At 66.9% G+C, this 56,731-nt stretch carries 54 protein-coding genes, 3 tRNA genes and 1 pseudogene (1 of these 58 cut by a window edge); 26 read left to right on the top strand and 32 right to left on the bottom strand.

Annotated elements, in window-relative coordinates; genetic code table 11:
- The 4 genes from G5S38_RS06995 to G5S38_RS06980 form a co-directional block, all read right to left on the bottom strand.
- Positions 1-686, bottom strand: partial view of a dihydrolipoamide acetyltransferase family protein gene (locus G5S38_RS06995; RefSeq protein ID WP_165066397.1) — the beginning only. Its footprint begins 775 nt before the window's first position; only the first 686 of its 1,461 coding nucleotides appear in the window; it begins with the start codon at positions 684-686; its stop codon lies beyond the left edge, outside the window.
- A gap of 46 nt (positions 687-732) precedes the next feature.
- A complete protein-coding gene (locus G5S38_RS06990; protein WP_165066409.1) occupies positions 733-1,692 on the bottom strand; it encodes an alpha-ketoacid dehydrogenase subunit beta in 960 nt (319 codons plus the stop codon).
- Positions 1,693-1,817: 125 nt separating this feature from the next.
- Positions 1,818-2,933: a thiamine pyrophosphate-dependent dehydrogenase E1 component subunit alpha gene (locus G5S38_RS06985; protein ID WP_165066406.1), complete on the bottom strand. Its 1,116-nt coding sequence runs from the start codon at positions 2,931-2,933 to the stop codon at positions 1,818-1,820.
- Between the two features lie 325 nt (positions 2,934-3,258).
- Positions 3,259-4,359, bottom strand: coding sequence for a histidinol-phosphate transaminase (locus G5S38_RS06980; RefSeq protein WP_165066394.1), 1,101 nt, complete (start codon positions 4,357-4,359; stop codon positions 3,259-3,261).
- Positions 4,360-4,449: 90 nt separating this feature from the next.
- Between G5S38_RS06980 and G5S38_RS06975 the strand changes: the two genes are divergently transcribed.
- Positions 4,450-4,854, top strand: a complete 405-nt coding sequence (locus G5S38_RS06975) for a phage holin family protein (RefSeq protein WP_165066391.1) — start codon at positions 4,450-4,452, stop codon at positions 4,852-4,854.
- A gap of 40 nt (positions 4,855-4,894) precedes the next feature.
- Here G5S38_RS06975 and G5S38_RS06970 read toward each other — a convergent pair whose 3' ends face one another.
- A complete protein-coding gene (locus G5S38_RS06970) occupies positions 4,895-6,334 on the bottom strand; it encodes an alpha/beta hydrolase family protein (RefSeq protein ID WP_165066387.1) in 1,440 nt (479 codons plus the stop codon).
- Positions 6,324-6,668: a hypothetical protein gene (locus G5S38_RS06965; protein ID WP_165066384.1), complete on the bottom strand. Its 345-nt coding sequence runs from the start codon at positions 6,666-6,668 to the stop codon at positions 6,324-6,326. The genes G5S38_RS06970 and G5S38_RS06965 overlap by 11 nt, the downstream gene beginning before the upstream one ends.
- A gap of 129 nt (positions 6,669-6,797) precedes the next feature.
- Between G5S38_RS06965 and G5S38_RS06960 the strand changes: the two genes are divergently transcribed.
- A complete protein-coding gene (locus tag G5S38_RS06960) occupies positions 6,798-7,322 on the top strand; it encodes a low molecular weight protein-tyrosine-phosphatase (RefSeq protein WP_165066381.1) in 525 nt (174 codons plus the stop codon).
- On the top strand, positions 7,319-8,698 hold the full coding sequence (purB, locus tag G5S38_RS06955; RefSeq protein ID WP_165066378.1) for an adenylosuccinate lyase: 1,380 nt from the start codon (positions 7,319-7,321) through the stop codon (positions 8,696-8,698). The genes G5S38_RS06960 and purB overlap by 4 nt, the downstream gene beginning before the upstream one ends.
- A 100-nt stretch (positions 8,699-8,798) precedes the next feature.
- On the opposite strand, the gene G5S38_RS06950 is transcribed toward purB, so the two are convergent.
- From G5S38_RS06950 to rpsF, 7 genes and pseudogenes are all read right to left on the bottom strand, one after another.
- Positions 8,799-9,044, bottom strand: coding sequence for a hypothetical protein (locus tag G5S38_RS06950; protein WP_165066374.1), 246 nt, complete (start codon positions 9,042-9,044; stop codon positions 8,799-8,801).
- Positions 9,041-9,763 (bottom strand): hypothetical protein, encoded by a 723-nt coding sequence (locus tag G5S38_RS06945; RefSeq protein ID WP_165066371.1) that lies wholly within the window; start codon positions 9,761-9,763, stop codon positions 9,041-9,043. Before G5S38_RS06945 ends, G5S38_RS06950 begins: the two co-directional genes overlap by 4 nt.
- A 223-nt stretch (positions 9,764-9,986) precedes the next feature.
- Complete coding sequence (gene dnaB / locus G5S38_RS06940; RefSeq protein WP_235928945.1) at positions 9,987-11,396, bottom strand: replicative DNA helicase; 1,410 nt, start codon at positions 11,394-11,396, stop codon at positions 9,987-9,989.
- A gap of 545 nt (positions 11,397-11,941) precedes the next feature.
- The gene (rplI, locus tag G5S38_RS06935; protein WP_165066368.1) at positions 11,942-12,394 is read right to left on the bottom strand and encodes a 50S ribosomal protein L9; all 453 of its coding nucleotides are present in this window, start codon (positions 12,392-12,394) and stop codon (positions 11,942-11,944) included.
- Between the two features lie 11 nt (positions 12,395-12,405).
- Positions 12,406-12,669, bottom strand: coding sequence for a 30S ribosomal protein S18 (rpsR, locus tag G5S38_RS06930; protein ID WP_165066365.1), 264 nt, complete (start codon positions 12,667-12,669; stop codon positions 12,406-12,408).
- A gap of 83 nt (positions 12,670-12,752) precedes the next feature.
- Positions 12,753-13,277, bottom strand: a complete 525-nt coding sequence (locus G5S38_RS06925; RefSeq protein WP_165066362.1) for a single-stranded DNA-binding protein — start codon at positions 13,275-13,277, stop codon at positions 12,753-12,755.
- Positions 13,278-13,382: 105 nt separating this feature from the next.
- A pseudogene (gene rpsF, locus G5S38_RS06920) lies at positions 13,383-13,745 on the bottom strand (30S ribosomal protein S6); the annotation flags it as partial.
- A 168-nt stretch (positions 13,746-13,913) separates the two neighbouring features.
- Between rpsF and G5S38_RS06915 the strand changes: the two are divergent.
- Positions 13,914-14,984 carry an inositol-3-phosphate synthase gene (locus G5S38_RS06915; RefSeq protein ID WP_165066356.1) on the top strand — a complete coding sequence of 357 codons (1,071 nt, stop codon included), beginning with the start codon at positions 13,914-13,916 and terminating at the stop codon, positions 14,982-14,984.
- Between the two features lie 46 nt (positions 14,985-15,030).
- Here G5S38_RS06915 and G5S38_RS06910 read toward each other — a convergent pair whose 3' ends face one another.
- Entirely contained in the window at positions 15,031-16,455 is a 1,425-nt protein-coding gene (locus G5S38_RS06910; RefSeq protein ID WP_165066353.1) for a CCA tRNA nucleotidyltransferase, read from the bottom strand.
- 123 nt (positions 16,456-16,578) lie between these two features.
- Between G5S38_RS06910 and G5S38_RS06905 the strand changes: the two genes are divergently transcribed.
- The 6 genes from G5S38_RS06905 to G5S38_RS06880 all read left to right on the top strand — a co-directional run bounded on the left by G5S38_RS06905 (position 16,579) and on the right by G5S38_RS06880 (position 24,627).
- The gene (locus G5S38_RS06905) at positions 16,579-18,969 is read left to right on the top strand and encodes a DUF6049 family protein (RefSeq protein ID WP_165066350.1); all 2,391 of its coding nucleotides are present in this window, start codon (positions 16,579-16,581) and stop codon (positions 18,967-18,969) included.
- A complete protein-coding gene (gene murJ, locus G5S38_RS06900; RefSeq protein ID WP_165066347.1) occupies positions 18,962-20,635 on the top strand; it encodes a murein biosynthesis integral membrane protein MurJ in 1,674 nt (557 codons plus the stop codon). Before G5S38_RS06905 ends, murJ begins: the two co-directional genes overlap by 8 nt.
- Before the next feature lie 166 nt (positions 20,636-20,801).
- Positions 20,802-21,752, top strand: coding sequence for a thioredoxin-disulfide reductase (gene trxB, locus G5S38_RS06895; RefSeq protein ID WP_165066403.1), 951 nt, complete (start codon positions 20,802-20,804; stop codon positions 21,750-21,752).
- Between the two features lie 58 nt (positions 21,753-21,810).
- Positions 21,811-22,137: a thioredoxin gene (trxA, locus tag G5S38_RS06890; RefSeq protein WP_165066344.1), complete on the top strand. Its 327-nt coding sequence runs from the start codon at positions 21,811-21,813 to the stop codon at positions 22,135-22,137.
- Between the two features lie 135 nt (positions 22,138-22,272).
- On the top strand, positions 22,273-23,598 hold the full coding sequence (locus G5S38_RS06885; protein WP_165066341.1) for an aminotransferase-like domain-containing protein: 1,326 nt from the start codon (positions 22,273-22,275) through the stop codon (positions 23,596-23,598).
- A 69-nt stretch (positions 23,599-23,667) separates the two neighbouring features.
- Positions 23,668-24,627: a D-alanine--D-alanine ligase family protein gene (locus G5S38_RS06880; RefSeq protein WP_165066338.1), complete on the top strand. Its 960-nt coding sequence runs from the start codon at positions 23,668-23,670 to the stop codon at positions 24,625-24,627.
- Between the two features lie 92 nt (positions 24,628-24,719).
- On the opposite strand, the gene G5S38_RS06875 is transcribed toward G5S38_RS06880, so the two are convergent.
- The 8 genes from G5S38_RS06875 to rpmH all read right to left on the bottom strand — a co-directional run bounded on the left by G5S38_RS06875 (position 24,720) and on the right by rpmH (position 30,620).
- Entirely contained in the window at positions 24,720-25,667 is a 948-nt protein-coding gene (locus tag G5S38_RS06875) for a ParB/RepB/Spo0J family partition protein (protein WP_165066335.1), read from the bottom strand.
- On the bottom strand, positions 25,667-26,578 hold the full coding sequence (locus G5S38_RS06870) for a ParA family protein (RefSeq protein WP_165066332.1): 912 nt from the start codon (positions 26,576-26,578) through the stop codon (positions 25,667-25,669). Before G5S38_RS06870 ends, G5S38_RS06875 begins: the two co-directional genes overlap by 1 nt.
- A gap of 910 nt (positions 26,579-27,488) precedes the next feature.
- Entirely contained in the window at positions 27,489-28,136 is a 648-nt protein-coding gene (gene rsmG, locus G5S38_RS06865) for a 16S rRNA (guanine(527)-N(7))-methyltransferase RsmG (protein ID WP_165066328.1), read from the bottom strand.
- An 11-nt stretch (positions 28,137-28,147) separates the two neighbouring features.
- Positions 28,148-28,741 carry a Jag family protein gene (locus G5S38_RS06860; RefSeq protein WP_165066325.1) on the bottom strand — a complete coding sequence of 198 codons (594 nt, stop codon included), beginning with the start codon at positions 28,739-28,741 and terminating at the stop codon, positions 28,148-28,150.
- Positions 28,742-28,820: 79 nt separating this feature from the next.
- A complete protein-coding gene (gene yidC / locus G5S38_RS06855) occupies positions 28,821-29,783 on the bottom strand; it encodes a membrane protein insertase YidC (protein WP_165066322.1) in 963 nt (320 codons plus the stop codon).
- Between the two features lie 7 nt (positions 29,784-29,790).
- Positions 29,791-30,132 carry a membrane protein insertion efficiency factor YidD gene (gene yidD, locus G5S38_RS06850; RefSeq protein WP_165066320.1) on the bottom strand — a complete coding sequence of 114 codons (342 nt, stop codon included), beginning with the start codon at positions 30,130-30,132 and terminating at the stop codon, positions 29,791-29,793.
- Positions 30,129-30,470 carry a ribonuclease P protein component gene (gene rnpA / locus G5S38_RS06845; RefSeq protein ID WP_165066317.1) on the bottom strand — a complete coding sequence of 114 codons (342 nt, stop codon included), beginning with the start codon at positions 30,468-30,470 and terminating at the stop codon, positions 30,129-30,131. The genes yidD and rnpA overlap by 4 nt, the downstream gene beginning before the upstream one ends.
- 12 nt (positions 30,471-30,482) lie before the next feature.
- Positions 30,483-30,620, bottom strand: coding sequence for a 50S ribosomal protein L34 (gene rpmH / locus G5S38_RS06840; protein WP_010204566.1), 138 nt, complete (start codon positions 30,618-30,620; stop codon positions 30,483-30,485).
- Positions 30,621-30,964: 344 nt separating this feature from the next.
- On the opposite strand from rpmH, the gene dnaA reads away from it, so the two are divergent.
- The 10 genes from dnaA to G5S38_RS06790 all read left to right on the top strand — a co-directional run bounded on the left by dnaA (position 30,965) and on the right by G5S38_RS06790 (position 42,327).
- The gene (dnaA, locus tag G5S38_RS06835; protein WP_165066314.1) at positions 30,965-32,407 is read left to right on the top strand and encodes a chromosomal replication initiator protein DnaA; all 1,443 of its coding nucleotides are present in this window, start codon (positions 30,965-30,967) and stop codon (positions 32,405-32,407) included.
- Positions 32,408-32,837: 430 nt separating this feature from the next.
- Positions 32,838-33,983: a DNA polymerase III subunit beta gene (gene dnaN, locus G5S38_RS06830; protein WP_165066311.1), complete on the top strand. Its 1,146-nt coding sequence runs from the start codon at positions 32,838-32,840 to the stop codon at positions 33,981-33,983.
- 43 nt (positions 33,984-34,026) lie between these two features.
- Positions 34,027-34,941, top strand: a complete 915-nt coding sequence (gene gnd / locus G5S38_RS06825) for a phosphogluconate dehydrogenase (NAD(+)-dependent, decarboxylating) (RefSeq protein WP_268921051.1) — start codon at positions 34,027-34,029, stop codon at positions 34,939-34,941.
- A gap of 4 nt (positions 34,942-34,945) precedes the next feature.
- Positions 34,946-36,094 carry a DNA replication/repair protein RecF gene (gene recF / locus G5S38_RS06820; RefSeq protein ID WP_165066305.1) on the top strand — a complete coding sequence of 383 codons (1,149 nt, stop codon included), beginning with the start codon at positions 34,946-34,948 and terminating at the stop codon, positions 36,092-36,094.
- A gap of 49 nt (positions 36,095-36,143) precedes the next feature.
- A complete protein-coding gene (locus tag G5S38_RS06815) occupies positions 36,144-36,638 on the top strand; it encodes a DUF721 domain-containing protein (RefSeq protein WP_165066302.1) in 495 nt (164 codons plus the stop codon).
- 165 nt (positions 36,639-36,803) lie between these two features.
- Entirely contained in the window at positions 36,804-38,942 is a 2,139-nt protein-coding gene (gene gyrB / locus G5S38_RS06810; RefSeq protein WP_165066299.1) for a DNA topoisomerase (ATP-hydrolyzing) subunit B, read from the top strand.
- A 117-nt stretch (positions 38,943-39,059) separates the two neighbouring features.
- Positions 39,060-41,684 carry a DNA gyrase subunit A gene (gene gyrA / locus G5S38_RS06805; RefSeq protein WP_165066296.1) on the top strand — a complete coding sequence of 875 codons (2,625 nt, stop codon included), beginning with the start codon at positions 39,060-39,062 and terminating at the stop codon, positions 41,682-41,684.
- Positions 41,677-42,084 (top strand): DUF3566 domain-containing protein, encoded by a 408-nt coding sequence (locus G5S38_RS06800; RefSeq protein WP_165066293.1) that lies wholly within the window; start codon positions 41,677-41,679, stop codon positions 42,082-42,084. Before gyrA ends, G5S38_RS06800 begins: the two co-directional genes overlap by 8 nt.
- A 72-nt stretch (positions 42,085-42,156) precedes the next feature.
- Positions 42,157-42,230 (top strand) — tRNA-Ile (locus G5S38_RS06795).
- A 24-nt stretch (positions 42,231-42,254) separates the two neighbouring features.
- Positions 42,255-42,327 (top strand) — tRNA-Ala (locus G5S38_RS06790).
- 159 nt (positions 42,328-42,486) lie between these two features.
- Here G5S38_RS06790 and G5S38_RS06785 read toward each other — a convergent pair.
- Positions 42,487-43,113, bottom strand: a complete 627-nt coding sequence (locus G5S38_RS06785; protein WP_165066290.1) for a DNA helicase — start codon at positions 43,111-43,113, stop codon at positions 42,487-42,489.
- 123 nt (positions 43,114-43,236) lie between these two features.
- On the opposite strand from G5S38_RS06785, the gene G5S38_RS06780 reads away from it, so the two are divergent.
- Positions 43,237-43,776 (top strand): peptidylprolyl isomerase, encoded by a 540-nt coding sequence (locus tag G5S38_RS06780; RefSeq protein WP_165066287.1) that lies wholly within the window; start codon positions 43,237-43,239, stop codon positions 43,774-43,776.
- Between the two features lie 52 nt (positions 43,777-43,828).
- Positions 43,829-44,671 (top strand): rhomboid family intramembrane serine protease, encoded by an 843-nt coding sequence (locus tag G5S38_RS06775; protein WP_165066284.1) that lies wholly within the window; start codon positions 43,829-43,831, stop codon positions 44,669-44,671.
- A gap of 127 nt (positions 44,672-44,798) precedes the next feature.
- Here G5S38_RS06775 and G5S38_RS06770 read toward each other — a convergent pair whose 3' ends face one another.
- On the bottom strand, positions 44,799-45,044 hold the full coding sequence (locus G5S38_RS06770; protein ID WP_165066281.1) for a cell division protein CrgA: 246 nt from the start codon (positions 45,042-45,044) through the stop codon (positions 44,799-44,801).
- A gap of 79 nt (positions 45,045-45,123) precedes the next feature.
- Here G5S38_RS06770 and G5S38_RS06765 point away from each other — a divergent pair, with 79 nt between their 5' ends.
- From G5S38_RS06765 to G5S38_RS06755, 3 genes are read left to right on the top strand one after another with little or no spacing between them, the layout of a single operon-like run.
- Positions 45,124-45,870, top strand: a complete 747-nt coding sequence (locus G5S38_RS06765; protein WP_165066278.1) for a class E sortase — start codon at positions 45,124-45,126, stop codon at positions 45,868-45,870.
- A 2-nt stretch (positions 45,871-45,872) separates the two neighbouring features.
- The gene (locus G5S38_RS06760) at positions 45,873-46,031 is read left to right on the top strand and encodes a hypothetical protein (RefSeq protein WP_165066275.1); all 159 of its coding nucleotides are present in this window, start codon (positions 45,873-45,875) and stop codon (positions 46,029-46,031) included.
- Positions 46,028-46,666 carry an anthranilate synthase component II gene (locus G5S38_RS06755; RefSeq protein ID WP_165066271.1) on the top strand — a complete coding sequence of 213 codons (639 nt, stop codon included), beginning with the start codon at positions 46,028-46,030 and terminating at the stop codon, positions 46,664-46,666. Before G5S38_RS06760 ends, G5S38_RS06755 begins: the two co-directional genes overlap by 4 nt.
- Positions 46,667-46,764: 98 nt before the next feature.
- Here G5S38_RS06755 and pknB read toward each other — a convergent pair whose 3' ends face one another.
- The 7 genes from pknB to G5S38_RS06720 all read right to left on the bottom strand — a co-directional run bounded on the left by pknB (position 46,765) and on the right by G5S38_RS06720 (position 55,626).
- The gene (gene pknB, locus G5S38_RS06750; RefSeq protein WP_235928944.1) at positions 46,765-48,462 is read right to left on the bottom strand and encodes a Stk1 family PASTA domain-containing Ser/Thr kinase; all 1,698 of its coding nucleotides are present in this window, start codon (positions 48,460-48,462) and stop codon (positions 46,765-46,767) included.
- 67 nt (positions 48,463-48,529) lie between these two features.
- Positions 48,530-50,248 (bottom strand): serine/threonine-protein kinase, encoded by a 1,719-nt coding sequence (locus tag G5S38_RS06745; RefSeq protein WP_165066266.1) that lies wholly within the window; start codon positions 50,246-50,248, stop codon positions 48,530-48,532.
- Positions 50,245-51,684, bottom strand: coding sequence for a peptidoglycan D,D-transpeptidase FtsI family protein (locus tag G5S38_RS06740; RefSeq protein ID WP_165066263.1), 1,440 nt, complete (start codon positions 51,682-51,684; stop codon positions 50,245-50,247). Before G5S38_RS06740 ends, G5S38_RS06745 begins: the two co-directional genes overlap by 4 nt.
- Positions 51,685-51,700: 16 nt before the next feature.
- Positions 51,701-53,128 carry an FtsW/RodA/SpoVE family cell cycle protein gene (locus G5S38_RS06735; protein WP_165066260.1) on the bottom strand — a complete coding sequence of 476 codons (1,428 nt, stop codon included), beginning with the start codon at positions 53,126-53,128 and terminating at the stop codon, positions 51,701-51,703.
- The gene (locus G5S38_RS06730) at positions 53,112-54,356 is read right to left on the bottom strand and encodes a Stp1/IreP family PP2C-type Ser/Thr phosphatase (protein WP_165066257.1); all 1,245 of its coding nucleotides are present in this window, start codon (positions 54,354-54,356) and stop codon (positions 53,112-53,114) included. The genes G5S38_RS06735 and G5S38_RS06730 overlap by 17 nt, the downstream gene beginning before the upstream one ends.
- 5 nt (positions 54,357-54,361) lie before the next feature.
- Positions 54,362-54,907 (bottom strand): FHA domain-containing protein FhaB/FipA, encoded by a 546-nt coding sequence (locus tag G5S38_RS06725; protein ID WP_165066254.1) that lies wholly within the window; start codon positions 54,905-54,907, stop codon positions 54,362-54,364.
- Complete coding sequence (locus G5S38_RS06720; protein ID WP_165066251.1) at positions 54,904-55,626, bottom strand: FhaA domain-containing protein; 723 nt, start codon at positions 55,624-55,626, stop codon at positions 54,904-54,906. The genes G5S38_RS06725 and G5S38_RS06720 overlap by 4 nt, the downstream gene beginning before the upstream one ends.
- A gap of 185 nt (positions 55,627-55,811) precedes the next feature.
- Between G5S38_RS06720 and G5S38_RS06715 the strand changes: the two genes are divergently transcribed.
- Positions 55,812-55,895: transfer RNA gene (locus tag G5S38_RS06715), tRNA-Leu, on the top strand.
- Between the two features lie 234 nt (positions 55,896-56,129).
- On the opposite strand, the gene G5S38_RS06710 is transcribed toward G5S38_RS06715, so the two are convergent.
- Entirely contained in the window at positions 56,130-56,462 is a 333-nt protein-coding gene (locus G5S38_RS06710) for a hypothetical protein (protein ID WP_165066248.1), read from the bottom strand.
- Positions 56,463-56,731: the final 269 nt, after the last annotated feature.

Genomic DNA, 56,731 nt, shown 5'->3' with positions numbered 1-56,731 from the left:
GCGAGGCCGGTCGGCGACACCTCGGCGAGGTCCACACCGAGGTCCTTGGCAAGCTTGCGAATAGGCGGCTTGGCGATGATCGACGACGCGGATGCCGCGGGCACCGATCGCGGGCGGGCCGGTGCCGCGCTACCGGTCGATGCGGAGCGCGTGCCTGCCGAACCCGCGGGTGTCGCGGAAGCCGCGGCCGACGAACGGTTTCGCCGCGACGCCACCTGCCCCTTGATGCCGTAGCCGACGAGCACGGCGCCGGGCTTCTCCTCCTCGGGCTTCTCCTCCTCGGGCTTCTCCTCTTCGGCGGCGATGCTCGCCGCGGTGTCGGCGATGGCCTGGGTGGTGTCGGCAGTGGTAGCGGCCTCATCGGCAGCGCCGGCGGGGGCATCCGCGGTGGGAGCTGCCGCAGCATCCGGCGGCACTGCGGCGCCAGCGCCCGCCGTGCCCGCCGCGGCAGACGACACCGAGATGATCGGAGTGCCCACGTCGACGGTGGTGCCTTCGCCGACGAGCAGCTCGGAGACCGTGCCACCGAACGGCGACGGGAGCTCCACGAGCGACTTCGCGGTCTCGATCTCGACGATCACCTGGTTGACCGCCACGGTGTCACCGGGGGCGACGCGCCAGGAGACGATCTCGGCCTCGGTGAGTCCCTCGCCGACGTCGGGGAGGGCGAATTCGTGTGTGGTCACGCGGTGACTCCTGGGATCGGTGGTGCAGACATCGACGAGCGACGCATCAGTACGCCATGGCGCGGTCGACGGCGTCGAGCACGCGGTCGGCGTCGGGGAGGTAGACGGTCTCGAGCTTCGCCGGGGGGAACGGGGCATCGAACCCGGTCACCCGCAGCACCGGGGCCTCGAGCGAGTAGAAGGCTCGCTCGGTCACGGTGGCGGCGATCTCCGACGAGACGCTGACGAAGCCGGGCGCTTCGGAGGCGACGACGAGGCGACCGGTCTTCTGCACGGAACGCACGATGGGCTCGTAGTCGATCGGCGACAGCGAGCGCAGGTCGATGACCTCCACGCTGGTGCCCTCTGACGCCGCGAGCTCGGCGGCCTGCAGCAGCACGGTTACCATCGCGCCGTGGCCGACGAGGGTGACCTCGGTGCCGGTGCGCACGACCCGGCTCGAATGCAGCGGCACGGCGCTGGCGGTCATGTCGACCTCGCCCTTGTGCCAGTAGCGGCTCTTCGGTTCGAAGAACATCACCGGGTCGTTCGACTGGATGGCCTCCTGGATCATCCAGTAGGCGTCGTTCGGGGTGCTCGGGCTGACCAGGCGGAGGCCCGGGGTGTGCGCGAAGTACGCTTCAGGGCTCTCCTGGTGGTGCTCGACCGCGCCGATGTGGCCGCCGTACGGCACGCGGATGACCACGGGCATCTGCACCTGGCCCTCGTGCCGGTTGGTCATCTTGGCCAGCTGCGTGGTGATCTGGTCGAAGCCGGGAAAGATGAAACCGTCGAACTGGATCTCGCACACCGGTCGGTAGCCGCGCATGGCGAGGCCGATGGCGGTGCCGATGATGCCGGATTCGGCGAGCGGGGTGTCGAGCACGCGCTTGGGTCCGAACTCGCGCTGCAGGTGCTCGGTGACGCGAAAGACGCCGCCGAGCGGGCCGATGTCCTCGCCCATCATGAGCACGCGCGGGTCGTCGCGCATGGCCTGCTGCAGTCCCGCGTTGAGGGCCTTCGCCATCGGCAGCTGGGCGACCGCGGGCTGGGCCGGGCCGGGGTGCGCGGTGCCGGGCTGGGTCGCGTCGCCGGGTGTCGTGTCGCCGCGGGGTGCGGGCGCCGACGCATCCATCGTCTTGTCGGTCATGGTCATGCGTCGCCTCCCGGTGCTGCCTCGGGTTCGAGTGAGTCTTCGTATTCGGCAAGCCAGAGCTTCTGCGCGTCGATCACCGGGTGGGGGTCGGAATAGACGTGGTCGAAGATCTTGTCGGTCGACGGCGACTCGAGCTCGAGGGTGCGCCGGCGGATGTCGGCGGCGAAATCGTCGGCCTCTTCGGCGATCGCGGCGAACACGTCGTCGCCCGCCCCGCGGGAGCGCAGGAACTTCTCGTAGCGCGGGATGGGATCCTTCGCGACCCACGACTGCAGCTCGGCGTCGGTGCGGTACTTGGTGGGGTCGTCCGACGAGGTGTGGGCGCCGATGCGGTAGGTGAGCGCTTCGATGAACCGGGGTCCCCTCCCGGCCCGCGTCTCGTCGAGCGCCCGGGCGGTGACCGCATAGCTCGCCAGCACGTCGTTGCCGTCGATCTGGATTCCGGGGATACCGAAGCCCATCGGGCGCTGCACGAGCGGAACCCGCGACTGCGTGCTGACCGGCACCGAGATCGCCCAGTGGTTGTTCTGCAGAAAGAACACCTGCGGGGTCTGGTAGCTGGCGGCGAACACGAGGGCCTCGCTCACGTCGCCCTGGCTCGTCGAGCCGTCGCCGAAGTAGACGATGACGGCTTCATCGGTGTCGGGATTGCCGGTGGCGTAGTTGCCATCGAGCGCGATACCCATGGCGTAGCCCGTGGAGTGCAGCGTGTGCGAACCGATCACGAGGGTATAGAGGTGAAAGTTGTCGACCTCGGCGGGGTTCCAGCCGCCGTGCGTGGTGCCGCGCAGCAGGCCGATGACCCCGAGCAGGTCGACGCCGCGCACCATGGCGATCGCGTGCTCGCGGTAGGCGGGAAACACGTGGTCCTGCGCGCGCGTGGCGTGCGCCGAGCCGACCTGGGCACCCTCCTGGCCGACGCTGGGTACCCACAGGCCGAGCTGCCCCTGCTTCTGCAGGTTCGCGGCCTCCATGTCGAAGCGGCGGGTGACCACCATGTCGCGGTGGAACCGGCGCAGCAGGTCGTCGCCCAGCGACTCGATCACCGGCAGGTAGTCGGCGGATGGCCCGTCATCGGCGCGCAGCACGCCCTCGGGCGTCAGCACCTGGATCGTCTCGACCGGCTGCGCGTTCTCGTCCGGCCCGGTGCTCGCCGCGGGCCACGCACGGCCGAACGACCCGGTGCCCTTCCCTGGCTGGGTGGATGCTGCCGCCTGCGTGTCCGCTGCGCCCTGGGCCTGCCCGGCCGCGTGATCGGTGGCCTGGGCTTGCTTGGAAGCAGTGGCTTGCTCGGAAGCGGGGGCTTGCTCGGAAGCGGGGGCTTGCTGTGCTGACTGGGCCGGGTTGGCGGGATTGGGCACGGTGACCTCGCAGTCCTTCTCGTTGCCGATCGGGCCGGCCTGGTCGTCGGGGGCAGCGGGCCGCGACGTCAAGGTTCTAATCTAGCCCTGCCCCAAGGGCGCTCGTTGGTAGGGTTCGCACAAGCTCTCCCGAAGCGACTAGGAGTTTCTCCACTGATTCGGCTTCGCCGATCGAGATGCGCAGGCCGTCGCCGCCCAGCGGGCGCACCACGATTCCGTGCTCGAGAAAGACCGCTGCGGCGCCCGAGGTGCTCGCGCCCGTGCCCAGCCAGACGAAGTTGCCCTGCGGCCGCGGAACGGTCCAGCCCTGCTCCTGCAGGGCCACCCACACCTGGTCGCGGCGTTCGGCGAGCGCCGCGACGCGGGCCATGCACTCGTCTTCGTTGTCGAGCGCCGCGATCGCCGCGCGCTGCGCCGACTCGATCACGGAGAGGGGGATGGCGACGGCGCGCACCGCGTCGAGGATGTACTCGGCGCCCGCCGCGAATCCAAACCGGAGGCCGGCCAGGCCGTATGCCTTGGAGAACGTGCGCAGCACCACGAGGTTGGGGTACTGCTGCAGCGGGATGCCCGACACGGCGTCGGGGTCGGTCACGAACTCCGCGTACGCCTCGTCGAGCACCACGATGACGCTCGCGGGTACCGCGGCCATGAAGGTGGCGAAGTCGTCGGCACGCACCACGGTGCCGGTCGGGTTATTCGGCGAGCACACCAGGATCACGCGGGTCGCATCGGTGACCGCCGCCGCCATCGCCGCCAGGTCGTGGGTCGCATCGGAACGGAGGGGGACCTGGATGCCGGTGGCCCCCGCCACGGTGACGAGCCCGGGGTACGCCTCGAACGACCGCCACGCATAGATGACCTCGTCGCCCGGGCCCGCCGCGGCCTGGATGATCTGCGCGAGAACGGAGACCGACCCGGCGCCGACGTGGATCCGGCCGGGGTCGATGCCGTGGCGGAGCGCGATGCGACCGCGGACGGCGATGGCCGCGCCATCCGGATACCGGTTGACGCTCGACGCGGCGATGGCCTCGAGCACGGCGGGGATGGGCTCGAACGGGTTCTCGTTCGACGACAGCTTGAACGCGTCGTCGGGCGCCGGGGCGCCCTGCCGGTAGGCGCTGAGCGCGACGATCTCGGGGCGGAGTCGGACGCGGGTCTCGTCGGGGGCTGGCACCCGCTCATTCTACGGTCGCGGTGTTCCGGGCCAGCCGGGTGCGACGTCGGTCGCATTGCAGCGGTTGTGCGCCCCGGGCATCATGGGTCAATGACACGATTCCTCATCCGACTGGTCATCAACGCCGTTGCGCTCTGGCTGACTACCCTGATCGTCGCCGGCGTGACCGTCGTTCCCTACGAGCCGGACGACACCCTGGCGACGGTGCTCACGTACCTGCTCGTCGCTCTCGTGTTCGGCCTCGTCAACGGATTCGTGGGCAATGCCATCCGCATCGTCGCGTTCCCCCTCTACCTCCTCACCCTGGGGCTGATAGCTCTGGTCGTGAATGCGCTCCTCCTCCTGCTGGTGGCCTGGATCACCTCGCTTCTCGGCTTCGGGCTCGAAGTCGACGGATTCTGGTGGGGCGTGCTCGGCGCCGTCGTGCTCGGCCTGCTGAGCTGGCTCATCGGGATCGTGCTGCGCCCGATCGTCGGCAGGGACGACCGGCGCTGAGGAGCCCGACCCGCGCTGAGTTTGCCCGACGGGCACTGAGTCACCCGACCCACGGCGAGCGCTGTGACTCGAACCAGGTCGTCTCGACACTCTCCGCATCGGCGCCGAAGCTCGTGAAGGCCTCCTTCGCCGCGCCGACCCTGGCCTCGGTGACCCCGTCGATCAGGGCTGCGGTCTCCTGGTAGCGGGTCAGTTGGTGTGCGAGGAGCATCGGCCCGCCGTCGTCGAGCACCTCCGGCAGCGCCTCCCTGCGCACGACGATGGCGTCGTCGCTCGACCAGCGGCCGCCGAGCGCGGGGACAAGGTCTTCGGTGTGCTCCACGGCGACCCAGGGCACCTCGGCGGGAACCTGCACGTGGCCCGCGGGCGCCCCGAGGGTGTAGATGCCCTTGACGTCGTAATCCCCCGATGCGGCGAGGTTCGCCGCGAGGAGCCCGCCCTGGGAGTAGCCGGTGAGCTGGATCTCAGAGCCCTCCACCACCCCGGCGATCTCCATCGCCTCCTTCACAGCGCGGTACGACCCGGCGTCGCCTCCCGCGATCGACACCACGTTGCTGGTCATGTCCCACGGCTGGTCGGTGGCCGAGGGCGACGGGTCGATGGTTCCGCCGAGGTAGACCTCGAACCGGTCTGGCCTGCCTGGGCGCACGTAGCGGTCGACCCGCACCTGCGCGGCCGCGTGGGGAACGCGGTCGGCCCGGTCGGCGAAACCCTCGGCCCTGGTCGTCGGGGCGCCGCTGATGACCGGCCTGAGGAGGCCGGTCTCCCTCAGCAGGCCGACCGAACTGCCCGCGGCGACCACCGCCGACGCCGCGGTGTCGAGGCCCACCAACCCGAGGCCCTCATCGCCCGTGGCCCGCGCGACGGGCTGCGGCGTGCGGAGGAGCCCGGCACCCACGTCATCGGCACTCGAGACGCCGACCCTCAGCAGGTCGACCACGCGGGAATCGCTGAGTAGCGCCCTCGCCACCCGCGTGCCGTTCTCGCCGATGGCCTCGCGCATGGACCGCAGGTGTCGGTCGGGAATGATCCGGCTGAGGAGCAGGCCGGCCACCACCCCGCCCGTGACGGTCGCAGCGAACCCCGGAAGCATCAGCACCCCGATGGTGGAGCCGAAATACCCCAGCCCCAGTCCGATGTCGGCGGCGAGCAGCTGGCTGAGCCTGGCGGCAGATGCCTCCGTGATCCCGTAGCGGTCTGCGCTCGCCCGCACCGCGGAGGCGAGGATCGCACAGCGTTCCGCGGCCGCGGTCAACTGGGTCACGGCGTCGTCGATCGCCCGCTCCGCGCGCACGGCGCTCAACGGGGCGTCGCCGGCCCGCAGCATCCCCGGCGCCGTCCGATCGTTCGCCGAGGCGAGCCGCACCGCGCACTCGCCCATGAGCTCGCCCGCCGTCTCGATCGACGTGGCGTATTCGTAAAGGCTCGCCGTGCCGACGCCGACGACCCCGCCGCCTCCGATGACCAGCTCATCGGACACGGGCAGCCACGGTGTCGACGGCCTGCGCGGTGGTGGCCGCCGCGTCATCCACCGCAATACGGGCACCGGCCATCACCCGCCGCAGGTCGAGGATGCCGAGGTCGAAGAGCATTCTCGCGGGACCCCGCCAGTCGAGCCCACCCGTCGCGGCGACCGGGGGCTCGACCTCGGCGAGGCGCGACTGCACCGCGCCGAGGTGCGCAGCCTGCGAGCGGAGGGCCGCGAGCAGCAGCAGAGCGGCGGGGTCGGGCGCGGCAGGCAGGGCGACGGCGGGTTCGGCCGCCGCACCCAGTGCGGCAGTGGTACGCAGGGCGGGGTCAGGCAGGGCTTCCATGCCCGAATGCTGGCCCCGAACCGGCCCCCGTGACGCGAGCGTGAACGACGCGGTGCACGACGGTTGCGGGCGGTCGACGGGGAGGGATACCCGCGATGGTGCCTCGCCGGTGGGGTGCACAATGGGTCCATGAGCTTCGACCCCACCCTCAAAGAAGAGGCGTTGTTTCGAATCTGCTTCGTCTGCACCGGCAATATCTGCCGGTCCCCGATGGCAGAAGTCGTCTTTCGCGACCTGGTGAAGAAGCACGGGTACGAGAAGTCGATCTCGGTCGAGTCGGCGGGAACCGGCGACTGGCACGTCGGGGAGAATTCCGACGCGCGCACCGTCGCGGCGCTCGAGGCCCGCGGATACGACGGCACTGCCCACCGCGCCCGCCAGTTCGATCCGCAGTGGTTCGCTAAACTCGATCTCGTCGTGGTGTTCGACCGCAGCCAGGAGCGCATCATCAAGTCGTGGGCCGCATCGGATGCCGACCGCGGCAAGGTCGCCCTGTTCCTCAGCTTCGACCACGAGCAGGCCGACCAGGTCGACGTGCCTGACCCCTACTACTCCGACTCCGCATTCTTCGACACCGTGCTCAATTCCATCGAACGCGCGAGTGCCGCCCTGTTCAGCCAAATCAAGCCGGGCATCCGGCTGGGAGCCACATGACACTGCCCACCCAACCGCTCAGCCCCCTCGACGGCCGCTACCGCGCCGCGGTCTCCGGGCTCGGCGAATACCTCTCCGAAGCGGGCCTCAACCGCGCGCGCGTGCACATCGAGGTCGAGTGGCTGGTGTTCCTGACCGACCGCGAACTGTTCGGGTCACGGTCGCTCGACGACGCTCAGAAGACCGCGCTGCGCGCGCTGGTCACCGACTTCGACCAGCGGGCCATCGACGAACTGGGCACGCTCGAAGCGACCACCCGCCACGATGTCAAGGCCGTCGAGTACTACATGCGAGCCCACCTCGAGACGCTCGGACTCGGGGATGTCGCCGAGCTCACCCACTTCGCGTGCACGAGCGAAGACATCAACAACCTCGCGTACGCGCTGACCATCGCGCAGGCCATGCGCGAGGTGTGGCAGCCCGCCCTGACGGCCGTCATCGACGCCCTCGCGACGCGCGCCGTCACCCACCGCGCCGACGCGATGCTCGCGCACACCCACGGGCAGCCGGCGACGCCGACCACGGTCGGCAAGGAGTTTGCAGTGTTCGTGCACCGCCTGCGCCGGATCGCGACGCGCATCGACTCCACGCAGTACCTGGGCAAGTTCAGCGGCGCCACGGGTACCTTCGCGGCGCACGTCGCCGCCGACCCCGCACAGGACTGGCCGGCCCTCTCTCGCGAGTTCGTGACCGGCCTCGGCCTGGAGTGGAACCCGCTCACCACCCAGATCGAATCGCACGACTGGCAGGCGGAGCTCTACCAGGCGGTGAGCCACGCCAACCGCGTGCTGCACAACTTCGCGACCGACGCCTGGACCTACATCTCGCTCGGCTACTTCACGCAGATCCCGCAGGCCGGGGCCACCGGTTCGTCGACGATGCCGCACAAGATCAACCCGATCCGGTTCGAGAACGCCGAAGCGAACCTCGAGCTGTCGTCGGCGCTGCTCGACTCGCTGGCCGCGACACTCGTCACCTCGCGCCTGCAGCGCGACCTCACCGACTCGACGACGCAGCGCAACATCGGCGTCGCCCTCGGCCACTCCCTGCTCGCGCTCGACAACCTTCGCCGCGGCCTCGACGAGATCGCGGTCAACGGCGACCGCCTCGCCGCAGACCTCGACGCCAACTGGGAGATCCTCGGCGAAGCCATCCAGACGGTCATCCGCGCCGAGATCACCGCGGGGCGCTCGTCGATCGCCGACCCATACGCGATGCTCAAGGAGCTCACCCGCGGTCGTCGCGTCGGGCCCGACGAGCTGGCCGAGTTCGTGAACGGACTCGACATCGGCGACGACGCCAAGGCACGCCTCGCCGCCCTCACGCCCGCGGGCTACGTCGGGCTCGCCGACGAATTGGTCGATCAGCTGCTGTAGCGCCGGGTTCGGCAAGCGGGGGTTTACCTAGGGCAGAGGCCCGATGGATGCCGCGGCTACGGGCTCAGTGCCGCGGCGACGGCTCAGTGGGCCGACGGGCTCAGTGCCCTGACGCGCGGTCCTGCTCGTCGAGGTCGTCGCGCTCGTCACCGGTCGGCTTCGCGGCGAGCGCCAGCATCGCGAGGATCACCAGCGACACGATGAACACGACGCCGGTGAAGACGAGCGTCAGGATGAATTCCCGGGTCGACATGAGCACGATCAGGCCGACGAAGACGGCGAACACGCCGGCGAGCACCAGTAACTCGAGGGGGCGGAACCGGTCGCGAAGGCTGGGGGTTGTCACGGGGTATTGCCTTTCGCAGTGGTGCGTGAGGGGGCGGCAGAATCCTGCGGGCCCCACTTCGCCGAGAAGCCGACGATGAGGAGGTATACGGCAATGATCGCAGCGTAGGCTCCGAGCAACCCGACCGCGATGACCGAGGCGTCGAGCACCCTCGGCACGTCATCAGGTCCGACGAAGCGCTGCGCGAAGTCCGGCGGAATCAGCACCATGACCAGGGCCATCAGCATGGTGATCACGCCGACGGTGAGCCAGTCGGTCGATGCCGGGTGCGAGGTGGATGCGGGGCCGCTGGCTTGCTGTGCGGTGGCTGCCTGCGCGGTGGCTGGCTGCCTGGTGGATGCGGCGTGCCGACGCCGCGTGCGCAACCCGCTGTACGCCTCGAGGGCCCCGCTGAGCGCAGCCCACACGGTGACGACCAGGAACAGGCCCGCGACGGAGTCGGCGATCACCAGAGCGAGGGCGCCCATCAGCACGGTCACCACGCCCTGCGCCACGATGTACGGTCGCACCCCGGTGGACCGCAGGCGGAGCCACGCGAGAACGGCGATGGCGGCTCCGCACACCAGGCCGAAGACGCCGAAGGCGGTGAGTCCGAATGCGGCGGAATGGTCTGCCGAGAAGGTGATGACGATCGCGAGCACGGCGACCGGAATGGCGCGGATCACGGGAAGCGGCCAGTACGCGGCGCGCAGGGCTGGGTCGTCCGCAGTGATGGTCACAGGGTCGACCTCTTTCTGGTGGCGGGGCCCATCCAGTGTACGCGGGCACGTGGTGGCGGATCCCGGGCGAACGCCTGCGCCCTGGCGGCGGATACCGCACACCCTGTGCCGTCGTACCCGCACGCCTGCCTCGTCACGCTGCGCTGAGCGTCGCCGCTCGCCACCCCGCCGTCTGCTACCCCGCCGGTTGCTACCCCTCCGGTAGCTGTCCCGCCGCCGGTTGCTACCCCGGCGCCATGTCGGTGAACCGGGAGAAGTGCCCCTGGAAAGCGACGGTGATTGTGCGGGTCGGTCCGTTGCGGTGCTTGGCGACGATGAGGTCGGCCTCGCCGGCGCGGGGGTTCTCCTTCTCGTACGCACTCTCGCGGTGCAGCAGGATCACCATGTCTGCGTCTTGCTCGAGCGAGCCCGACTCGCGAAGGTCGGAGAGGGCCGGCATCTTGTCTGTGCGCTGCTCGGGCCCACGGTTCAGCTGCGACAGGGCGATCACCGGCACCTGCAGCTCCTTCGCCATGAGCTTGAGGGCACGGGAGAACTCGCTGACCTCCTGCTGGCGCGACTCGACGCGCTTGCCCGATGTCATGAGCTGCAGGTAGTCGATGATGACCATCTTGAGCCCGACCTTCTGCTTGAGGCGGCGACACTTGGCGCGGATCTCGACGAGGGTCATGTTGGGGCTGTCGTCGATGTAGAGGGGGGCGTCGTTGATGCGGCCGCGGGTGGCGGCGATCGTCGTCCAGTCGCGGGAGTCGACGGTTCCCTTGCGCATGTTCTGCAGGGGAACGGCCGACTCCGCCGACAGCAGGCGCATGGCGATCTCACTGCGCCCCATCTCGAGGGAGAAGAAGATCGACGGCATGTCGTGCTTGATGGATGCCCCGCGCGCGATGTCGAGCGCCAGCGTCGACTTACCGAGTGCCGGGCGGGCCGCGATGATGATCAGCTGGCCGCCGTGCAGGCCGTTGGTGAGCTCGTCGAGCTCGGCGAACCCGGTGGGCACGCCGGTCATCGATCCGTCGCGGCCCTTGGCTGCCTCGATCTCGTCGATGGCCGTCTCGACGGCGATGGTGAGCGGAATGAAGTCTTCTGCCTCGACACCGCCGGTGACGCCGTAGATCTCGGCCTGGGCGTTGTTGACGAGGTCGACGACCTCGCCCTCGCTCGCGTAGCCCATCTGCACGATGCGCGTACCCGCCTCGACGAGGCGGCGCAGCACGGCCTTCTCGGCCACGATCGACGCGTAGAAGCCGGCGTTGGCCGCAGTGGGCACGATGCCGGTGAGGGTGTGCAGGTAGTCGGCGCCACCCGCCCGGGAGAGTTCGCCGGTCTTGACGAGCTCGTCGGTGACGGCGATCACGTCGGTGGGCTCGCCGTGGGAGTACAGCGACAGGATCGCGTCGAAGATGAGCTCGTGGCGGGGCATGTAGAAGTCCACGGCGCGTGCGGACTCGATGACATCGGCGACCGCGTCTTTGCTCAGCAGCATGCCGCCGATGGCGCTCTGCTCGGCGAGGAGGTCGTGGGGTGGGGTGCGCTCGGAATGACGCTGCTGGTCGGAACGGGAATCGGACTTCTGGCCCGACCCGTTCGCGCCGTGGCCCGAACCCGCGAGTCCGAGATGTGTGATCGACACGATGAACCTCCTCTGTGTCTAGTAATGCCGCGGTCTAGTGATACCGCGCGCCAAGGACATTCGGGTCCGTCCCCCGATATGCCGAGTTCCCCCCGGATGAGAGGCGCCGTCACACATTAGGAAGACCGGGTGCGACGCGCCAAGAGGGCGAAATCATGCCTGTGGATAAACCTGTGCACTATCGGCGCGAATCGCCGGGAACCGTGTGGGGAACATGTGGAAACAACTGTGGACAACCCGGTGCCTCGAAAATAAATACCCACTTTGATCAGGTATTTGTACAGCCGCTGAGGGTGTGGAGAAACTTGTCTGAAGTTGACGTTGAAGGTTTGCATTGTGGAGGTGGCACTGTGCATAAATCGGTATCACACCCGACCAAAAAAGGCGATGCGCCAAGAAAATGATTCCTCGACACATCGCCTTTTGGTGATGTTCCACAGTGCCCCGTCACGGTCGCCACAACGAGGTGACGACGGCTGGCTGGACACTGCTGCTGCACTGCGGTGGAGCTGTACTGCAATGGAGCTGTACTGCGGTGGAGCGTGCTACTTCGCTGCAACGACCTTCAGGGTGATGGTCGCGGTGAGGTCGTCACGAAGGCGGATGGACGCCTCGTGCTCACCGGTCGCCTTGATGGCGTTGGTGATCTCGATCTTGCGACGGTCGACCGTACCGATGCCCTGTGCGGCAACGGCGTTGGCGATGTCCGACGCCTTGACCGAACCGAAGAGGCGTCCGCCGGCCCCGGCCTTGACGCTCAGCGACACGGTGGTCGCCTCGAGTCGGGCCTTGAGGTCCTTGGCTTCTTCGATGGTCGCGTGTTCGCGGGCGGTGCGGGCAGCCTTGATCTGTTCGATCTGCTTCTCGCCGCCGCGGCTCCAGGTCACGGCGAAGCCCTGGGGAACCAGGAAGTTGCGCGCGTAACCGTTCTTGACGTCGACGACGTCGCCGGGTGCACCGAGGCCGGTGACCTCGTGGGTGAGGATGAGCTTCGACATTTCAGTGGCTCCTAACGGCCTGAGCCTGCGTAGGGAAGGAGCGCCATTTCGCGGGCGTTCTTCACTGCACGAGCGATGAGTCGCTGCTCCTGGACGGAGACACCGGTGATGCGACGGGCGCGGATCTTTCCACGCTCGGAGATGAACTTGCGAAGGGTCGCGACGTCCTTGTAATCGATGACGCCGACGCGGATCGACTTCGCCGGGGCGGCGTTCTTGCCACCCTTCAGCGTGCGGGCGGGCTTGCGGCGATCGCCGCTGCTCTTTCCAGCCATGATGGTTTCTCTTTTCTTAGAGTTCTAATTCGGGGCGACCCGGTGTCGGCTGTGCGCCGACGCGGGTCACGAGTCGAGAAGGCCTAGAAGGGCGTCTCGTCGTTGAAGCTTCCTGGCGTGTTCCAGACGTCGTTGCCGCCACCGGACGCTGCGGCGGCGGGTGCCGACGGAGCCCACGGTTCTTCGGCTACCTGGCCACGGGGTGACTGCTGGCCACCACCGCCGCCGTTGCCGCCGCCCTCGCGGGCGGCACGAGTGATCTGCGCAGTGGCATACCGCAGCGACGGACCGATCTCGTCGACCTCGAGCTCGATGCTGGTGCGCTTCTCGCCCTCTTTGGTCTCGTAGGAGCGCTGCTTGAGGCGACCGGTCGCCACGACCCTGGTTCCCTTGGTGAGGGATCCCGCGACGTGCTCGGCGAATTCACGCCAGACGCTCGCGCGAAGGAACAGCGCTTCGCCGTCCTTCCAGTCGTTGGCTGCACGGTCGAAGCTGCGAGGCGTCGACGCGATGGTGAAGTTCGCAACCGCCAGACCGTTCTGCGTGTAACGCAGTTCCGGGTCGCCGGTGAGGTTACCCACCACGGTGATTACTGTTTCTCCAGCCATGTGCTACTCGGCGGCCTTTGCAGGAGCGGACGGCGCTGCGGGAGCGGACGGCGCTGCGGGAGCAGGTGCCGCGGCATCCGACTTCGGGGCCTCGGTCGCTGCGGGAGCCGCAGCGGCGTTGGCTGCCTTGCGAGCGGCCTTCTCGGCGGAGAGCTTGGCTGCCTCTTCGACCTGGGCGATGGCCTCTTCGGCGCGGAGCACCTTGGTGCGCATGACGGCTTCGCTGAGCTTCAGCTGGCGGTCGAGCTCGACGGTCGCGGCGGAGTTCGACGTGAGGGCGACGACGGCGTAGATGCCCTCGGTCTTCTTGTTGATCTCGTAGGCCAGGCGACGCTTGCCCCAGATGTCGACCTTGTCGATCGAGCCGCCATCGTTGCGGATGACGTTGAGGAACTTGTCAAGGCTGGGAGCGACGGTGCGCTCGTCGATCTCTGGATCGAGAATGACCATAAGTTCGTATTGCTGCATGACTAACCCACCTCCTTCGGACTGAACGGTCACAGACTCTCTGTGACAGGAGGGTTATATGTTGCCGCGGCGATTGCGCAATCCGATCGGGTCGAAAGTGTCAATCAAGTGCAGGCAACCTGCCTAGTGTAGTCAGTGCACCCAGCAACTATCAAGGAGCACTCCCCCATGTCACTTCGCGTTGCCATCGTCGGCGTCGGAAACTGCGCCAACGCGCTCGTTCAGGGCGTTACCTTCTACCGGAACGCCACGGCGGATGAAGTCATCCCCGGCCTCATGCACAACAGGTTCGGCCCGTACGCCGTCAGCGACATCGAGTTCGTCGCTGCCTTCGACGTGGATGCCGCCAAGGTCGGGGTCGACCTGGCCGAGGCCATCTGGGCCAGCGAGAACAACACCCTGCGGTTCGCGGAGGTGGAGACCACGAACGTGATCACCCAGCGCGGCCCCACGCTCGACGGACTCGGCGAGTACTACCGCGAGGCCGTCGAGGAGTCGGATGCCGCGCCCGTCGACGTCGCGCAGGCCCTCCGTGACTCCGGCGCCGAGGTTCTCGTCTGCTACCTCCCCGTGGGATCCGAGGACGCGGCCAAGCACTACGCGCAGGCCGCCATCGACGCCGGTGTCGCCTTCGTGAACGCGCTGCCGGTGTTCATCGCCAGCGACCCGGAATGGGCCGCCAAGTTCGAGGCCGCCGGCATCCCGATCGTCGGGGACGACATCAAGAGCCAGCTCGGCGCGACCATCACGCACCGCGTGCTCGCCCGCCTGTTCGAGGAGCGCGGGCTGGTGCTCGACCGCACTTACCAGCTCAACGTCGGCGGCAACATGGACTTCAGGAACATGCTCGAGCGCACGCGCCTGCAGTCGAAGAAGATCTCCAAGACGCAGGCCGTGACGAGCAACATCGACAACGAGATCAACGCCCGCGACGTGCACATCGGGCCCAGCGACCACATCCCGTGGCTCGACGACCGCAAGCTCGCGTTCGTGCGCCTCGAGGGCCACGGCTTCGGCGGCGCCCCGACCTCGCTCGAGTACAAGCTCGAGGTGTGGGACTCGCCGAACTCGGCCGGCGTCGTGATCGACGCGATCCGCGCAGCCAAGATGGCGCTCGACGCCGGCCAGGGCGGACCGGTGGAGGCGGCATCCGCCTACTTCATGAAGTCCCCCGCGGTGCAGTACCCCGACCCGGTGGCCCGCGAGATGCTCGAGAAGTTCATCGCCGACCTGAGCTAGCTGTACTGCTGACTGCGTGGCTGAGCCGACCCGCACTGAGCCAGAGTCAGGCGCGGGCGGCCCACCAGGCGCGTAGGCGCTCCTCGGCGATCGCGGCATCGAGCGGGCCCTCGTCGAGGCGCACCTCGAGCAGGTAGCGGTAGGCCTCGCCGACGTCGCGGCTCGGACCGATGCCGAGGATGCGCATGATCGCCTCGCCGTCGAGGTCGGGGCGGATCGCTGCGAGCTCCTCCTCTTCCGACAGGGCGCGGATGCGCTCTTCGAGGTCGTCGTAGGCGAACGACAGCCGGTCGGCCTTGCGCCGGTTGCGGGTCGTCACGTCGGCGCGCACCAGGATGTGCAGGCGGTCGAGCAGGGGACCCGCGTCTCGGGCGTACCGGCGAACGGCCGAGTCGGTCCACGCCGCGTCGGTGTAGCCGAAGAAGCGCAGGTGCAGCTCGATGAGCCGGCTCACATCACCGATGAACTGCTTGTCGAAGCGCAGCGCCTTGAGCCGGCGACCGGCGAGCTTCGCGCCGACCACGTCGTGGTGGTGGAAGGTGACGACCCCGCCGGACTCGATGCGCTTGGTCGACGGCTTGCCGATGTCATGCAGCAGGGCGGCCATGCGCAGTACCAGGTCGGGCGACGGGTGATCGCGCTCCGCCTTCAGCTCGATCGCCTGGTCGAGCACGGTGAGGCTGTGCTCGTAGACGTCCTTGTGGTGGTGGTGCTCGTCGATCTCGAGCCGGAGCGCCGGCAGTTCCGGCAGCACGATGGCGGCGAGCCCGGTGGCCACGAGCAGCTCGAGGCCAGCCCTGGGCGACGGGGTGAGCAGCAGCTTCGACAGCTCGTCGCTGATGCGCTCCACCGACACGATGTCGATGCTCGGGGCCAGCGCGGTCATCGCTCGCTGCGTATCGTCGGCGACGGTGAACCCGAGCTGGCTGGTGAAGCGGGCGGCCCGAAGCATCCGTAGCGGGTCGTCTCCGAACGACTGCTCCGCAGACGCGGGCGTGACGATGCGTGATGCGAGCAGGTCGTCGAGGCCGCCAGACGGGTCGACGAGCACCTGCGACGGCAACCGCAGCGCTATTGCGTTGATGGTGAAGTCGCGGCGCACCAGGTCGCCCTCGAGGGTGTCGCCGAACTCGACGACCGGCTTACGGCTCGCGCCGTCGTAGGCGTCGGTGCGGTAGGTGGTGATCTCGACGGTGTGTCCGGCGATGCGGGCGCCGATGGTGCCGAACTCGCGGCCGATGTCCCAGTGGGTGTCGGCGATGGGCTCGATGATCTCGAGGATGCGGTCGGGGCGCGCACTGGTGGCGAAGTCGAGGTCGTTGAGCGCGCGTCCGATGAAGGCGTCGCGCACCGGGCCGCCGACCAGGGCGAGCTCCTCGCCGGCCTTCTCGAAGGCTGCCGACAGGCGCGAGATGTGGGGTGCGGATGCCAGATCCGCGAGTCGCTGCACGGCCGAAGCGACGGATTCCATGGTGCCCAAGCTTGCCACACCGGTCGACGGGCGGGTGCGGGCCAGCCTCCCGGGCACCCCGGCGGCCACACCCTAGAATCGCTTCATGCGGGCCGAGCGGATGCAGTCGGGCCGCTCTCTCCCATGAAAAATCTCCCTCTCCTCGCCGCTCTGGCCCTCGCGGTCGGGTCGTTCGTCGCGCCGGTCGCCGCGCCCGCAGCGCCGGCCGCCGCGCGCGTTCCGATTGCGGAAGCGACGGTCGCGGCAGCAGTGCCGGCGGAGACGACGCAGGAGACGACCACGGCGGCCTCCGGCATCCCCGTCGACGGCGGTGCCCTGGCGGTGACCGCCGTTCCCGACAACTTCGGGGTGATCGGGGCCGACGACGACCTCACCATCACGGTCGTGCTCACCAACAACTCCGGTGCCCTCGTGCAGGCGGGCAACGCCGCGGTGTCGATCGACGACGCCGCAGCCACCGACCGGGCGGCATTCGCCGACTGGCTCGCCACCGGCACGAGCGACAGCGACGACGACGACAGCAACGGGCAAGGCAGCGCGGGCGGCACCGACGCGAACGACAGCGTCGCCACGGTTCCCACGCCCGTGGTGCTGCCCGGCCAGTCGGTGACCCTGCCATCCATCGTCATCCCCGACGCCGACATCGGCATCGACCCGGCCAGCGGGTTCGGGGTCTACCCCGCGGTCGTGCAGGTCGACGCACCCGCCGCATCCGCGCAGGCGCGCACTGCCGTCATCCATAACCCGGTGGATGCCGAGGCGCCCGCCGCGACCTCCCTCGCGGTCGCCGTTCCGCTCGTGCTGCCCGCCGACGCACCGGCTCTGCCCGGGGCCGAACTGATCGGCACCTGGACCGCAGAGGGCGGCATCCTCGACCAGCAGCTCGACCGGCTCTACGCGCAGCCCGTCGCGATCGGCATCGACCCGCGCATCCAGGCGTCGATCCTCGCCCTCGGCGACACCGCCCCCGAATCGGCCCTCGACTGGCTGCGCCGCCTCGCGGTGGTGCCGAACACCACCTTTCCGCTCGCCTGGGCGGATTCCGACATCGCCGCCACCAGCCAGGCCGGCGCCGGGGTGCTCGCGCCCACCAGGGTCCCGATCGATGCGAGCCGCTTCGCCGAGCCCGAGGACACCGACGATGTGGATGACGCCTCCGGCGACACCGGAGGGGCAAACGGGCAGGGCGGCGAGAACGACGACTCCGCGGGCGACGGGCAGGGCACGGGTGACAGCGCGTCGCCGTCCCCGAGCAACGGCCCCGACGCCGATCCGCCGGCCGAACCTCCGCTGCCCACGCTCGACCAGCTACTCGACTGGAACTACACCTTCGACTCCATCGCCTGGCCGGCCGGCGGATCCGTTGTCGCGGCCGACCTCGACACCTTCGCTGGCGCGGGGTTGACCACCACCATCGTCGAGTCCGCAAACCTGGCCTACGCAGACCCGGCGGCCGCCCCGTCGGCGGCGGGCGTCGCCGCGGGGAGTGAGGGCACTCACCGGGTGCTGGTCGCCGACACCGAGGTCTCCGACCTGCTGCACGACGCGGTCACCGCCACCGACGTGACCGGGTGGCAGTCCGCCGTGACCCGCTTGAGCGCGTCCCTTGCGGTGCTGGGTGTCGAGCAGGGCGGCGTCGGGCAGAGCGGTGCGGGCCAGGACAACGCCGACGGCGCACCCGTGCTGCTCGCGACCCTCGACCGCTCGACGCCCACGGAGTCCAACCGGCTGTCGGAGACCCTCGCCGCGGTCAACTCGACCGCCTGGGTCGGGTCGACCGGAATCGCCGCCGCCACCGAGTCGTCGACCCCCACCGAGGTGAGCATCGTCGACACGCCCGTCGGCGCCGACCGCCGCTCCGGAATCGACGCGCTGCTCGCCGCCGAGGCCGCGGTGGGCCCGTTCTCGTCGGTGCTCACCGATCCCTCCCCCATCACCGGAGAACGTCGGCTCGCACTCCTGGCCGCGACGTCGCTGGGCTGGACTACGCCAGCCGCCGCCGAGTCCTGGCCCACCGCCGTGCAGGAGTACGTCGACGCGTCGAACCGCATCACGTCGTCGGTCAGCGTGGTCGCGAGCAGCAGCACGATCAACCAGTTCTCCGACAACCAGCCGCTGCCCATCACCATCGCCAACGAGCTGGCCTACCCGGTCACCGTGCAGGTGCGCGTGCAGCCGGCGACGGCCATCCTCGACGTGACCGACTCCAGCGTCGAGGTCGTCGTCGAAGCCGACTCGCAGACCAGGGCGGCCATCCCCGCCGTCTCGGTGGCCAACGGGCAGGTCACCATCTCGACCACGCTCTACAGCCCGACCGGCGTGCAGATCGGGCAGCCCACCTACACGACCATCAACGTCCAGGCCGGCTGGGAGACCGCGGCGACCGCGGTGCTCGGCGGCTTCCTCGTCATCGTCTTCGCCCTCGGGGTGGTGCGCACCGTGCGCCGACGTCGCAGGGCCAGGCGGGAGAAAGTGGATGCCACGGCAGACCAGACAGCGGAGACCCATGACTGACGCCCCCCGCGACCCCGTTCCCGACCCCACCCCGTCTGGCCTGGGCCGCGCCAGCGCACTGCTCGCATCGGGAACACTCGTCTCGCGCATCCTCGGTTTCGTCAAGGCGATCGTGCTCGCCGCGACCATCGGGCAGGTGGGCAGCGCCGCCGGCAACGCCTTCGCGGTCGGCAACCAGCTGCCGAACAACATCTACGCGCTGATCGCCGGCGGTGTCCTCGGGGCGATCCTGGTGCCTCAGATCGTGCGGGCGGGCCTGCACGACGATGGCGGCCAGCGGTTCATCAACAAGATCGTCACGCTCGGCGCGACGGTGTTCATCGTCATCGCCATCCTGGCGACCCTCGCCGCTCCGCTGCTGGTCGCCCTCTACGCCCAGTCCAGCGCCGACGGGGAGCGCGGGTTCACCCCGGAGGGTATCGCCCTGGCAACCGCGTTCGCGTACTGGTGCCTGCCGCAGGTGCTGTTCTATGCGCTGTACAGCCTGCTCGGCGAGGTGCTGAACGCCCGCAAGGCGTTCGGGCCGTTCACCTGGGCGCCGGTACTCAACAACGTCGTCGCCATCGCCGGTCTCGTCGCGTTCTCCATCCTGTTCGGGGGCGCAGCGGAGAACAGCGACGTCGCGGTGTGGGACACCGACCGCATTGCCGTGCTCGCCGGCACCACCACCCTCGGCGTCGCAGCGCAGGCGGCCGTGCTCGTGCTGTTCTGGCGCCGCGCCGGCCTCTCCTTCCGGCCGGACTTCCGCTGGAGGGGCGTCGGGCTGCGCCGCACCGGCCGCTCGGCCGGGTGGGTGTTCGGCATGATCCTGGTCACCCAGGTCGCGGGCATCTTCCAGAGCAACGTCGCCTCGATCGCCGCCGACAACGGGCCGGGACTCTTCGCCCTGTCGAACTCGTGGCTCATCTTCATGCTGCCGCACTCGGTCATCGCCGTGTCGATCGCCACCGCGTACTTCACCCGCATGAGCGGTCACGCCACGACCGGCAACATGGACGGCGTACGCGACGACGTGTCGGCGTCCCTGCGGTCGATCGGCCTGCTCGTGATGCTGGCGGCCGCCGCCCTGCTGGTGGCCGCCATCCCCTTCGCCGCCGTGTTCGAGACCGACTACGACAACGCCGTCGCCATGGCGTGGGTCATCATGGCCTTCCTCGTGGGGCTGGTGCCGTTCAGTGCGGTCTTCGTGATGCAGCGCGTCTTCTACTCGCTCGAAGACACCCGTACCCCGTTCTTCGTCGAGACGGTCAAGGCCGGCCTCTTCATCATCGGCGCCCTCATCGTCTCGACGCTGCCCACCGACCGCATCGGCGTGGGTATCGCAGCGGTGACCACCCTCGCGGGCCTCGCGCAGGCGGTGCTGACCTTCGTGCTGCTGCGCCGCCGGCTCGGGCACATGGGAGGCCGCCTCATCCTCCGCCGCCACGTGCAGTACGTCGTGGCGAGCCTCCCCGCCGCCGCGGTCGGTGTCGGGGTGCTGCTGCTGCTCGGCGGCCTCGACCCGACCGGCTTCGCCCACGCCAACCGGTACGCGGCGATCCTCACCGTCGCGGTGATCGGCGCCGTCATGGCCGGCGTCTACTTCGCGGTGCTCCTGGTGATGAGGGTGCCGGAGCTCGACGGAGTCGTACAGATCGTCAGCCGCCGCATCCGTCGCCGTCGCTGACCTGGGCACGCGCTGACCTGGCAGTCGCGGACTCGGGCAGGCGCGAGAGGGCACACCGGGCACCGCGCCGCGGCCACCTTCCCGGAATACGCGGACATTAGGATGCGTTACATCGAGCGACCCGGAATACCGGGCCACCCTCCCCGCTATCGCATTGGAGATCACGTTGCGCCAGGTCATCATCATCGGCTCAGGACCGGCCGGGTACACCGCCGCGATCTACGCCGCTCGAGCGAATCTGTCGCCGCTGCTCATCGCGAGCTCGGTCGAGGCGGGTGGCGAGCTCATGAAGACCACCGAGGTCGAGAACTTCCCCGGGTTCCCCGAGGGAATCATGGGCCCGGAGCTCATGCTGAACATGCAGGCGCAGGCCGAGCGATTCGGCACCGAGATCATCCTCGACGACGTCGAATCCGTCGACCTGACCGGTGACGTCAAGCGCGTGACCCTCGGCAACGGCGACGTGCACGAAGCCCTCTCGGTGATCTACGCCACCGGATCGGCCTACCGCAAGCTCGGCATCTCCGACGAGGAGCGCCTCAGCGGATACGGCGTCTCGTGGTGCGCCACCTGCGACGGGTTCTTCTTCCGCCAGAAGACGATCGCGGTCGTCGGCGGTGGAGACTCCGCGATGGAGGAGGCCTCGTTCCTCACCAAGTTCGCCGACAAGGTGTACCTGATCCACCGCTCGGACAAGCTCCGCGCCTCGAAGATCATGCAGGACCGCGCCCACGCCAACCCGAAGATCGAGTTCCTCTTCAACAAGACGGTCGAGCACATCTACGGCGACACCCAGGTGACCGGCGTCGGACTCCGCGACACCGTCGACGGCACCGAGACCACGGTCGACCTCAGCGGACTGTTCATCGCGATCGGCAACGACCCGCGAACGCACCTCGTGCACGGCCAGGTCGACCTGACCGCAGACGGCACCATCGCCGTTCAGGGTCGCACCTCGCGCACCAGCATCCCCGGCGTCTTCGCCGCGGGCGACGTGCTCGATGTCACCTACCGCCAGGCCGTCACCGCCGCCGCATCGGGAACCGTCGCGGCCCTCGACGTCGAGCACTACCTCGCGTCGCTGCCCGCCGAGATCCTCGAAACCGCCAGCGCCTGATCCAGGCGCCCCGCCCCACACGCATCCCAGACCCAGACCAACGCAGAGAGAAGAAAAAATGTCCCAGGCTACCGCTGTTACCGACGCCACCTTCGAGTCCGAGGTCCTCGGTTCCGACAAGACGATCCTCGTGGACTTCTGGGCGGAGTGGTGCGGCCCGTGCCGCGCCGTCAGCCCCATCCTCGACCAGATCGCCGCCGAGCACTCCGACAAGATCACCGTCGTGAAGCTCGACGTCGACGCCAATCCCGAGACCGCCATGAAGTACCAGATCACCTCGATCCCGGCCATGAAGGTCTACCGCGGTGGCGAGGTCGTCAAGACCGTCATCGGTGCCAAGCCCAAGGGCGCCCTCGAGGCGGAGCTCGCAGACTTCCTGGCGTAACCCGCTCGCACCACCACGCGACTGGCCCGCCCACCTTTGTGGGCGGGCCATTTTGCATCCCCTATTCTTGACGAATCACGGCACGGCGAGTACGTGTCCGCGACACCCCGTCCCCTTCGACCAATCGGATACGGCATGACATCGCACGGCATCGCGCAGGGATCATCGAGCACCAACCTCGACCCGTGGTACCACCACTACGCAGACCGTGCGGCAGGCCTCAGCGCATCGGAGGTCCGGGCACTCTTCGCCGTGGCATCCAGGCCCGAAGTCGTCTCGCTCGCCGGGGGAATGCCATACGTGTCTGCCCTGCCCAGCGACCTGATCCGTTCGGCCTTCGACCGCGTGATGATCGAGTCCGGCCCGCAGGCCCTGCAGTACGGTTCCGGCCAGGGAACGCCAGCACTGCGCGAGCAGATCCTCGAGATGATGGCGCTCGAGGGCATCCACGGCAGCGTCGACGACGTCGTGGTGACCACCGGGTCGCAGCAGGGCCTCGACCTGGTCACGAAGCTGTTCATCAACCCCGGTGACGTCGTGCTCGCCGAAGCGCCCAGCTACGTCGGCGCGATCGGGGTATTCCGGTCGTACCAGGCCGAGATCAGCCATATCGCGATGGACGAGCACGGGCTCATCCCCGAGGCCCTGCGCGAGCGCATCGCCAGCCTCACCGCCGCGGGCAAGACCATCAAGTTCCTGTACACGATCCCGAACTTCCACAACCCGGCCGGCGTCACGCTCAGCTGGGAACGCCGGCTCGAGATCCTCGAGATCTGTCGCAGCCACCAGATCCTGGTGCTCGAAGACAACCCGTACGGCCTGCTCTACTTCGACGCGCCGCCGCCGCAGGCCATGCGGTCGGTCGACGAGGAGGGCGTGGTCTACCTCGGTTCGTTCTCGAAGACCCTCGCGCCCGGGTTCCGCATCGGATGGGCGCTCGCGCCGCACGCCATCCGCGAGAAGCTGATCCTCGCCAACGAGTCGGCGATCCTCTCCCCCAGTTCGTTCTCGCAGTTCGTCGTGTCGGAGTACCTGCGCACCGCGGACTGGAAGGGACAGATCGACACCTTCCGCGGGGTGTACCGCGATCGTCGCGACGCCATGCTCGAGGGGCTCAACGAGCACCTCCCGCACCTCAACTGGACAGTACCGAACGGCGGCTTCTACGTCTGGCTCGACCTGCCGGCGCCGCTCGACTCGAAATCGATGCTGCCCCGTGCGGTCAAGGAGCTGGTTGCCTACACACCGGGCACCGCCTTCTTCGCCAACGGCAACGGCAGGCAACAGATGCGACTGTCGTTCTGCTATCCGACACCGGATACCATCCGCCTCGGCATCCGTCGCCTCGCCGCCGTGATCAACGGCGAGATCGAACTGCTGAACACGTTCTCGCAGACCGGCCAGGTCGATGTCTCGCGGCGCAGCGAACGGGTCACCAACCCGCCGCCCGACATGAACTGATCCCGCTCCACCCGCCAGCAATATGCCGGCGATACCGCCTCTGACCAGCAACTCTAGGATCGGCCACCAGTGAACAAGACCCAAGCCAGAACCGTAGTCGTGCTCGCGGGCGGAATCTCCCACGAACGTGACGTGTCGCTGCGGTCGGGGCGTCGTGTCGCGGACGGACTCGCCGAGCACGGGGTCACCGTCATCATGAGGGACCCGGATGCCTCGTTGCTGGAGTTCCTCCGTGAGACCAGGCCCGACGCCGTATGGCCCGTACTCCACGGTGCCAGCGGAGAAGACGGGGCCCTCCGCTCCCTCCTCGACCTCTCGGGAATCGCCTACGTCGGCTCGGGCGCCGACGCCTGCCGCCTGGCATGGGACAAGCCGACCGCGAAGGTGCTCGTCGAACGTGCGGGCGTCTCGACCCCGCGCTCGATCACGCTGCCACGGGATGCGTTCCGCGAACTGGGGTCGAACAGCGTGCTCGAGATTCTGGGCGCGTCCTTTCCGGCGCCACTGGTCGTCAAGCCGGCCCGCGGCGGCTCGGCGCAGGGCGTGAGCATCGTCGGCGACCTCGCCGACCTCCCGCACGCCATGGTCGATGCCTACAACTACTGTGACGCACTCCTCGTCGAAGAGCAGGTGTTCGGTACCGAGATCGCGGTGGGCATCATCGACAGTGGCGACGGCCCGGTGGCTCTGCCCGCGGTCGAGATCCAGCCCGTCTCCGGTGTCTACACCTTCGAGGCCCGGTACACGGCGGGCGAGACCTATTTCTTCACGCCGGCTCGTCTCGCCGACGACGTCGCCGCCCGAGCCGCAGAGGCCGCGCTGCAGGCCCACAAGGCGTTGGGGCTACGGCACCTGTCGCGGATCGACATGATCGTCGACTCGAACGGCATCCCGCAGTTCCTCGAGGCCAGCGTCATCCCCGGCCTGACCGAGACGTCGCTCATGCCGCTCGCCCTCGAGGCAGCTGGCCACGACGTGGGCTGGCTCTACCAGGCCCTCGCAGAGACGGCGATCCGCGAGGCCAACTAGGCCAGGGGGCCAGGGCTGGCAGCAGCGCCAGCGCCAGCGCCAGGGTCAGGGTCAGGGTCAGGGTCAGGGTCAGGGTCTCAGGGTCAGCCGGCCTAGGCCCCGAAGCCCGGTTCGCCGAGTTCGCCGAGAATGCGGTTCAGGTCGCCCACGGTGGCGAAGTCGATGACCATCTGGCCCTTCCTCGCACCGAGGTTCACCTTGACTCTGGTGTTGAGGCGGTCGCCGAGCCGATCGGCGATCTCCGACAACTGCCCCTGGTGACGTCCCCCGGTGGCACGGGGTGCCCTGACCGGGGCCGCCCCCCTGGCTGCGGCGGCCTCTGCGGCGCGAACGGAGAGGTCCTCGTTCACGATCTTGGCCGCAAGGCGCTCCATTGCGTCCACATCGCCCACCGACAGGATCGCCCGCGCGTGGCCCGCGCTGAGGATTCCCGCGGCAACCCGCGCCTGGATCGATTCCGGCAGGCGCAGCAGCCTGATGGTGTTGGTGATCTGCGGACGCGACCGCCCGATGCGGGACGCGAGCTGGTCCTGCGTGATGCCGAAGTCCGACAACAGCTGCTGGTACGCCGACGCTTCTTCGAGCGGGTTCAGGTTCGCCCGGTGCAGGTTCTCCAGCAGTGCGTCGCGCAGCATCGCGTCATCCGCCGTGCTCTTGATGATTGCCGGGATGGTGTCGAGGCCCAGGATCTTGCTGGCCCGCAGGCGCCGCTCGCCCATGACCAGTTCGTAGCCCGGTGCGCCGTCACCGGAACCCGCGATCGGGCGCACCACGATGGGCTGTAGCACCCCGACTTCGCGAATGGACTCGACGAGCTCATTCAGCTCCTCCTGCGCGAAGACCGAGCGGGGCTGTACCGCGTTGGGAGCGATGCTGTCAGGTGACAGGGCGGCGAGGCGCGCCCCGGGAACGGAAACGAGCGTTTCACTTGATTCCTTCGTTGTTGGAAAGAAGACATCGACCGGGCGCTCGGCGCCTGGTTCATCGGTGGGAATGAGCGCGCCGATTCCGCGGCCGAGTCCTGTGCGTTTCGTGGCCATTAGTTCGGTACTCCTCGTCGCGCCATTTCGGCGGCTGCTTCTCGATACGACAGCGAACCTGCCGAGTTGGTGTCGTAGCTGATGACGGTCTGTCCGTAACTGGGTGCCTCGGATATCCGCACCGACCGGGGTATCAGCGTGCTGAGCACCTTATCTGGGAAATGCTCACGTACGTCGTCGGCAACCTGGTTGGCCAGGTTGGTACGGGAATCGAACATGGTCAGCAAGATGGTGGAGACCGTGAGCCGTGGGTTGAGGTGCTTGCCGATCATTGCCACGTTATTGAGCAACTGGCTCAGGCCCTCCAGGGCGTAGTACTCACACTGGATGGGGATGAGTACCTCGGTGGCCGCGACGAATGCGTTGATGGTCAGCAGCCCCAGGGATGGCGGGCAGTCGATGAAAACGTAGTGGAACGGCTCATCGGCCTCCTGCAGGAGCGTCGTCAGCGCGGTAGCCAACCGTTGTTCCCTCGCGACCATCGACACCAGCTCGATCTCCGCCCCCGCGAGGTGGATGGTAGCGGGAATGCAGTACAGGTGATCGAACTCCGGGCTCTTCTGCATCACCGACGCCATCGACGACTCGTCGACCACGACGTCATAGATGCTCGGGGTCTCGGCTCGATGCTCAACCCCCAGCGCCGTCGAGGCATTTCCCTGCGGATCCAGGTCGATCACCAGCACACGCGCACCCGACCGAGCGAAGGCCGCCGCCAGATTGACCGTTGTCGTGGTCTTTCCCACTCCGCCCTTCTGGTTCGCGACCGTGAATACACGCGTCGTGGCGGGTAGCGCGAGCTTTTCCTCGGCCAAGGCGGCCCTCCTCCTGGTCAATTGGCTGATTTCGCGCGCGAGAGGAGTGTCATCGTGAGCAAAACGACTGCTCGCGGCCGACGGGGCGCTGGCCATCGGTTCACTCTGGGGTGCCACAGCCTCGGTGGCAACAACTACGTCCGTTGTATTCTGTCTGGTGCGCCGTGGCCGCTTCATCGAGCGCTCTCGGGACGGCGATCGTTCGGACGATGTTTCACGTGAAACGTATGAGCTGTGGGGGGCATTCACACCACTGTAGTCGGGACCCCAAAGCCAGACGAATCTCGCGCCGCGTGTCCCGATGACCGTAGCGAGAACGGGGTCTAGCGAATGTTTCACGTGAAACACCACATATCGGTGGATTCGTTCGAGACCCATGTTTCACGTGAAACACGGTGCAAACGGGCACACATAACCGGGGCCCGTGGGGCTAAGACGTCGGTGGCAGAGCACAGGGCATGAATGAACGACTACCGACTGTCATCAACGCGTCCGATGCTCTCGGTGTGATCCCTTACGCGGCTTCCTGTGGCGGCCAACGCACGGCTTAACGCCCACCAGAGCCCATCGCTGGAAACGCGGTCCTGTCAACGAAGGGATAAACAACGTGTTTGATTGTCCGCGTTCTTCGATCAGCATCCGAACACGCAGAATTGATGCGAACTGGGGCCATCTGCACACCCAAATCGCCAATAGGGGAGTCCCACATCGGCTGCCAACCAATACAGCCTGCGCCAACGCACGATCGTGCATCGACATCGAACCCCGTCGCTATTGGGGAAGGAGACCGGGTTAACCCGCGGTAAAGCCAGCGATCGTCACCACGTGAACATGTCTATCCGACATCCGGACAGCGCCCTACAGAAAGCGGGTAGCACGAAGCTGTCTCGCACAGCTCATCAATGTGACAGGCCTGGCCCCATGCCCGCCCTGTCACATCACGAGCGCGACGAACCGACCAGGTCGAACCACATGCACGACTACACCCCGATACGGACCGGAGGAGCTACCCGACAGTAGCGCGGAAGACACGCGTCGACTCGATGGCTGCACCGTCGCCCACGGTCATCACCTCGGCGTCACGGAGCCCCAGGCGCCGCACTACCTTCGATGCCGCCGCCAGCTCGGCGTCGACGTTCGCACCCTTCATGAGCACGAGCTGGCCACCGGACCGTGCGAGCGGCACAACGAGGGGCAACAGCTTCGTCAACGAGCTCACCGCCCGTGCAGTCACCTGGTCTGATAATTGAGCGTTCTTCACTTCCTCCGCGCGTGCGCGCACGACCTCAACATTAACCAGGCCAAGATCTGCAGTTTCTGCCAGCAACCAATCGACACGACGTTCCATGGGCTCGATGAGCACGAAGCGCACATCCGGCCGCGCGATCGCCAGCACCATGCCAGGCAAGCCCGCACCGCTGCCGACGTCGGCAACGCGGCCGCTATTCCATAGCAGCGGAGCGACCAGAGCACAATTGAGAATGTGTCGCGTCCATAGGCGCGGGAGCTCCAACGGACCGATCAGGCCCAGCAACTCACCACGCTCGGCCAGGTGGGAAGTAAATGCGCGCACAGTCTCGATGCGATCGCCGAACAACTCGACGGAAACGTCCGGTTCGGTTTCGACCGCGCCCGATGGACGGGGATCTGGCATCACGTGTGAGATCAGGCGCGGCGGATCACGGTGTGCCGGTCACGCCCTTCACCTTCGGATTCAGAGACGTACTCACCACCCGAAACTATGTCGTGCACCAGCTTGCGCTCGTACGACGACATCGGAGGAAGCGACGCAGACGCGGATCCTTCTTCGATGCGGGCGATGGCGTGCTCGACGAGTGCGGCGAGCTCGGCCGCCCTGGCCTCACGCGAACCGCCGACGTCGAGGATCAACCGGGAGAACGAGCCGGTCTTGGCCTGGACCGCCAGCCGGGTGAGCTCCTGCAGCGCCGTCACGGTATCGGGCTTGGAGAGGATGCGCAGATTGCTGTCCTGGCTGGAATTGACCGAGATGTAGGCGCGGCCCCCACGCGCGTCGATATCGATGTCGCCATCGAGGTCGGTGATATCGAGCAGCTCCTCGATGTAGTCGGCGGCGATGTCCCCCTCCTCCTCGAGCTGTCCCGGCGTGCGTTCGACCTCCTCGATCGACCCGGTCACAGGCTCGACAACGGGGGGAGGAGACGGCACGGCATCAACTGCCACCGCATCGATCGGCACTGCATCGATCGGCACTGCATCGGGCGTCACGCGGTTGCTCATGGTGCTGCTTTCTTTGGAGGTCAGACGGTCGAGGGCGGCATGCTCCGGCGATCAACCGGGCAGCTCGGCTCCGGCGGGATCAGCGGGGTGTAGCCGGCTTCTTCTTGGCACGGGCCTTGCCGACGGGCTGCTGGCGCTGCGTGGTCTTGGGCTCGACCGCCGGCTTCGCCTCTGACTCTTCGACGATGGTGATGCCGCGGCGCGCGTTGCGCTTCGCGATGCGGTTCTCGCGGGCCAGGGCCGCTTCGCTGCCGGGGGTCGGCATGTTCCTGATGACCAGGAACTGCTGCACCATGGTCCAGAAGTTGGAGACGAGCCAATAGAACATGACGCCGAGGGGGAAGGTGAACCCGGAGAACGCGAATACCAACGGCAGCAGGTAGAGCAGCACGCGCTGCTGCTTGAACATCGGCGAGTTCTTCATCTCGGGCGACTGGTTCTTCGACATGATCTGCAGTTGCGTGATGAACTGCGACCCGGTCATCAGAACCACCATGATGGCCGCGATGATGATGACGTTGATGTTGCCGCCGGCAGTGCTGATCGCGAGGTGCAGCGGTGCACCCAGCAACTCCGACGTACCGAACGACGTCGCCAGTTCCTGGTTCAGGAAGCCGATACCGGCGGGGTTGCCCTCGGACTGGGCTCCCTGGAGCACCGAGAACAGGCCGAAGAAGATCGGCATCTGGATGAGTAGTGGCAGACAGGATGCGAGGGGGTTGGTTCCGGTGCGCTTGTATAGCGCCATTGTCTCGCGCTGCATCGCTTCACGGGAGAACTGGTCTTTCTTTCCCCGGTACTTGTCCTGGATCTTCTTGAGCTGCGGCGCCACTTCGAGCATTCGCCGCTGGCTCTTGATCTGCTTCACGAACAGCGGGATGAGCAGGGCGCGGACCACGAGCACGAGGCCGACGATCGAGAGGACCCAGGTGAGCCCGGCATCGGTGTCCATGCCCGCCGCGGTCAGCAGCGTGTGGAAGGTGACGAGGATCGCCTCGATGACCCACTTGATGGGCCACAGGATCGTTCCGAGAATGTCCATGCGTTGGTCAGGCCTTTCCGCGGCTGTCTACGAGTGCAGCACGCGCGGTGCCGTGGTCGGGGACAACGAACCCGAACCGGGATATTTCATGTGGCATTCCCCGGGATTCAGGAACGTCGTCGATTCCGCCCTCTGCCCAGGGATGGCATCGGGCGATTCGCTTCGTACCGAGCCAGATGCCGCGCACCATTCCGTGGTGCTGGATGGCCTGGAGTGCGTATGACGAGCACGAGGGGTAATACCGGCAGACATCGCCATACAGCGGCGAGATCACGGCGCGATAGATACGGAGGATACCGACGCAGATATTGCGGGGGAGTAACAGGACAGCGGCGATGACATTGCTCATTGTCGTGTCACACCCTTGCTCAGCGCCTCGGAAATCTGGGCTCTCAGGGTATCCCATGGGGCCTGCGCCGCCGCTGGCAATGCGCGCACCACGAGGTCGGTGCCCGGTGCGGCCATCGGCAGCAACTCGAACGCGGCGCCTTTGAGGCGTCGGCGAACCAGGTTGCGCGTGACGGCATTGCCTACACTCTTCGCGACGATGAAACCGAACCGTGGCTCGGCAGCCCGACCGTTGTGCCGCAGGTAGATCACCGAGTGGGGCGACGTCGAGCGCCGCCCCGACCGTACCGTTGCGCGGTAATCGTCGGCGTGGACGATCCTGTTACTGCGCGCCAGCACGGTGCAACCGGACTATGCGGAGAGTTCGGTACGACCCTTGCGACGACGGGCGCCGAGGATGGCGCGGCCGGCGCGGGTGCGCATACGGAGTCGGAAGCCGTGCACCTTGGCGCGACGGCGGTTGTTCGGCTGAAATGTGCGCTTGCTCATAATCGGTCTCCACGACGTATTCGGTGTTCAGGTCTCGGCAGTTCGACTGCGACGGCATTGCATCCACCACACCCACTCGCGGTGCCGGCGACATGGGTGCCGGGATGCGCGGATTCTATGAATCCCTGAAGTGTAGAAAGGCCTGGAAGCCTGAAGTCAACTGATTAAAAATACGGTGTTAATGGCTGATGGTCAAACCCGCCCTGTGGAGAACCGTCGATATTCACAGCAGGCCTGCCCTACCCACGTGCCTGCAGACCCTGCAAACTAAGGTGGTGGAATTGCACAGGCAGTGGATAACCCTGTGTATAGATTCTGGGAGCTGACTCCCACAGAGGGGACTCATGAGCGAAGTAGCCGACGACGTACTGCCGATCTGGCAGGCGGTGCTGACGAGCCTCCGGTCCGATGAGCGCATCACGCCGCAGTTGCAGGGCTTCCTCAGTCTCGTCGAACCCAAGGGGGTCATGGCGGGCACGCTGTATCTCGAAGTGCCGAATGACCTGACCAGGGGCATGTTGGAGCAGCGGATCCGGCTGCCACTACTCGGCGCAATTGCCGGGCTCGGCGACGGCGCATCCGTGGCCAATTTCGCGATCGTGGTCAATCCCGACATATCCCACGATTCACTCTCTGCGCCGGAGACTGCCGAGAAGCCTTATATCGAGCAGCATTCACAGCCATCCTCGCCTGTGGAACACCCGTCGGCGCGCACCGACCCGCGCTCGACACCGCGGGCCGGGGACTCCCGCCTCAACCCCAAGTACAACTTCGACAACTTCGTCATCGGCGGCTCGAACCGTTTCGCCCACGCTGCCGCGGTCGCGGTGGCGGAAGCGCCCGCGAAGGCGTACAACCCGCTCTTCATCTATGGCGACTCCGGCCTGGGCAAGACCCACCTGCTGCACGCGATCGGCCACTATGCGGAGAGCCTGTATCCGGGCATACGGGTGCGCTACGTCAGCTCCGAGGAATTCACGAACGACTTCATCAACTCCATCGCGAACAACCGGGCCTCGGTCTTCCAATCGCGCTACCGCGACATCGACATCCTCCTCATCGACGACATCCAGTTCCTGCAGGGCAAGGACTCGACCCAGGAAGCGTTCTTCCACACCTTCAACACCCTCCACGACCACAACCGCCAGGTGGTCATCACCAGCGACCTGCCGCCGAAGCACCTCACGGGCTTCGAAGACCGCATGCGGTCACGCTTCGAGTGGGGCCTCATCACCGACGTGCAGGCGCCGGACCTCGAGACACGGATCGCGATCCTCCGCAAGAAGGCGCAGAGCGAACGACTGCAGGTGCCGGACGACATCCTCGAGTACATGGCGTCGAAGGTCTCGTCGAATATCCGTGAGCTGGAGGGCACCCTCATCAGGGTGACCGCCTTCTCGAGCCTCAACCGCACCCCGGTCGACCTCGCCCTCGTTCAGACGGTCCTCAAGGACCTCATTACCCTCGACGACGACAACGTCATCGCACCGGTCGACATCATCAACCACACCGCGGACTACTTCAAACTCACCGTCGACGACCTCTACGGCTCATCGAGGTCGCAGGCCGTGGCGACCGCGCGGCAGATCGCAATGTACTTGTGCCGGGAACTGACGAACCTGTCTCTTCCGAAGATCGGCCAGTTGTTCGGCAACCGCGACCACACCACGGTGATGTACGCGAACAAGAAGATCAGCGAGCTCATGAAGGAACGCCGGTCGATCTACAACCAGGTCACCGAGCTGACCAGTCGCATCAAGCAGAACCACCGCTACAGCAAGATCTGATCACCGGGGTCCTCATCGAGGAGGCATTCGCTTTGCTCGAACCGCGGACGATTCTGGGCCCGAAACCAGCGGACAAAGTCCACAGTGTGGATAACTTTGTTGAAACGGTGGATAACTACCCCGAATCGCTCGATTTCGAATTACAAGTTGTGGAAACTGCGCCGAGACGCCGCGATGCGCCGCAGAAACTACACATTTGATTCCACAGCCTGTGCACAACTCACACTCGTGTAGTTCCTCGGGGATGACAGGGATCCAGCGAGTTACTCACAGTTCGCACAGCGGTTAATATTCTTGTTCTTTTAAAAATTCAGTTGTCGAGAAAAGAACCTGTGGTGTCTCGAGAGGCCATTCGGTCGGGACCCGCTGCGCGGGAATCGCTGTGCCAGTATGGGAACCCGAGCCGTCCGCATGTTGCAAGGGGATCACTATGAAGTTTCAGGTCAACAGAGACGTCTTTAGCGAAGCCGTCTCCTTTGCCGTGAAGCTCCTGCCACAACGGACAACGCTTCCCATCCTCAGCGGCGTCCTGATCGAGGCATCGGATGCCGCACTCACGTTGTCATCATTCGACTACGAGGTCTCGGCGCAGACCTCCATCGCCGCCGACATCCAGGAGAGCGGGCGGGTGCTCGTCTCCGGGCGCCTCCTCGCCGACATCGCGAGCCGGCTGCCGAACGCACCGATCACCATGACCACCGAAGGATCGCGGGTCACGGTGTCGTGCGGAACCGCCAATTTCACGTTGCTGAGCATGCCGGTAGAGGAATATCCAAACCTTCCTCAGGTATCCGAGCAATCCGGGATACTGTCAGCAGAGGACTTCGCCGCTGCTGTGTCGCAGGTCGCGGTAGCGGCCTCGCGTGATGACGTCACCCCGGTGATCACCGGGGTGCAGCTCGAGGTCTCCGCGGGATCGCTCAGCCTCGTCGCGACCGACCGCTACCGCGTCGCGGTTCGCGGCATCGCCTGGGATTCCGCGGGATCCGACGTCGACGCCGCGACCGCGCTCGTTCCCGCGCGCACCCTGCAAGAGATCGGCAAGACTTTCGGCCACAGTGGGTCGATCTCGGTGTCGATCGCGCGGTCGGATGAACGCGAGCTGATCGCCTTCCAGTCGGAGAAGCGCACGGTCACCTCGCTGCTCATCAAGGGCAACTTCCCGCCGGTGCGTCGCCTGTTCCCGGAGATCGTCGACAATTTCGCCGTGATGAACACCGCCGAGCTCGTCGAGGCCGTTCGACGGGTGTCGCTCGTGCTCGAGCGGGAGGCAGCCCTCCGGTTCAGCTTCAGCGTCGACGGCGTGAAGCTCGAGGCGGTCGGGTCGGAGCAGGCCCAGGCATCGGAGTCGATCGACGCGTTCCTGACCGGCGGCGACATGGTCGTCTCCCTCAAGCCGCAGTTCCTGCTCGACGGTATCGGCGCGGTTCGCACCGAATTCGTCCGTATCTCCTTCACGAAGACCGACAACCCGAACAAGCCGGGTCCGGTCATGATCACCAGCCAGACGTCGAAGGACCAGGCCGGGGCAGACGACTACCGTTACCTTCTCCAGCCGAACCTCCTCCTTCGGTAGAAACCCCGCACCGGACCGGAGCTCCGCACCACGGCGCCCGAGCCTGCGCAACAGGAATGAGCGACACATGCACATCGGACTCGTCGGCCTCGGAAAAATGGGAAACAATATGCGCGCGCGCCTGCGCGCGGGGGGTGTCGAGGTCACCGGCTACGACCGCAACCCCGATGTGACCGACGTCGCCGGCCTCGCCGAGCTCGCCGACGCACTGCCCGCCCCTCGCATCGTCTGGGTCATGGTGCCGGCGGGGGATATCACCACCGGCGTCGTCCAGGACCTCATCACCGTGCTGTCACCCGGCGACATGATCATCGATGGCGGCAACTCGCGCTTCACCTCCGACGCGGTCCACACCCAGCTGTGCGCCGCGGCGGGGATGTCGTACCTCGACGTCGGCGTCTCCGGAGGAGTCTGGGGCCTCGAGAACGGCTACGGCCTGATGGTCGGCGGAAGCAAGGACGACGTCGATCGCGCCATGCCGGTCTTCGACGCGCTGCGGCCGGAAGGTCCTCGCGACGAATCCTTCGTGCATGCCGGCGGTACCGGCGCCGGCCACTACGCCAAGATGGTGCACAACGGCATCGAGTACGCGCTCATGCAGGCCTTCGCCGAGGGATATGAGCTGCTCGACAAGCGCAGCGACATCATCGACGACGTCACCGGCACATTCAAGGCGTGGCAGCGCGGGACCGTCGTGCGCTCCTGGTTGCTCGAGCTGCTCGTGAAGGCACTCGAGCAGGACCCGGAATTCGACGACATCGAGGGCTACGTCGAGGATTCCGGCGAAGGACGCTGGACCGTCGAGGAAGCACTCGCCAACGCCGTCCCGGTGCCGACGATCAGCGCTTCCATCTTCGCCCGATTCGTGTCCCGCCAGGAAGACGGTTCGCCCGCCATGAAGGCGGTGGCCGCACTGCGCAACCAGTTCGGTGGACACGGAGTCAAGAAGGCCGACTGACCAGGTGCTAGTCCGGCACCTCAGCCTCGTCGACTTTCGTAACTACGAGACCGCCAACATCGCCCTTTCGCCCGGCCCCAACCTGTTCGTCGGCAGCAACGGCCAGGGCAAGACCAACCTGGTCGAATCACTCGGGTACCTCAGCACCCTGTCGTCGCACCGGGTGTCGACCGAGCACGCCATGATCCGGCAGGGCATGGGATCGGCGATCATCCGGGCGCGGCTCGAACACGATGGCCGGGAGCGGCTGGTCGAAGTACAGCTGAACCGGGGCGCCGCCAACCGCGCACAGGTCAACCGGTCGCCGATCAAGGTGCGCGAACTGCCCCGGTACTTCTCGAGCGTGCTGTTCGCCCCCGAAGACCTGGTGCTGGTTCGGGGCGATCCATCGAGCCGCCGGCGGTTCCTCGACGAGCTCCTCGTGCTGCGATCGCCGCGCATGAGCGGTGTGACCGCAGACTACGATCGTGTGCTCAAACAGCGCAACACCCTGCTCAAGTCGGCGCGGGCCGCCGGCATCAAGGGCGGAGGGCTGTCGACACTCGAGGTGTGGGACGACCGGCTGGTGGCGCTCGGGTCGGAGATCATCGCGGCGAGGACCGCCCTCGTCGACGAATTGCGCCCGGAAGTGGCATCCGCATATATATCGGTCGCGGGGGAGGACCACCGCGCTACCCTCGCCACCCAGCTCAGCATCGTGTCGGACCCGGATGCCACCGAGCCGCTGTCCCCTGCAGAGACCGCGCCATCGCCCGCCGACATCGCCGAGGCCTTTCGCACCGCACTGGCACGGGTGCGACGCTCCGAACTCGACCGCGGCGTGACGCTCGTCGGCCCGCACCGCGATGACGTGGTCTTCGGCCTCAACGGCATGGCGGCGAAGGGATATGCCAGCCACGGTGAATCGTGGTCGTTCGCGCTGGCCATCAAGCTGGCGTCGGCCCAGGTGCTGCGCCGTGAGTCGACCTCGGGAGATCCCGTGCTCATCCTCGACGACGTGTTCGCCGAACTCGACCAGTCACGCCGGGCGCGACTGTCGCTCGCGGTCGCCGGGTTCGAGCAGGTGCTGGTCACGGCCGCGGTGTTCGACGACGTGCCGGAGGAGATGACCCGCACCACCGTGCGCATTGTGCAGGGGAAGATCGTCGAATGACAACCGCAGAGCGCACGGGAACCACATGCGGCACGGTGGGGCACGGCGCATGAGTGCCGACGAGGAGTCGGAGTCCCGGCTGGTATTCGAACGCTTTCGGCGCGTGTTCGGCGATGGCCAGTCGAGGTCGAGCGATGCGCGCAAGCGCGCGACGAAGGAACCGGGGTCAAGTTCGGCGTTCGGCGCCGGACGCGATGCACACGGCCTGGGCGACGTTCTCGATTCGCTGACCTCCCGCATGGGGTGGGATTCACCGCTCGCGCAGTCCGAGATGATGGCGTCCTGGGCCGAGATCGCGGGCGAGGAGACCGCCGAGCACTCCCATCCCGCCGGTATAGAGGAGGGAACGCTCACGGTGAAGTGCGACTCCACCGCGTGGGCGACCCAGCTGCGCCTGATGCGGGTGCAGATACTGACGCACATCGCTGTGCGCTACCCGGACGCGGGCATCGTGACGATACGTTTCGAAGGCCCGGGTGCCCCCTCGTGGAAACGCGGCCCCAAATCAGTTCCAGGGCGTGGTCCTCGCGATACTTACGGTTGACAACCCATATTCGGTCATCCCCCACGAATGAGGGCCTCACACGCGCGTGACGCGCTCGGGGCTCCCAGTGGTTTGGTAGACTGGGACAGTCCTTGCGGCAGCTTCCCTCTGAATGCCCGGCCGCGGTTGACATTCTCGATCTATCTGGCAGGAGCCACATTTCCGATGACGTCAAATCCCTCGTCCGATCTGCCCGAGAACGGCTCATCGACCTCCTCCACCCCGTCAGACGCCGCCGACTCCGCCGCTGGCGCCGCGGATGACGCCGCTCCGGCCACCGCGTCGGACATCGCCGAGCCCCGCGACGACACCTACGGTGCTGACCAGATCCAGGTGCTCGAGGGACTCGAAGCGGTGCGCAAGCGCCCCGGCATGTACATCGGATCGACCGGTCCGCGCGGCCTGCACCACCTGGTCTACGAGGTCGTCGACAACTCCGTCGACGAGGCACTCGCCGGCTACTGCGACACGATCCTGGTGACCATGCTGGCCAATGGGGGGATCCGCGTGGTCGACAACGGCCGCGGCATCCCGGTCGACCTCAACAAGTCGGAGAACAAGTCCACGGTCGAGGTCGTCATGACCATCCTGCACGCCGGGGGAAAGTTCGGCGGTGGCGGGTACTCCGTATCCGGAGGACTGCACGGCGTCGGTATCTCGGTCGTCAACGCGCTGTCGAAGGCCGTCGACGTCGAGGTACGCCGCCAGGGTTACGTGTGGCGCCAGAGCTACACCCACGGTGTACCGAACGCCCCGCTCGAGCGTGGGGAGGAATCGGATGCCACGGGCACGACGGTCACCTTCTGGCCGAGCCCCGACACCTTCGAGAGCATCGAATTCGACTACGAGACGCTGAGGGCACGCTTTCAGCAGATGGCGTTCCTCAACAAGGGACTCACCATCGCCCTCACCGACGAGCGTGACGAGTCGGTCGCCAGCACCGGGGCCGCAGCGCAGGCCGGGGCCGTCGCCGAGGCCGGTGACGCCGAGGCAGAGGGGCCGGTGACGGTGTCGTACCTGTACGAGAAGGGCCTCGTCGACTACGTGGAGTACCTCAACTCCGCCAAGAAGGTGGAGGTGGTGCATCCGGAGATCATCTCCTTCGAGCTGGAGGACACCAAGGCCAAGATTTCGCTCGAAGTCGCGATGCAGTGGACGACCTCCTACCAGGAGAGCGTGCACACGTACGCGAACACCATCAACACCCACGAGGGAGGCACCCACGAAGAGGGCTTTCGCGCCGCGCTCACCACCCTCGTCAACCGGTATGCCCGCGAGAAGGGCATCATCCGCGAGAAGGACGAGAACCTCACGGGTGACGACATTCGCGAGGGCCTGACCGCCGTCATCTCGGTGAAGCTTGCCGAGCCGCAGTTCGAGGGCCAGACGAAGACCAAGCTCGGAAACACGATCGCCAAGTCGTTCGTGCAGAGAGTCGCGGGGGAGCAGCTCGGCGACTGGTTCGACCGCAATCCCGCGCAGGGCCGCGACGTGATCCGCAAGGCGATCCAGGCATCGCAGGCGCGGCTCGCCGCCCGCAAGGCTCGTGAGCAGACCCGCCGCAAGGGACTGCTCGAATCGGGAGGCATGCCGGGCAAGCTCAAGGACTGCTCGAGCAAGGATCCCGCCCTCAGCGAGATCTTCATCGTCGAGGGCGACTCGGCAGGCGGCTCTGCGGTGCAGGGACGCAACCCCGAGACCCAGGCCATCCTCCCGTTGCGGGGCAAGATCCTCAACGTCGAGAAGGCCCGACTTGACCGCGCCCTCGGCAACAACGAGGTGCAGGCCATGATCACGGCATTCGGCGCCGGCATCGGGGAGGACTTCACTCCCGAGAAGGCCAGATACCACAAGATCGTGCTGATGGCCGATGCCGACGTCGACGGCCAGCACATCACCACGCTGCTGCTGACCCTGCTGTTCCGCTATATGCGGCCGCTCATCGACCTCGGCTACGTGTACCTCGCGCAGCCGCCGCTGTACCGGCTCAAGTGGTCGAACTCCCCGCACGAGTACGTCTACACCGACCGGGAGCGCGACGCCCTGCTCGAAGCGGGCATCGCGGCAGGCAAGCGCATCCCGAAAGACAACGGGATCCAGCGCTACAAGGGCCTCGGCGAGATGGACTACAAGGAGCTGTGGGAGACCACGATGAACCCGGAGACCCGCACGCTGCTGCAGGTCACCCTCGACGACGCGCTCGTGGCCGACGAGATCTTCTCCACCCTGATGGGCGAGGACGTCGAGTCCCGGCGCAACTTCATCCAGAAGAACGCGAAAGACGTGCGGTTCCTCGACATCTAGCGCGCTCGAGTTGCGCGCCAGTACCCGCGCCGCACGCTGATCCACCCCGTCGCCAGCATCCGCGGCGCCGTCCGAAATCCCTGAGCTCCACGACGCACGACCGAATTGTGAGATTCCATGGCTGACGTAACTCCTCCGGAAGACTCCGAGCCGCAGATCGCGGGCCGCGAGATCGACCTGGCCCACGACAAGGTGGAGCAGGTCGACCTGCAGCTCGAGATGCAGCGGTCGTACCTCGACTACGCGATGAGCGTCATCGTGGGCCGGGCACTCCCCGAGGTGCGCGACGGCCTCAAGCCCGTGCACCGCCGCGTGATCTATGCCATGTACGACGGCGGCTACCGCCCCGACCGCTCGTTCTCGAAGAGCGCCCGTGTGGTCGGCGACGTGATGGGACAGTTCCACCCGCACGGTGACTCGTCGATCTACGACGCGCTCGTGCGCCTCGTGCAGCCGTGGAACCTGCGGTACCCGCTCGCCCTCGGGCAGGGCAACTTTGGCTCTCCCGGTAATGACGGCGCCGCAGCATCCCGGTATACCGAGACCAAGATGGCCCCCCTCGCGATGGAGATGGTGCGGGACATCGACGAGGACACCGTCGACTTCTCCGACAACTACGACGGGCGCACCCTCGAGCCCGACGTGCTGCCGTCGCGGTTCCCGAACCTGCTGGTCAACGGGTCGGTGGGTATCGCGGTGGGCATGGCGACCAACATTCCTCCGCATAACCTGCGGGAAGTGGCATCCGGTGCCCTCTGGTCGCTGGCGAACCCGGATGCGACGCGCGAAGAACTCCTCGAGGCGCTCCTTCAGCGCATCAAGGGCCCGGACTTTCCCACCGGCGCGCAGATCCTCGGCATCAAGGGCATCCAGGATGCCTATCGCACCGGTCGCGGATCGATCACCATGCGGGCGGTCGTCAGCGTCGAAGAGCTGCAGGGCCGCACCTGCCTGGTGATCACCGAGCTGCCGTACCAGGTGAACCCCGACAACCTCGCGGTCAAGATCGCCGACCTCGTCAAGGAAGGCAAGCTCGGCGGCATCGCCGACATCCGCGACGAGACCTCCGGCCGCACCGGCCAGCGCCTCATCATCGTGCTCAAGCGCGACGCGGTCGCGAAGGTGGTGCTCAACAACCTCTACAAGCACACCTCGCTGCAGGAGAACTTCGGCGCCAACATGCTGGCGATCGTCGACGGCATTCCCCGCACCCTCCCCATCGACGGTTTCATCACCGCGTGGGTCGCACACCAGATCGACGTCATCATCCGTCGCACCACCTTCCGCCTGCGCAAGGCCGAAGAGCGCATGCACATCCTCACCGGGTACCTCAAGGCGCTCGACGCCCTCGACGAGGTCATCGCGCTCATCCGCCGCAGCGCCGACGCCGAGGCCGCGCGCGAGGGACTCATCGGGCTGCTCGACATCGACGAGCTGCAGGCCCGCGCCATCCTGGCCATGCAGCTGCGCCAGCTCGCCGCGCTGGAACGACAGAAGATCATCGACGAGCACGATGAACTCGAGCGTCTGATCGTCGACTACCGCGACATCCTCGCCACCCCGCAGCGCCAGCGCGACATCGTGAGCACCGAACTCACCGAGATCGTCGACAAGTACGGCGACGACCGCCGCACCGAGATCATGTTCGGGTTCGACGGCGACATGAACGTCGAAGACCTCATCCCCGAAGAGGAGATGGTGCTCACCGTCACGCGCGGCGGCTACATCAAGCGCACCCGCAGCGACAACTACCGCAGCCAGCACCGCGGAGGCAAGGGCGTCAAGGGCGCCCAGCTGCGCGCGGACGACGTGGTCGAGCACTTCTTCGTGACCACCACCCACCACTGGCTGCTGTTCTTCAGCACCCGCGGCCGGGTGTACCGCGCCAAGGCCTACGAGGTGCAGGAGGCCGGCCGTGATGCCAAGGGCCAGCACGTCGCCAACCTGCTCGCGCTGCAGCCGGGTGAGGAGATCGCGCAGATCCTCGACATCCGCGACTACGAGGTCGCCGAGTACCTGGTTCTCGCCACCAAGGGCGGGTTGATCAAGAAGACCGCGCTGACCGAGTACGACACGAACCGCACCGGCGGCATCATCGCCATCAACCTGCGGGACGACGACGAGCTCGTCTCGGCCATGCTCGTCGAGCAGGATTCCGACGTGCTGCTCGTCTCGCGCAAGGGCATGTCCGTGCGATTCACCGCCGGCAACGACGCGCTTCGTCCGATGGGGCGGTCGACGTCGGGAGTGATCGGCATGCACTTCCGCGGGGATGACACGCTGCTCGACGCATCCGTCGTCTCCACCGAGGGATACGTGTTCGTCGTGACCGAGGGCGGCTACGCCAAGCGCACCGACGTCGACCAGTACCGCGTACAGAACCGCGGCGGCCTCGGCATCAAGGTGGCCAAGCTCGCCGAGAACCGCGGAGACCTGGCCGGCGCCCTGATCGTGGGCGAAGACGACGAGGTGCTCGTCGTGCTCGCGAGCGGCAAGGTGGTACGCTCGTCTGTCGCTGAGGTCCCTGCCAAGGGTCGGGACACGATGGGGGTCGTTTTCGCGCGGTTTGCGGATGATGACAGAATCATCGCAGTTGCCAAGAACAGTGAACGCAATCTGGAAGCCCAGGGCGTGGAAGCTCTCACCGGAGACGTCGCGTCGGACACCCCCGAGGCGCCGCAGGCCGGAGACACATCGGTCGGCGAAAGCACGGCCGGGAAGGACGAATCCGCAGATGAGTAGCGTCGCCGAAAAACTCCAGCGCAAGGCCCCTCGCAAGACCTCCAGCAAGCAGGTGCGCCTCAAGCTGGTGTACATCGACTTCTGGTCCGTCGTGAAGCTCTCGTTCCTGACCTCGATCTGCGCCGGTATCGCGCAGGTCGTCGTGGTGGCCCTGGCCTGGACGATCCTCAACAGCTCCGGTATCTTCCAGCGCGTGAACGACCTGTTCCAGGGCGTGCTCGGCGACGAGACGTTCAGCGTCACCGCGGACTTCTCGTTGCTGCAGGTCACCCTGTTCGCGGTGATCGTGGCGGCGTTGAACATCGTGATCGGCACCGCGCTCGGCGCCGTCGCGACGCTCATCTACAACCTGGCGGCGCGTGTCACCGGCGGGCTGCTGGTCGGATTCCAAAACAGCTGATTAGGGCCGAGTCGGAACCGCTCTCGATTCGGTGAAACACACAGGGTGCGATACTCTCGTATCTGCCCTCACGGGGATATAGCTCAGGCGGTTAGAGCGCTTCGCTGATAACGAAGAGGTCCCAGGTTCAAGTCCTGGTATCCCCACGGTCGGCCTTTCGGGGCCACCACGGGTCCTTAGCTCAATTGGCAGAGCATCGCCTTTGCAAGGCGGGGGTTAGGAGTTCGATTCTCCTAGGATCCACTGGGTAGTACAGCACCATGGCAGTACAGCGTCATGCACGACAGCATCATGTAAGACAGCGTCACCTACAACAGCGTCATGAGAACTGCACGAAGTCGCCAGCACAACGAAAAAGCGCCGCACCCGTTCTCACGGGGCGGCGCTTTCGCGTTGGTTGGGTTACTGCTGCGGGGTGTCGCCGTCTTCTGCCTCGTCGAGCACCCACAGCTCGTCGTCGGCGCGCAGGGTCTGCCATGCGGCATAGGCGATACCGGCTACCGCCACGACGCCCAGTGCGATGAGGGCGTATCCGCCGAATCCGAGGCCGCGCTTCGGCGGCTTGACGAACCCGACCCTGGTGCCGACCGTGTTGTAGGTCTTGACGGCCTTCTTCGATACGTCGGCGTATGCGCCCTTGGCGGACTTGCCGACCTTGTCGCTGGCGAGGTGCACCTGCTTGACGGCTTCGCGCACGCGCGGGTCCTTCGAGACCTCGAGGGTGGCGAGTGCGGATGCGAGCGACGACGAGACACCGGGGATGACGTCGTGGACGATCTTGTGCTGCGCCCCGTCGACCGCGTTCCTGGTCGCCTTGTAACCGGAGGAGACGACGGGAACGAGCCGGTCGTTGTATGCGCCGCTCACGCGGGGCACCACTTCTTCGCGCGAGACGTTGCCGATCTGGCGGCCAGCCTCCTTGACGACGGACGAGGCGTGCCCGAACACATCGCGCTGTTCGTCCCACAGGTCAGAAGCGGTGCTTTTCAGCCGCTTGATCTCTTTCTTGTGCTTACGGGACAGTGCCATGGGATCAACCTCCGGTAATGGTGCCTGCGAACCTGATCATCCTTTCATGGCATGGCCCGTCGGCCAACACTGTGCCGGCTGTGCTTCCCCCGACCTTCAGGGCCGATGTGGGAGGATTGTCGAATGTCTACGCACACGCACGTCGCAACCTTTTCCACCACGCTCGGAGACATCCGCGTCAACCTGCTGGGCAACCACGCACCCAAGACCGTCGCGAACTTCGTCGGCCTCGCTACGGGCGACATCGAGTGGACCCACCCCGGCACCGGCAAGGTCTCCAAGGACAAGCTGTATGACGGAATCATCTTCCACCGCATCATCGACAACTTCATGATCCAGGGCGGCGACCCGCTCGGACAGGGCACCGGCGGCCCCGGCTACCAGTTCGACGACGAGATCCACCCCGAGCTCACCTTCACCAAGCCCTACGTGCTCGCCATGGCGAACGCCGGCACCCAGGGTGGCCGTGGCACGAACGGCTCGCAGTTCTTCATCACCACGGTTCCCACCACCTGGCTGCAGGGCAAGCACACCATCTTCGGCGAGGTCGCCGACGATGAGTCGCGCGACGTCGTGAAGAAGATCGAGGCCGTCGAGAAGGACCGCAGTGACCGTCCCCGCGAAGACGTCGTCATCAACTCGGTCACCATCGACGAGGTCTGACCTGCTGGTCGACTTCAACCCCCGATGAAGCACCCCTCCCGATGAACCGTCGATGACCGAAGCGGGGCGCGACAGCGCCAACCACTGTTACCGGCATCCCGACCGCCAGAGCTTCATCCTCTGCCAGCGATGCGGGCGTACCATCTGCCCGTCCTGCCAGACCGAGGCGGCGGTCGGGTTCCATTGTCCGGAGTGCGTGCAGGAGGCGCGGGCGAGTGCACCTCGCTCGCGCCCCCAGCTGCTCCGCTCGGCCCGACGCATCCGCACCAGCGACGGACCGGTCATCACGTACACGATCATCGTCGTGACCGCGGTGGTCTTCCTGGCGCAGCAGGTGTCAGGCGGTTACGTCGACGCCCTGCTGGTCTACCGGCCGTGGCTGACGACGCTGCTGCCCTGGACCATGCTGACGTCGCTGTTCGTGCACGGGTCATTCATCCACGTGCTGTTCAACATGTTCTCGCTCTTCATCTTCGGGCGCATCCTGGAACCGGCAATCGGGCGGTGGCGCTTTCTCGTGCTCTACCTGCTGAGCGGCTTCGGCGGCTCTGTCGCGGTGCTGCTGCTCAACCCCGGTGGCGGGGTGCTCGGGGCATCGGGTGCCATCTTCGGCCTGATGGGCGCACTGTTCGCTATCCAGCGCGGACTCGGCGGCAACGGTTCGCAACTCGTCGTGCTGCTGGTGCTTAACCTCGCCATCGGCTTCCTGGTTCCGAACATCTCGTGGCAGGCACACCTCGGCGGACTCATCACCGGCGTGCTGATCGGCGTCATCTACAGCCGCACCCGGCGCCGTGACAGGCAGCTCACCCAGAAACTTCTCATCGGTGGCCTAGCTGCGGCACTGCTGGCGATCACCGTGGCCGCCGTCGCCGTTCTGCTGTCGTCGCGCTAGGCGTCACCCGGTACGCATTGCCCGGTACGCATTGCCCGGTACGCATTGCCCGTTACGCGTTACCCACAGCTGTCGAGGAAGTTATCCACAGGGTTGTGCACACTGGGGATAATTACACGGGTGTAACTCAGCGCCACCGGGTGGTCATCAGGAAGCCGAGGAAGAGGATACCGAAGCCGACGAGGATATTGCCGTCGCCCAGCTCCGCGATCGGGAGCGTGGTGCCGCTGACGTAGAACACGATGATCCAGGTCAGCCCGATGAGCATCAGGCCGAACATGATCGGCTTGAACCAGACCGGGTTGGGGGCATCGTCGCCGCCCCGCCTCTCCGGAGGGACAACGGAGTTCTCAGTGTCTCTAGCTCTGGCCATGCCCGAATTCTAGCGCGAATGCGGTTGGTCGCCGCTGGCAGCGCGGATACGCCGATCGTGCCCGTCTACACTCGGAAGCATGGTGGGGACCAATAAGCGTGCGCGTCAGGCCGCGCCACATCGACGCGCGAGCGTCATCAGCGTTCTGGGCGAACTGCTCATCACGGCCGGCGTCTTCGTATTCCTGTTCCTCGGTTGGCAGCTGTGGCTCAACGATCTGGTGCTCGGGGCCGAGCAGCAGGACGAGGCCCTCAGCTTGAGCGAACAACTCGGGGCGGCAGCGGAGACTACCGAGCCCGCCCCGGAGGGTGCAGAGCCCGGGGAGCCGGTCATCACGCTCGCCTCGGCCGAGAACGAGCGCTTCGCGACAATCTTCATCCCGCGGTTCGGGGCGGACTACGCACGCACCGTCGCCGAGGGAATCAGCCCGAGCACGGTGCTGAAAGACAACATCGGCCACTATCCGGGATCGCAGATGCCCGGCGAAATCGGCAACTTCGCCGTTGCCGGCCACCGCACCACCTGGGGCGCGCCGTTCAACCAGATCGCGACCCTCGAGCTGGGCGACAAGATCTACGTGCAGACCGCCGACGGGTGGTACACCTACGTGTACCGCTCCTCCGAATATGTGCTGCCCACCGGCACGGGCGTGATCGCCCCCGTTCCGCAGGCACCCAACGTGGCGCCGACCGATCGCATCATGACCATGACCAGCTGCAACCCGATGCTCTCCGACGCCGAGCGCATCATCGCGTACGCGGTATTCGAATCCTGGCAGCCGGCATCCGCCGGGGCTCCGGCCGAACTCGCGCAGAGCGGGGCCTGACCGTGTACGGGGCGCTCTGGCGCATCCTGCCCGGACCGTGGTGGGTGCGACTGTTCCTGCTGCTCATGCTCATCGCCGCGGTACTCGCGGCATGCCTGTACTTCGTCTTCCCCTGGCTGAACGGGTTCATCAACGTGACGGACGTTACGGTGGACGGATGACCCGCATCCTCGTCATCGACAACTACGACAGCTTCGTCTACACCCTGAACGGCTACCTGCAGGAACTCGGGGCGGAGACCACGGTCATGCGCAACGACGCCTTCGCGGAGGCGGACGCCGCAGCCGTGATGGCCGAGTACGACGCGGTACTGCTCTCACCCGGGCCGGGAACGCCTGGCGCTGCGGGAGTCTCCGTTCCCGCGGTGCGGATCGCGCTGGACTCCGGACAACCCCTGCTCGGCGTGTGCCTGGGTCACCAGGCGATCGCCGAGGCCGTCGGGGCGACCGTGACACACGCCGACGAGCTCATGCACGGCAAGACCTCGCGGATCGAGCACGACGGCAGCGACTTCTACCAGGGCGTTCCGCAGCCGTTCACCGCGACGAGGTATCACTCCCTCGCCGTGGTGGATTCGACGGTGCCGCGCGACCTCATCGTGACCTCCCGCACCAGCGGTGGCGTGATCATGGGGCTCCGCCACGAGAGCGCGCCGGTGTTCGGGGTGCAGTTCCACCCGGAATCGGTGCTGACCGAGGGGGGTTACCTGATGCTCGCCAACTGGCTGTCGGTAGCCGGCCTGCCGTCTGCCCGCGCCGCGGCCGTGGGGCTGACGCCGCTCGTCACGCTGCCGTAGCAGTCGCCGGCGCTATCCGGCGGAGCGGCGCAGTACAGCTAGCCCGCGCAGTATGTCAGCGTGGCTGTGCTGGCCCGCCTGGGAGCAGCGCGGCGCAGCTAGCCCGCGCAGTATGTGAGTGTGATCTCGGAGGCCTGCGGATGTTCGCCCGCAGGCAGCGACTGGGCGGTGACTTCGCCCGTGTCGCATCCATAGTCCGGTTCTGGCTCGATAGTGAGGAGCAGCGCCGTCAGGGTCGTGGTGGCGGTCGTGATGGGCTGGCCGACTACGGATGGCACCTCGACCAGGCCGTTGCTGACGATGAGGTTGACGGTGTCACCCTCGCGCACCCCCGCGTTCGCCTCTGGCTCGCTGCGGATGACGGTGCCCGCGGGCAGGCTGGGGGAGTACTCCGGGATGGATTCGCCGTAGACCAGGCCGCGATCTTCGATGGCGGTGACCGCCTCGGCCTCGGTGGTCTGCTCGAGGAGGGGCACGGTGGTGGGATCCTGGCCAAGTGAGACGTAGACCGTCACCTGCTCTTGCGGGCTCACCCGGATGCCGGGGCCGGGCTCCGTGCTGATGATGGTGCCCTCCGGCACGGTGTCGCTCTCCTGGGGCAGTCGAAGAGGCTGCAGTTCGAGGGCGGTGAGCTCTGCCGCGGCCTCGTCGTAGGTGCCACCGGCGACGTCGGGCACCGTCACCGAGAGACCGGTGCTGATCGACGGGCCCGACTCGATGTTGACGACCCAGATACCGATGGCGAGCAGCAGCGTCGTCAGCAACGCGATTCCCGCCCAGACCCACGCGACAGGCGGTCGGGTCTGGGTGCGGATCACACGCTCGTCGTCATCAACGGCGGCGAGGCGGCGGAGCGCGGCTTCGGGACCGGAGACCGCCTCGGGATCCATCGCGTACAGCGCCGACTCGGCGTCGATGGCAGACAGCAGGCCGGGCGGCACGTCGCCCGCGCCGGCGGTCTCGAGGTCGACGCGGAACTCCGCCGCGGTCTGGTAGCGACGAGTGCGGTCCTTGTTGAGGGCGTGCAGCACGACGGCGTCGAGGGCGGGGGAGATGCGGCCGTTGATCGAGCTGGGAACGACCGGCTCCTCGCTGAGGTGCTGGTAGGCCACCGCCGCGGGGCGGTCGGCGCGGAACGGGGCGCGCCCGGTCAGCATCTCGAACAGCACGACGCCGGTCGAGTAGAGGTCGGTGCGAGCGTCGATCGTCTCACCACGGGCCTGCTCGGGCGAGAAGTACCGCGCGCTGCCGAGGATGGTGCCGGCCTGGGCCACCGTGGCCGCGCTGTCCGACGCGGCGCGGGAGATTCCGAAGTCCATCACCTTCACGGTGCCGTCGCCGGTGACCATGATGTTGCCGGGGGTGACGTCGCGGTGCACGAGGAGCGCGCGGTGGCTGTACTCGAGTGCGGTGAGCAGCTGGCTCGCGATGTGGACTGCGTCATCCGGGGCGACGGGGCCCTCGGCGATGATCTCGCGCAGCGACCGGCCGTCGACGAACTCGGTCACGATGTAGGGCGTGACGCGCTCGACGCCTGCGGCGTCGGTGGTCACGTCGTCGCCGGAGTCGTACACGCGCGCGATCGCCGGGTGCGACATGCGGGATGCCCGCTGGGCCTCTTCGCGGAATACCAATCGGAAGTGCGCATCGGTCTTCGGGGTCGTCCTGAGCAGCTTGACCGCGACGGTGCGGTGCAGGCGCTCGTCCGTTGCCGAGTACACGTCGGTCATGCCACCGCGACCGACCAGGCCCGCGAGGCGGTACCGGCCTGCCACCAGGCGAGATCCATCGGTCACGTGTCGATCTCCAAGCGGCAGAAGGTGTTGTCCCCCAATCTTATCCGGCACGGGGTTTGCAGCCCGGTTAGGCGAACGGGATGGTGAGCGCGTCGGATGACTCCGACGGTTCGCCCGAGCAGAGCGCGGTGTACGACACGGTGGTCTCGCCGTCGGCGGCATCGCCCGACAGTTCGCCGAGCGTGACGGTGATCGTGGAGGTCGACGACGGTACGGGGTTCGCCGGGGTGAACGACCCGTTCGACACCGAGACGGTGTAACCCGTCAACGGGGAGTCTGACGTGCAACCCGTGAACGCCGGGATCGACACCTGTACGGTCTGGCCCGGCACGAACGGTCCGGAGCTCGAGGTCGTCGGTGCGGACGGCTGCACGGGCTCCGGCTCCGGTTCGGGCGCCGCGGTGTAGAGGGTGAGGGTGATGGTGTCGCCGACCTGCACGGTACCGCGGGGGCTGACCTGGTAGACGGTGCCGACCTGCTCTTCGGACTCTGCGGCGTTGCCGTCGACGAAGCTCGCGAGGAGTCCGAGCTCGGTGAGCGCGGCGGTTGCCTCGTCCTCGCGCAGGCCGAAGAACTGCGTTCCGTCGCCCAGGGCGACGCTGGTGTCTTCGGTCGGGGTCGGGGTCGTGCTCGGTTGGGTCGGCTCGGGGCTCGGAGTGGAGGAGACGGTCGGGCTGGGGGACCCGGCCGGGTCGTCGTCGGCTGGTTCGTCGAGCAGCAGGAAGATGCCGCCGATCACGACGATCGCCAGGATCGCGAGCAGGGCGATGAGGGGCCAGGTCCACGGGTTGCGGCCCTTGGTGACCACCGGGGCCGGCGGTTCGTCGCTGAGCGCGGGGCCGGCAGCGGCGCCCGCTCCGAGGATCTGGGTGGCCTGCGTCGCCCCGGCGGCCACGGTGGGGTTGGCCATGGTGACGGCCACGCCTCCGCTGAGGATCGCCGGCACTGCCGCGGCTGCGGCGGCGACGTCGCCCCTGCGTAGTGCCTGTGCCGCCCTGGCGAGGTGCGCGGCGGAATCGGGACGGTCGGCCGGCTTCTTGGCGATGCTCGAGTAGACCAGGTTGCGCACGGGCTCGGAGACCGTGACGGGCAGCTCCGGCGGGGTGTCGTTGATCTGGGCCATCGCGATGGCGACCTGCGACTCGCCGGTGAAGGGGCGGCGACCGGCGAGGGACTCGTACGCGACGATGCCGAGCGAGTAGATGTCGGTCGTCGGCGAGGCGGGGTGACCGCTCGCCTGTTCCGGCGACAAGTACTGCACGGTGCCCATCACCTGACCGGTGGCGGTGAGGGGAACCTGGTCGGCGATGCGGGCGATGCCGAAGTCGGTGATCTTGACGCGACCGTCGGGGGTGATGAGCAGGTTTCCTGGCTTGATGTCGCGGTGCACGAGCCCCGCGGCGTGTGCGGCGTGCAGCGCGGACGCGGTCTGCGCGACGATGTCGAGCACCCGGTCGGTGGCGAGCACGCGCTCGCGTTCGAGGATGGTCGAGAGGGCCTCTCCCGGCACCAGTTCCATGACCAGGAAGGCGCTGCCGTCTTCTTCGCCGTAGTCGAACACGTTGGCGATACCCTCGTGGTTGACCAGGGCGGCGTGGCGCGCCTCGGCGCGGAAGCGTTCGAGGAACCCGGGGTCGCCCAGGTACTCGTCTTTGAGGATCTTGATGGCGACGGTGCGGCCGATGACCAGGTCGGTCGCCTGCCAGACCTCGCCCATGCCGCCGATGGCGACCCGGCTCGTCAGCTGGTACCGACCACCGAAGGTGAGTCCGCTTGATGGCCTCATTTGTTCAGCACCGCCTCCATGACTGTTCGTGCGATGGGTGCCGCAACTGAATTACCGAATCCCTGGCCGTTCTCGACGACGACCGCGACGGCGATCTCGGGGTTCTGGGCCGGTGCGAAACCGGTGAACCACAGGGTGTTGTCCCTGCCATCGTTCTGCGCTGTGCCCGTCTTACCCGCGACGTCGACCCCGTTTATTCTTGCATTACTGGCCGCGCCGTTGTTCACGTTGGCGACCATGAGCTCGGTCATCGTGCCCGCCGTCTCTTCGCTGATCGGTTCACTGAGAACGTCCTCCTGGAATGGTTCGATGACCTCGAGGTTCGGGGCGGTGATGGATTCGACGAGCGTCGGCGTCATCAGCGTTCCCTGGTTGGCGATCGCGGCCGAGACCATGGCGACCTGCAGCGGGGTGGTGCGCACGCTGCCCTGTCCGAACGACGAGATGTAGAGCGTCGGCTCGTCCATGTCGGTCTCGGGGAACACGCTCTCGGTGACGGTCTGCGGAATCTCGAGCGGCGTCTCGAAACCGAACCTCTCGGTGTACTCGGCGATGGTCTCCTTGCCGAGCGCTCCGCCCAGCTGGGCGAACGGGATGTTGCAGCTCAGGCGCAGCGCGTCGGCGAGGGACACGGTGTCGGCGCCGGTGCAGTTGCCGCCCTCGGCGTTGCTGATCGAGTCGCTGCTCTGGGGCAGCTGGAGGGTCGGCGGGTTCGGGAACTGGCTGTCGGCGGTGTACTGGCCGCTGTCGATCGCGGCGGCGGCGACGACGAGCTTGAACACCGAACCCGGCGCGTACAGGTCGCCGCCGATGGCGCGGTTCAGCAGCGGGCGGTTCGGGTCCTCGATGAGTGCGTTGTAGCTGTCGATGACCGCCTGGCTGTCGTGCTGGGCCAGGAGGTTCGGGTCGTATGCCTCTTTCGAGACCATGGCGAGGATGGCGCCGGTGCTCGGGTCGATCGCCACGACCGACCCGGTGTTATCGCCCAGCGCATCCCAGGCCGCCTGCTGCACGACCGGATCGATGGTCAGTTCGACCGATGCGCCCTTCGGGTCCTGGCCGGTGATGACGGCATTGAGCTGGGCGAAGAACTGGTCGTTCGCGGTGCCGCTGAGTGCATCGTTCAGCGCGCCCTCGACGCCGGAGTCGCCCTGGTTGAGGGTGAAGTACCCGGTGACGGCCGAGTACAGCTCGGGCTGACTGTAGGTGCGGAGGAACCGGAACTCGTCGTCGATCGGCACCGACTCGGCGACCGCGACCCCGTCGACCAGGATCGGCCCGCGCTCGGTGGAGTAGCTGGCCAGGATGGTGCGCGTGTTGCGGGGATCCACCCGGAGGGAGTCGGCCTCGAGCGCGGAGATGACGGTGCTCGAGCCGAAGAGGGCGACGAACATCAATAGCACGACGGCGCTGACGCGTTTCAGTTCCTTGTTCATGCGATCACCTGGGCGCTCACGATTCGACGACCAATCGGGGTTGGTTGCGCACGGTGTCCGACAGGCGGAGCAGCAGCGCGGCGATGATCCAGTTGGCCAGCAGCGACGATCCACCGGCGGCCATGAATGGCGTGGTGAGACCGGTGAGCGGAATGACCCTGGTGATACCGCCGATGACGATGAACACCTGCAGCGCGATCACGAACGACAGGCCGACGCCGAGCAGGCGGCCGAAGTCGTCCTGGCCGGCGAACCCGATGCGGAACCCGCGGGAGACGAACAGGAGGAACAGGGCGAGGATGGCGAACAGGCCGGTCAGGCCCAGCTCTTCACCGAGGCTCGCGATGATGAAGTCGCTGTCCGCGAACGGCACGATATCGGGCCGTCCCTGTCCGAGGCCCGTGCCGATGAGCCCGCCGCCCGCCATGCCGAAGATGCCCTGCACCAGCTGGTAGCTGCCGCCCGCCTGGTTGTAGATGTCGTCGTTGAATGCGTCGAGCCATCCGTTGAAGCGATTGCCGACGTATCCCAGGATCTGGCTGGCCAGGATGGCACCGCCCACGAACATGCTGAGTCCGAGCAGCACCCAGCTGAGACGCCCGGTGGCGACGTAGATCATCACCAGGAACAGGCCGAAGTAGAGCAGCGATGTGCCCAGGTCGCGCTGGAAGACGAGCACGCCCATCGACGCGAGCCAGATGATGAGGATCGGGCCGAGGTCGCGCACGCGCGGAAACCTCATGCCGAGGAACTTCCTGCCCACCAGGGACAGGCTGTCACGCGCGGTAACCAGGTAGCCGGCGAAGAACACGGCGAGGGCGATCTTGGCGAGCTCTCCCGGCTGGAAGGAGAGCGGAACGCTGCCGTCCTCGCGCTGCGGGCCGATGCCGATCCAGACCTGCGCGCCATTGATCTCGCGCCCGACACCCGGGATGAGGGGCAGCAGCAGCAGCCCGATACCGACGAACATGGCGATGTAGCGGTAGCGCTGCAGTACCCGGTGGTTGCGGATCGCGATCAGGACGGCGAGGGCTGCAGCCATGGCGATCGCGGTCCACGCCATCTGGCGGAGCCCGGACGCCTCCCAGCCGAGTTGCCCCTGGGCGATGTCGATGCGGTAGATCATGGCGATGCCGAGGCCGTTGAGCAGGGTCGCGATGGGCAGGATGAAAGGGTCGGCCTCGACGGCGACGAACCGCAGTGCGATGTGCATGACCAGCGAGAGGCCTAGCACGCCGGCACCGAACGAGATCACGGTGCTGTCGACGGCGCCCAGTGCTCCGAGTTGCACGAGGACGAGGGCACCGGTGCCGATTGCTCCCGCGAAGATCAGCAGCAGCAGTTCGAGGTTGCGCAGGCGCGCGGGGGCGCGGAGCCGCAGCTTGATGGTCTCGGTGACCGTCGACCTGTCGGCGGTCCCCGGACGGCTAGTCGCTGCTGACAATGGACAACCTGTCGATGATGGCCCTCGCCTGGGCGAGGGAGTCCGCGCTGATCGTCCCTTCGACGGTCTGGCGCGTGTAGCTGGGAAGGCTCTCGAGAGTGATACTGGTCTCCTCGTACACCGTGGAGAGCGACAGCGGGCCGATGTCGGCCTGTACCCCCTGGTAGATCGCCACGGTCTGCCCGGTCGCGCCGACGAAGTATCGGGTCTGCGTCCACTGGTAGGCGAGCACGAGCGCGACAGCGAGGGCGATCGCGGCGAGGGCGATGGCGACGAGCCAGGCGATGCGACGGTTGCGCGCGCGACGGCGGTCTTCGAGGATCAGCTCGTCGAGGTACTCCTCCGATTCTGGCTCGAAGTGCTCGGGCTCCGGGGGAGTGGGGCGAAGTGGATGCAGCAGCAGCGTGGGCAACCGCAGGGGCCTGCGACTCACCTCGGGCTCGAACGACAGGGGCGCAGCCGCCGATCCGACCAGGACGGTGGGCGACGATGCCGACGAGTCCCCGTCGTCGACGGTCGCGATGACGACGGTGACGTTGTCGGGAGCCCCGGCATCCAGGCTCTCCCGCACGAGCCGGTCCGCGGCGTCTCGCGGCGCCTTCCACTCGCGCAGGATCGCGGCGATGCGCTCGTCGCTGACGTAGCTGCTCAGCCCGTCGGAGCACAGCAGCCACTTGTCGCCGGGTCGGACCTCGAGCACCGTGGTGTCGATCTCGGGCGACGAGTCGACGTCGCCGAGCACGCGCATGAGCACGGAGCGCCGCGGGTGCACGGCGGCCTCTTCCTGCGTGATGCGCCCGGAATCGACGAGGCGCTGCACGAACGTGTGGTCCGCGGTCACCTGCGAGAGCTCGTCGTCGCGCAGCAGGTATATTCGCGAGTCGCCGATGTGGGCGAGGGCGATCTTGCTGCCGACCCGCAGGATCGCGCTGACGGTGGTGCCCATCCCGGTGAGCTCGGTGTGCTCGAACACGGTCTCGGCCAGCTGGGCATTGGCGGCGAGCAGCGCCGACTTGAGGGCGTACTCCGCGTCTTCGGCCGAGGTGTACTCGCGGTCGGTTTCAACGATGCGCTTGATCGCGATCGCGGAGGCGACGTCACCGCCGGCGTGCCCTCCCATGCCATCGGCGACCACGAACAGGTGGGTTCCCGCGTAGCCGGAATCCTGGTTGTTGGCGCGCACCTTCCCCACGTGGGAGATGGCCGCGCTCTTGCCTGTCGTGGCCATGAGCGCTACCGCCGCAGCTCGAAGCTGGTCGTGCCGATCTTGATCGGGGTGTTCAGCGGAACCTGGGTGGGAACGACCACGCGGCGCCCGTCGAGGAAGGTGCCGTTGGTGGAATCGAGGTCCTGGATGACCCACGCGTCATTGAGGATCATCAGCCTGGCGTGGTGGGTCGAGGTGTAGTCGTCGCGAATGACGAGGCCGCTCTCGGCTGACCGGCCAATGGTGAGCGGCAGGTTGCTGAGGGGCAGCTCGAGCCCCTCCTTCGCGCCGGAGGTGATGACGAGCCTGCGGGCGGACGACGCGGTCGCAGCGGGCCTGGTGTTGTCCGGCAACGAGCTGACGGGCGATGACGGCCTCTGCACGGGGGCGACGGAGGGGGCTGGGGTGGATGCCGCGGCGAACGGTGCGGCGCCGGCATCAGTCGCCACTGCCTGACGACGCACGGGCTGCCCGAACAGGTCGCTGCGCAGCGAGTACACGACGAGGAAGATGAAGCCCCACAGCACGAGCAGGAACGCCAGCCTCAACACGAGGAGGGTGAGTTCGCTCACCGGGTGCTGCCGCCGTTCCGGTCGGCCCGGGAACCGGAATAGTGGTCAGCGTCGGACGATTGGGCGAGCACCCGGAACACAATACGGGTTCGGCCGATGGTGACGGTCGATTCCGGCGACAGCAGGGCCTTCGTGACGGGGGAGCCGTCGAGCTCCGAGCCGTTGGTCGACCCGAGGTCGTTGACCTGCGCGCGCTTGCCGTCCCACAGGATCTCGACGTGCTTGCGGGAGATGCCGGGGTCGTCGACCGTGATGTCGGCCTCGCTGCCGCGACCGATGATGGTGCGGCCCCGGGTGATGGGGTATCGCTTGCCCGCGACATCCAGCACGGGGGTCCACGACACCTCGCCCTTCATGTTCTCGGACTCGATGCGGATCATGCCCTCACTGAGACCGGTGTCCTCGACGAGACGGATGTCGATACCGCCCGCGAACTGGTAGCCCTGCGCCGTGGCGTGGGTCTGCACCAGCTGGGTGAGCTCGTCGATGAGCGTGGGGCCGATCGACGACATGCGGGTGAAGTCGGTGCGGCCGAGACGCACCCGAAAGCGGTTCGGCACGAGGATGCGGTCACGCGAGACGACGGCGGCCTTGGTGTCGAGTTCGCGGCGCAGGGCGCTCGTGATCTCGATGGGCGCGAGGGAGCTTCGAAAGGTCTTCGCGAACACGCCGTTGACGGCACGCTCGAGACCGTTCTCGAAGTTGTCCAGCAGGCCCACGTGTTCCCCATTCCGGTCGTAGCACGACCCTCGTATGTTAGCCGCTGGGTGCCATTTAGAGCATTTGGGCTGGGTGTGCGGCGCTGGTGGCCCGGGATTCCGGGCCCGGACCGGGCAGCACGGAGTGCACCCCGGCGGCCGGCGAACCTGGGGGAGGTGGCGCTTGTGCTAATCTCGCAAAGTCTGCGCGAGTGGCGAAATTGGCAGACGCGCACGGTTCAGGTCCGTGTGCCCGAGAGGGCATGGGGGTTCAAGTCCCCCCTCGCGCACAACGGCGTGTTCGGCTTTTTGGCCGAACACGTTCAGCTTTTGAAATATGAACGGGCTACCAGCCTGAATCTGGTGGCCCGAAGGCCGGTAGTTGGCTCCTGATCGCGAGATCTCGGCCCACTGCCGGCCTTTTTGTTCTCCCCTCGACCTAGCAAAGCGAGATGACCGCGCCAGGTCAGTTCTGAGGCGCGGTCATAGGAACCGTGTTACTGAGTTTGATGAATGCGGGAGGACTAGTCGGTTCTCGGTGGGCCCACGTCGCCATGCGCGGCGCCGATGCCGTCGGCGAATGGCGTGTAAGAGTTCCGGTTCTTTGAGGTGATCTTCACCGCTGACCCAAGCCGCGCGATGTAATCCTTCGTTTTCCGAAGGTTCGCGGAGGCAACCGAGAGCGCCATGGCGACGAGCGCGAAGGTGTTGCCACGTTTTGGCCGTTTGGACGCATCTCCAAGGGCCTCGTCGGTGGAACGCTTGATGTGGCTGTAAGAAGCTTCGACAGTGTTCCTGAGGGAGTAAAAACTCCTCCACTTCTCGCTGCCGTGCACATACTTCTGCGCCCACTTCAATCCGACATCGCGGGGAATGACAACGCTCCGCTTCGTAAGCGGCGGCGGGAACTTGTTCGTGATCGGGTCGAAACTGAGGTAAGTGGTGGGGTCCGGGTAGCTGTACTGCTGTGACCCATCCGGGCGCGGGCGGCCTTTTCGCGGTCAAGTCCCCGGTGGTGGTGTAGCGGTGTCCTTCGGTTTGGGGGTTAGGCGCTGAGTCCGAGGGCGGGTTCGGTGGTCACCTCGGTTCCGGTGTCGGGGACGAGGGTGAGGCGGGATCTGGCGAG

The sequence above is a fragment of the Marisediminicola senii genome (genome assembly GCF_011057645.1).
Lineage (GTDB): Bacteria > Actinomycetota > Actinomycetes > Actinomycetales > Microbacteriaceae > Marisediminicola > Marisediminicola senii.
Note: the sequence above shows the minus strand (reverse complement) of the source record. Positions and strands in the feature narration are given on the sequence as shown.

Bases quoted from the DNA above. Each gene is read 5' to 3' on its own strand.
- G5S38_RS06990 (WP_165066409.1), bottom strand. From the start codon at position 1,692: ATGGCGAAGGCCCTCAACGCGGGACTGCAGCAGGCCATGCGCGACGAC.
- G5S38_RS06975 (WP_165066391.1), top strand. From the start codon at position 4,450: ATGACACGATTCCTCATCCGACTGGTCATCAACGCCGTTGCGCTCTGG.
- G5S38_RS06965 (WP_165066384.1), bottom strand. From the start codon at position 6,668: ATGGAAGCCCTGCCTGACCCCGCCCTGCGTACCACTGCCGCACTGGGT.
- G5S38_RS06960 (WP_165066381.1), top strand. From the start codon at position 6,798: ATGAGCTTCGACCCCACCCTCAAAGAAGAGGCGTTGTTTCGAATCTGC.
- purB (WP_165066378.1), top strand. From the start codon at position 7,319: ATGACACTGCCCACCCAACCGCTCAGCCCCCTCGACGGCCGCTACCGC.
- rplI (WP_165066368.1), bottom strand. From the start codon at position 12,394: ATGTCGAAGCTCATCCTCACCCACGAGGTCACCGGCCTCGGTGCACCC.
- rpsR (WP_165066365.1), bottom strand. From the start codon at position 12,669: ATGGCTGGAAAGAGCAGCGGCGATCGCCGCAAGCCCGCCCGCACGCTG.
- G5S38_RS06925 (WP_165066362.1), bottom strand. From the start codon at position 13,277: ATGGCTGGAGAAACAGTAATCACCGTGGTGGGTAACCTCACCGGCGAC.
- G5S38_RS06915 (WP_165066356.1), top strand. From the start codon at position 13,914: ATGTCACTTCGCGTTGCCATCGTCGGCGTCGGAAACTGCGCCAACGCG.
- G5S38_RS06910 (WP_165066353.1), bottom strand. From the start codon at position 16,455: ATGGAATCCGTCGCTTCGGCCGTGCAGCGACTCGCGGATCTGGCATCC.
- G5S38_RS06905 (WP_165066350.1), top strand. From the start codon at position 16,579: ATGAAAAATCTCCCTCTCCTCGCCGCTCTGGCCCTCGCGGTCGGGTCG.
- murJ (WP_165066347.1), top strand. From the start codon at position 18,962: ATGACTGACGCCCCCCGCGACCCCGTTCCCGACCCCACCCCGTCTGGC.
- trxA (WP_165066344.1), top strand. From the start codon at position 21,811: ATGTCCCAGGCTACCGCTGTTACCGACGCCACCTTCGAGTCCGAGGTC.
- G5S38_RS06885 (WP_165066341.1), top strand. From the start codon at position 22,273: ATGACATCGCACGGCATCGCGCAGGGATCATCGAGCACCAACCTCGAC.
- G5S38_RS06875 (WP_165066335.1), bottom strand. From the start codon at position 25,667: ATGGCCACGAAACGCACAGGACTCGGCCGCGGAATCGGCGCGCTCATT.
- G5S38_RS06870 (WP_165066332.1), bottom strand. From the start codon at position 26,578: ATGGCCAGCGCCCCGTCGGCCGCGAGCAGTCGTTTTGCTCACGATGAC.
- rsmG (WP_165066328.1), bottom strand. From the start codon at position 28,136: ATGCCAGATCCCCGTCCATCGGGCGCGGTCGAAACCGAACCGGACGTT.
- G5S38_RS06860 (WP_165066325.1), bottom strand. From the start codon at position 28,741: ATGAGCAACCGCGTGACGCCCGATGCAGTGCCGATCGATGCAGTGCCG.
- yidC (WP_165066322.1), bottom strand. From the start codon at position 29,783: ATGGACATTCTCGGAACGATCCTGTGGCCCATCAAGTGGGTCATCGAG.
- yidD (WP_165066320.1), bottom strand. From the start codon at position 30,132: ATGAGCAATGTCATCGCCGCTGTCCTGTTACTCCCCCGCAATATCTGC.
- rpmH (WP_010204566.1), bottom strand. From the start codon at position 30,620: ATGAGCAAGCGCACATTTCAGCCGAACAACCGCCGTCGCGCCAAGGTG.
- dnaA (WP_165066314.1), top strand. From the start codon at position 30,965: ATGAGCGAAGTAGCCGACGACGTACTGCCGATCTGGCAGGCGGTGCTG.
- dnaN (WP_165066311.1), top strand. From the start codon at position 32,838: ATGAAGTTTCAGGTCAACAGAGACGTCTTTAGCGAAGCCGTCTCCTTT.
- G5S38_RS06815 (WP_165066302.1), top strand. From the start codon at position 36,144: ATGAGTGCCGACGAGGAGTCGGAGTCCCGGCTGGTATTCGAACGCTTT.
- gyrB (WP_165066299.1), top strand. From the start codon at position 36,804: ATGACGTCAAATCCCTCGTCCGATCTGCCCGAGAACGGCTCATCGACC.
- gyrA (WP_165066296.1), top strand. From the start codon at position 39,060: ATGGCTGACGTAACTCCTCCGGAAGACTCCGAGCCGCAGATCGCGGGC.
- G5S38_RS06800 (WP_165066293.1), top strand. From the start codon at position 41,677: ATGAGTAGCGTCGCCGAAAAACTCCAGCGCAAGGCCCCTCGCAAGACC.
- G5S38_RS06785 (WP_165066290.1), bottom strand. From the start codon at position 43,113: ATGGCACTGTCCCGTAAGCACAAGAAAGAGATCAAGCGGCTGAAAAGC.
- G5S38_RS06780 (WP_165066287.1), top strand. From the start codon at position 43,237: ATGTCTACGCACACGCACGTCGCAACCTTTTCCACCACGCTCGGAGAC.
- G5S38_RS06775 (WP_165066284.1), top strand. From the start codon at position 43,829: ATGACCGAAGCGGGGCGCGACAGCGCCAACCACTGTTACCGGCATCCC.
- G5S38_RS06770 (WP_165066281.1), bottom strand. From the start codon at position 45,044: ATGGCCAGAGCTAGAGACACTGAGAACTCCGTTGTCCCTCCGGAGAGG.
- G5S38_RS06765 (WP_165066278.1), top strand. From the start codon at position 45,124: ATGGTGGGGACCAATAAGCGTGCGCGTCAGGCCGCGCCACATCGACGC.
- G5S38_RS06755 (WP_165066271.1), top strand. From the start codon at position 46,028: ATGACCCGCATCCTCGTCATCGACAACTACGACAGCTTCGTCTACACC.
- G5S38_RS06745 (WP_165066266.1), bottom strand. From the start codon at position 50,248: ATGAGGCCATCAAGCGGACTCACCTTCGGTGGTCGGTACCAGCTGACG.
- G5S38_RS06740 (WP_165066263.1), bottom strand. From the start codon at position 51,684: ATGAACAAGGAACTGAAACGCGTCAGCGCCGTCGTGCTATTGATGTTC.
- G5S38_RS06730 (WP_165066257.1), bottom strand. From the start codon at position 54,356: ATGGCCACGACAGGCAAGAGCGCGGCCATCTCCCACGTGGGGAAGGTG.